This window comes from Rhodopseudomonas palustris, from assembly GCF_007005445.1.
In the GTDB taxonomy this organism is placed as follows: Bacteria; Pseudomonadota; Alphaproteobacteria; order Rhizobiales; family Xanthobacteraceae; genus Rhodopseudomonas; species Rhodopseudomonas palustris_G.
In genome coordinates this window covers 2,929,418-2,985,356 of sequence record NZ_CP041387.1, presented here as the reverse complement: position 1 = coordinate 2,985,356, position 55,939 = coordinate 2,929,418, and the positions used below count along the sequence as shown (strand labels likewise).

Here is a 55,939-nt window from a genome sequence, read left to right as displayed (position 1 = left end):
CCTCGGGCGGCGGCGACAGGATGCGGAGAATGCCGGCGAGCGGCACCCGCAGCCAATCGGGACGGTGCGCGATCTCGTAGTCGATCTCGTACAGCGCCTTTTCAATCAGAAAGAAATCGAGCCATCGATCCGCTGCGTCAGGATCGGCCGGCCAGACCGGGCTTTCGCCCATGGTCTGACGGTACCCGTCCAGGAACGCGGTCGTGGCGCGGATGCGCCACAGTTCGAGTGCTTCGTTCAGCCGGCCGGGTTCGTCGGGCGGCGTTTTGAGCGCGCGGGTGAGCGCCGCAGTGGTCGAATAGTCGATCGAGCGCACCAGACCGGCAACATCGCGTGCCGCCGGCGCCTTGGCGCGGCGCTCGGCGAGGGTACGGCGCGGTTCGCCCTCGAAGTCGATGATGTAGATGTCGTCCTTGACGATCAGCATCTGACCGAGATGGAAATCGCCATGGTGACGGATGTTCAGGCCGCCGTCATCGCCCAGGAGCTCGCCGATGCGGCCCATCAGGATCTCGCGAGCCGCCAAAAGACGGTCGACCAATGCCTTGTCGGGGTCGCTGAAGCCGTCGCGCCGGCGCCGCAGCTCGCCGAGTACCCGTTCGGCCGCGGCCGAGACGGTCGCGACCCACGAACGTGCCTCGTCCGGGCCGATCGGCTCCGGCGCAAAATCGGGCAGCTCCGGGTGACCGGCCAGCGCGATGTGCATTTCGGCGACGCGCCGGCCGGTATGTTGCATGAAGTGCAGATATGGTGCGAACTGATCACTTTCGGCGGCCTCCGGATTGCCGGTCAGCACCCGTTGCTCGTCGACATAGCGGTCTAGATAGCCGGCGGTGAGGGTCCAGCCGTCACCCTGATTGCCGATGAATTCGTGCACCACCGCGATCGCCGTCGTGGTGTCGCCTTCGACCAGTTCGACGCTGCCGAGCAGCGCCGGGGTATTGCGGTAGCCGGCCACTTCCGTGAGGAACCGCCCCATCTCCAGCTCGGGATTGATGCCGACCTGTAGCCGCCGATATAATTTGACGACGTAGTCTTCGTCGATCAGCGAGGTCGAATTCGACTGCTCGGCGTCCACCGGGCGGATGTTCTCGAACGGGCCCGCCGGCCGCTCGGCGAGCAGCGAGCCAGGACGGAATTCGAGCCGATTGCCATCGTCGCCGATTACAGTGAGCGCGCTCCGGACGTTTTGCAGCAGCAGGTCGACGAACGACGGGTCGGCGGCGACGTCGAGCAGAGTGCCCTCGCGCGCGCCCTGGCGAACCGCCGCGTAAGCGCGTGGGTTGTAGCGCTCGCGATCGAATCGGACCCAGTCGATCTGCATCGGCAGCAGATAGCGTGCGGTGGTACCGCGCAGCGTCGCTTCAAACAGCGCCAGCCAGGGACGGTTGTCGCCGTCGTTGGCGAACGGGATCGCCGAGGTCAACCGCGGATGGATCGCGCGCGGGTTGCGCTCCGGAAACCAGCGGGTTCGCGACAGGAAGGTCGGCAGTACCTCGTGCTCGAACATCGAGCGGGTGCGGCCCAGCGTCATCCAGGTCGAGCCCAGCGGCACCACCAGGGTCACGAATTCGGGTACGGTGGAGACCGGCGCGACATGGGCGGCGGTGCCGGGCTCTTCCAGCTTGAACCAATAGAAGCCGAACGGCGCCAGCGTGATCATGTATGGCAGTTCGCCGATCGGCGGAAACTTGGTGCGGCCGAGCATTTCTTGCGGCACACGCTCTTTCCACGGCGACAGATCCAGCTCGGTCGCCTGCGCGGCCCGCGACAGGTTGGCGACGCAGAGAATGACTTCGTCCTCGTGCTGCCGGACATAGGCGAGCACGGCGCGGTTGCTCGGCCGGATGAAGGTCATGCTGCCCCGGCCGAACGCCGACGTTGACTTGCGGACCGCGATCAGCCGCTTCATCGCGCTGAGCAGCGACGACAGGCTGCGCTGCTGCGCCTCGACGTTGACCGAGGCGTAGCCGTAGACCGGATCCATGATCGGCGGCGCATACAGCCGCGCCGGGTCGGCGCGCGAGAATCCGCCGTTGCGGTCGGACGACCATTGCATCGGGGTGCGAACGCCGTTGCGGTCGCCGAGATAGATGTTGTCGCCCATCCCGATCTCGTCGCCGTAATAGATGATCGGCGTACCGGGAAACGACAGCAGCAGCGAGTTCATCAATTCGATCTTGCGGCGGTCGTTGTCCATCAGCGGCGCCAGGCGGCGGCGAATGCCGACGTTGATCCGGGCCCGCGGGTCGGCAGCGTAGGTCTTCCACAGATAGTCGCGCTCGACGTCGGTGACCATTTCGAGCGTCAGTTCGTCGTGGTTGCGCAGGAACATCGCCCATTGGCAGTTGGGCGGAATCTCGGGCGTCTGGCGCATGATGTCGGTGATCGGGAAGCGGTCTTCCTGCGCGATCGCCATGTAGATCCGCGGCATCAGCGGGAAGTGGTAGGCCATGTGGCATTCGTCGCTGTCGCCGAAATACTGCTGGACGTCCTCCGGCCACTGATTGGCCTCGGCCAGCAGCAGCTTGCCCTTGGCGTAGGCGTCCAGCTCGGCGCGCAGCCGCTTGATGACCGCATGGGTCTCGGGAAGGTTCTCGTTGTTGGTGCCGTCGCGCTCGCACAGGTAGGGAATCGCGTCGAGCCGGAAGCCGTCGACGCCGTTGTCGAGCCAGCGCTTCATCACTTTGACGACCGCGCCGACAACGCGCGGATTGTCGAAATTGAGGTCGGGCTGGTGCGAGAAGAACCGGTGCCAGTAGTATTGGCCGGCTTCCGGATCCCAGGTCCAGTTCGATTTTTCCGTGTCGGTGAAGATGATCCGCGTGCCCTGATACATCTGGTCGGTGTCGCTCCAGACGTACCAGTTGCGCGCGCTCGAATTCTTTGGGCTCCGCCGCGCCCGCTTGAACCATGCGTGCTGGTCCGAAGTGTGGTTGACCACCAGCTCGGTGATGACGCGTAGGTTTCGCCGCTTCGCTTCAAAGATGAAGCGGCGAAAGTCCTTCATGGTGCCGAAGTCGGGGTTGATCGAGCCGTAGTCGGCGATGTCGTAGCCGTCGTCGCGCTGCGGCGACGGATAGAACGGCAGCAGCCACAGCGTATTGACGCCGAGCTCCTGGAGATAGTCCAGCTTCTCGGTGAGGCCGGCGAAGTCGCCGATGCCGTCATTGTTGCTGTCGGCGAACGCCTTGACGTGCAACTGGTAGATGATGGCGTCCTTGTACCAGAGCTCGTCGGAGGCGTCGTCGCCCGGCCTGTCGTTCGCCACGATCGGTGACATTTCATTCATGTTTCCGCACTCACGCCAGGCAACGGAACAGCAGCGCCGGGTCACGGTGCGGATCGATCCGCAGGTTGATCCCGCCCCAGTCGAGTGCGTGGCGTTCGCCCGTCAGCAGGTTCTCCACTGCGGCGACCGGCCGCCGCTCGCCCGCAACCACGATCTGCACGTCGCCGAGCGGCAGCCAGAACTCGTGGTAGTCGCTGCTGAGAGCGATCGCGACCGCGACCGCGTTACCGCCATCGACGGAAGTCTTCACGAAGCCGGTCACGTTCGGATCCTGCACATCGAGAAAGCGCAAGTTGCTGGTCTGCTGGAGCGCCGGGTTGGCGGCGCGGATGCGGTTGATGTCGCGGATGTAAGGCTTGATGTTGCCGGGCTTGTCCCAGTCGCGAACCTTGATCTCGTACTTTTCGGAATCGAGATATTCCTCTTTTCCCGGGATTGCGTCGTGTTCGAGCAGTTCGAATCCGTTGTAGATGCCATAGGTCGATGACAGCGTTGCGGCGAGAACGAGGCGCGATTTGAACATCCACGGTTCGCCACCCTGCAGGTGGTAGGGCAGGATGTCGGGCGTGTTGGTGAAGAAATTGGGGCGATAGAAGTCGCGCTCCGGGTAACCGGCGAGCTCACGCAGATATTGTTCGATCTCCCACTTCTGGGTTCGCCAGGTGAAGTAGGTGTAGGACTGCGTGAAGCCGAGCTTGGCCAGCCCCTTCATCAGCTTCGGCCGGGTGAAGGCTTCGGCCAGGAAAATCACGTCGGGGTGACGTAGCTGCACCTCACGGATCAGCCATTCCCAGAACCGCAGTGGCTTGGTGTGCGGGTTGTCGACCCGGAAGATCTTCACGCCCTGATCGGCCCAGAACAGCATGACGTCGCGCAGCGCGTTCCACAGCGCACCGGCGTCCTCGCAGGAGAAGTCAGGATTGACGATGTCTTCGTATTTCTTCGGCGGGTTCTCGGCGTATTTCATCGAGCCGTCGGGGCGGCGCTTGAACCAGTCCGGATGCTGCTTCAGCCAGGGATGGTCCGGTGAGCACTGCACCGCGATGTCGAGCGCGACCTCGATGCCCACCACTTCGCAGGCACCGACGAAGGCGCGGAAGTCTTCCAGAGTGCCGAGCTCCGGATGCACGGCGTCGTGGCCGCCTTCTTCGGCGCCGATCGCGTAAGGACTGCCGGGATCGCCGGGCCCGGCTGTGAGCGCGTTGTTGCGGCCCTTGCGGTTGGTGTGACCGATCGGATGGATCGGGGTGAAATACACCACGTCGAAGCCCATCGCGGCGACGTCCGGCAGCCGGGCGATGCAATCGCGGAACGTGCCGTGGCGGCCTGGCTCGGTCCCCTGGCTGCGCGGCACCATCTCGTACCAGGCGCTGAAGCGAGCCCGCGGCCGGTCGATCATCAAGGGCAGCGGATCGGTGCGGGTGAGGTCGGGCCGCGCCTGACTCGTCGCCATCGCGTCCAGCAATTCCGGCGCCAGCAGCGGTTCGATTTCGCCGGTCCGCAGATAGTCTTCACAGCGGTGCTGGATCAGCCGCAGCACGTCGGGATCGTCGGACTGCGCCTTGGTCAGCAGGCCGGCACCTTCCAGCGCGTCCAGCGACAGATCTTGTCCGGCCTTCAGCTTCAACTCGGCACCGTGGCGCCAGGTGGCGAATTCATCGGTCCATGCTTCGATGGCATAGACGTGACGGCCGAGTTGCTGCGGCGTGAAGGTTGCCGACCAGCGATCGTTGACGGTGTGTACCATCGGCACGCGCTGCCAGGTGCTGTCCTGCTCACGGCGCCAGATCAGCGCGGCAGCGATGACCTCATGGCCGTCGCGATAGATGTCGGCCCACACTTCGACCGGCTCGCCGACGATCCGCTTCACCGCAAATCGTCCGCCGTCGATCAGCGGGAAGATGTCTTCGATGTGAAAAGCGCCGCCCTGAGCGGCGGCCTGAAGCGCTTGCGTCGACTTGTTCACAATAGCCCACGATCGATTGAGTGAGGTGATGCCCACGATCTAGGACACTCGTCCCATAGTGAACCGGGCGGTTCTCCATTACAAAGCTTCTCGACCGCGCAGGTTCCAATGGAACTCACCCTACGCAATTGCGTTCGATATGACTATCCTGGGACAGGCGGAATCGCCGCGCACCCGCGCGGCGTGTAGACAGCGTGCTTAATGGATTTATTCACCAGAGCTTCCGAGCTGGGCATCCAGACCGAATTCTACGACGGTCAGGGACGCCGCCACGTCACCCCGCCAGAGGCATTGGCGCTGATCACCGAGGCGATGCCGCAGCCCGCCGAGCGCAGGTTGTTGGACCGGATCGTGGTGATCCGGGAGGGCGAGCCGTGTCGCTCCGAGCTGGGCGCCCAGGCGGTGCTGCCTGTACGTTGGCGTATCGTCACCGATGGGGGCGCGCTGGTTGAAGGCGCCGCCGAGCAGCGGACCCTGAGCTGGCCGCTGGATCTGCCGCCCGGTATTCACAGCGTGCGGCTGAGCGACGCATCCGGCCGCACCGAGGAGCTGCCGCTGCTGATGTCGCCGCGGCGCGCCTTCGGCGGTGCATTCGACCGCTCGTGGCTGATCGCGGTTCAGCTCTACAGCCTGCGATCGGTACGCAATTGGGGCATCGGCGATTTCACCGATCTGGCCAACCTGATCGAGCTCGCGGCCGCGCTGGGGGCAGGCGGGATCGGTCTCAATCCGCTGCATGCGTTGTTCGACGACCGGCCGGGGGATTGCAGCCCTTATTCGCCGAACAGCCGGCTGTTCCTCAATCCGTTGTATGTCGATGTCGAACGGCTGCCGGAGTTTTCCGCCGCCGACCGGCCGGTCGACGCCCAGACGCTGGCGGCGCTCCGCGACGGCGAGCTGATCGACTACGCCGCGGTGGCGGCCGTGAAGTGGCGGGGTCTGCGGGCCGCCTATGAGGCGTTCCGGACCTCGGCGTCCGACAGCCGGCGCGAAGCGTTCGAGGCATTCCGCCGCGAGCGCGCGCCGCTGCTGACGCGGTTCGCGTGTTTCGAAGTTCTGCGGCACCGGTTCGGGCATCCATGGTGGGAATGGCCGGAAGAATGGCGCCAGCCCGACGATGCCCGCTGCGATCTATTGCGACAGGGCCCCGATGCCGCCGAGGTGGAATTCGTCGCCTTCACCCAATGGTGCGCCGATGATCAGTTGCGCGGCTGCCGCGATCTCGCCGCAGCGCGCGGCATGAGCGTAGGGCTGTATCTCGACGTCGCGGTCGGAGTGCAGAGCGACGGCTTCGACGCCTGGAACGAGCAGACCGCGATCTCGCGGCTGCTGTCGGTCGGCGCGCCGCCGGACTCGCTCAACACCGCGGGTCAGAATTGGGGCCTGGCCGGCTTCAACGCGCCAGGGCTGGAACTGACGGGCTTTGCGCCGTTCCGTGACATGCTGCGGGCCTCGATGCGCTATGCCGGCGCAATCCGGCTCGATCACGTGCTCGGGCTCAATCGGCTGTATCTCGTCCCGCATGGCTTCGCCGCCCATGAGGGCGTCTACGTGCAGATGCCGTTCGAGGCGCTGCTCGCGGTCACCGCGCAGGAGAGCGTCGGACATCGCTGCGTGGTGATCGGCGAGGACCTCGGTACCGTTCCGGACGGCTTCCGCGATCGGCTGGCGGCGTGGGGGATCTGGTCGTACCGGGTGATGATGTTCGAGCGCGACTTCCACCAGGGCTGGTTCTTCGGGCTCGAGCACTACCTGCCGAACGCGCTGGTGACCTTCAACACCCACGATCTCGCCACCTATTCGGGTTGGCGCGCGCTCACAGACCTGCATCTGAAGCGCTCGATCGGGGTCGACCCCGGCGAGAGCGACGACAGCCGGCACCACGCGCTGGCGATGCTCGGCGACGCCCTGCGCCATCAGGGCATCGAGCACGAGGACATCTACGCGGTGTTGACCTTCCTGGCGCGTACGCCGTCGCGCCTGCTGGCGATCGCGCTGGAAGATCTGCTGGGGGTGCTCGACCAGCCCAATGTGCCGGGGACGGTGTCGGAACATCCGAATTGGCGACGGCGGTTGCCGAAGCCGCTCGAAGACGTCGCCGCCATCATCAACCGCTCGGCACTTTTCGCGGCGACGATCGACCGCCGCAATCCGGGTTGAACGCGTTGCCCGGCGACATCGAAGACTACGCGATGATCGGCGATTGCGAGACCGCTGCGCTGGTCGGTCGCGACGGATCGATCGATTGGCTGTGCTGGCCGGCGTTCGATTCCGAAGCCTGTTTCGCGGCGCTGCTCGGCAGTGAGGCCAACGGCCGCTGGAAGATCGCGCCGGCGAAGGAGATCGTGCGCTGCAGCCGGCGTTATCGCGGCGACAGCCTGATCCTGGAGACGACCTTCGAGACCGCGACCGGGGCGTTCACGCTGATCGACTTCATGCCGCCGCGCGGCTCGGCTTCGGACGTGGTCCGCTTGGTGCGCGGCGATCGCGGCAGGGTCGAGGTGGCGATGCAGCTCGTGATCAGGTTCGGCTACGGCGCGAGCATTCCATGGGTGAAGCGCGGCGAGGACGACGCGCTCCTGGCGATCTGCGGACCCGACATGGTCGTGCTGCATACGCCGGTCGCGACGTACGGCAGGGACATGACCACGGTCGCCGATTTCGAGATCGGCGAGGGCGACGTGGTGCCACTGGTGCTGACCTATGGGGCGTCGCATCTGCCGGTGCCGACCGAGATCGATCCGCACCAGGCGCTGAAGGACACCGAAGCGTTCTGGGCGGAATGGTCCGGCCGCTGCAGCTATCAGGGCGAACATCGCGACCTTGTGATGCGCTCGCTGATCATACTGAAGGCGCAGACCTTCGCGCCGTCGGGCGGCATCGTCGCGGCGCCGACCACCTCGCTGCCGGAAAAGCTCGGCGGAGCGCGCAACTGGGACTACCGGTTCTGCTGGCTGCGCGACGCGACCTTCACGTTGCTGGCGCTGATGAACAACGGCTATACCGAGGAAGCCGCTGCCTGGCACGATTGGCTGCTGCGCGCGGTCGCCGGCAATCCGGCCAACATGCAGATCATGTACGGCATCTACGGCGAGCGACGGCTGATGGAATGGCAGGCCGACTGGCTCGACGGCTATCAGGGAGCGCAGCCGGTGCGCATCGGCAACGCAGCCCACGCGCAATTGCAGCTCGACGTTTACGGCGAGCTGATCGACGCCTTCCACCAATGGCGTGCCGCCGACCTCAAGCTCGACGGCGAATCCTGGGCGGTAGAGTGCAAGGTGTTGCAGCATCTCGCCACCATTTGGGACCAGCCCGACAGTGGGATCTGGGAGTTGCGCGGGCCGCGCCAGCATTACGTCTCGTCCAAGGTGATGACCTGGGTGGCGTTCGACCGCGGCATCAAGAGCGCTGAGAGATTCGGGCTGAAGGCGCCGCTGGCGGAGTGGCGCGCGTTGCGCGAGCGGATTCACGCCGACGTCTGCGCCAACGGCTTCGATGCCGAGCAGAACGCTTTCGTCGAGCACTATGGCGCCAAGGTGCTGGACGCCTCGGTGCTACTGATTCCGGCGGTAGGGTTCCTGCCGCCGCGCGACCCGCGGGTGCTGGGTACGCTGGAGGCGATGGAGCGCCATCTGATGGTGGACGGTTTCCTGATGCGGCACGATCCCCGCGAGCAGCCCGACCAGACCGAACCGGTCGAGGGCGCTTTCCTCGCCTGTACGCTGTGGCTTGCCGATGCCTATGTGCTGGCCGGTGACACCGAGCGCGCCAGAGCGCTGTTCGAGCGCGTCGCCGGCATCGCCAACGATCTCGGCCTGCTGGCCGAGGAATACGACACCACGGAGCGGCGCCAGGCCGGCAACTTCCCCCAGGCCCTGACCCACATCGCGCTGATCAATACCGTCAACAACCTTACCGCCGCCAAGGCGGCGACAGCCAAGCCGGCGATGCAGCGGTCGAAGCAGAGTTAGCGGTCAAGGCTCGCATTGCGATCCAGGATGAAGTCGATCGCGGCGGCGAAGCCGTCGTCGTCGTTGCGGCCGGTGACGTGGGCGGCCTTCTGCTTGATTTCGTCGGCGGCGTTGCCCATCGCGATCGGCAGGCCGCTGACGCCGAACATCGGCAGGTCGTTCGGCATGTCGCCGATGGTGGCGATCGAGTCGGCTGCGATGCCGAGCCGCTGCGCCATCGCGGTGACGAACGTGCCCTTGCTGCGGCCGGGCGGGGTGACGTCGAGATAGTAGTCCTGCGACCGCACCGCCAGCGCTCGGTCGCCGAGCGCGGCCTGCAGCTCCGGCTCACAGCGCTTCAGCAGCGCGAAATCGGCACTGACGCCGACGATCTTGCAGGCCTTGCCGGTCAGCGGCGTCAGATCCTCCAGCATCGTCGGCGCAAACCGGATGGTGCGCTCCTCGTGCGGCACGTATTTGCCGTCGTCGCGGCGGATGTACCAATTGTCGTTGGTGAACAGCCAGATGTCGATGCCGTTGCGCTCGAACAGCTCGATGCTGGTCGCCACCGCGCTTTCCGGAATCAGATGCTGTTCGATCACCGACAGCGTCGGCGTGACGATCGAACTGCCGTTGAACGGGCCGAGCGGCAGCGTGATGCCGAGCGGATCGCTGTACATCCGCATTCCGACCGGCGGCCGGCTGGAGGTGAGGGTGAAGCCGACGCCGCTGGCTTCCAATCTCGACACCGCATCACGGGCGCGATCGGTGAGTCGCTTGTCGGTGGTGACCAGGGTGCCATCGACGTCGGAGATGACGAGCTGGATGCGGGCCATGGGTTTCCCTATCTAGGCCGTCATTGCGAGCGAAGCGAAGCAATCCATCGGCGCTGGGTACTGGGCTCTGGATTGCTTCGTCGCTTTCGCTCCTCGCAATGACGAATTCAACTGCTGAGCATTGAACTAATCGCTGATCGACGTCGGAAGCTGACCGACGATGGCGTCGACGATCGCCTCAACGGGCGCGCCGATTGAGGCGATGATCGGGCGTTCTTCCGGGCCGGGGCGCTCCAGCGTGGCGAACTGGCTGTCGAGCAGGCCGGCCGGCATGAAATGGTTCTTGCGCGCCGCCATCCGGCCGCCGATCAACTCGCGGCTGCCGTCGAGAAACACGATGCGGATGTCGTCGCGTCCATGCACCAGGATGTCGCGATAGGCGCGCTTCAGCGCCGAGCAACCGAACACGATGGAGCCTCCGCCGGCGATGACACGATCGATCTCGGCGGCGATCGCACGCAGCCACGGCCAGCGATCGTCGTCGGTGAGCGGCTCGCCGGCGCTCATCTTGGCGACATTGGCTTCGGGATGATAGGCGTCGGCGTCCTCGTAGGGCCAGCCGAGCCGCGCGGCGAGAGCTTCCCCCACCGTGCTCTTGCCCGAGCCGGACACGCCCATCACGATCAGCCCGCGCGGCAGCGGCTCGGAAACCATCGGTTCAGGCGACACCGGCATTCTCCGGCAGCGCGTCCAGCGTCACCAGCCACACCGTCTCGCCCTGTGAGCGGGCGCGGGTGGACGGTAGATTCTCGCCGGCGAACACGCGGGCAAGGATGTCGCGTTTGGAAGTCCCGTGCACCAGGAACAGCATCTCGGCGCAGGAGGCGAGGGCGGGCAAAGTGAGGGTGACGCGCGGCACCAGCGGCTCCACCGGGGCGGTATCGACGCCGGCGGCCCAGCGGCTCTCGATCTGAAGCTGCGGCCGCCCCGGAAACAGCGAAGCCGTATGACCGTCCGGCCCGACGCCGCCGAGCACCAGATCGAACAGCGGTCGATCGGTTGCGAGCACGTCGCTGCCGTAGAATGCCTTCAGTTCGGCCTCGTAACGACGCGCCGCATCGTCTGGCGTCGTGGTGTCGGTGGGGATGGCGTGGACGTTCTGCGGCGGCGCGCGCCCGTTCAGGAATGCCCGTCTCGCGGCGCCGATATTGCTGAGCGGATCGCTCTCCGGCACGAAGCGCTCGTCGCTGATGAACCAGTGCACGCGCGGCCACGGAATCCGGCTTTCGAATTCACCTGCGAGCAGTTCGAACATCCGCTGCGGCCCGGAGCCGCCGGTGAGGCAGATCGCCGGGCGATCGTGATGCAGTTCGATCCGCGCGATCAGCCGCTGTGCGGCCAGCCGGGCTTGCGCGTCGGCGTCGGCCGCGACCACGAGGTGATGATCGGGGCTGCGCATCGGCTAGCCCAGTTTCCGCCAGTCGCGGCCGTCGCGGGCCAGCAACTCGTCGGCGTCCTCCGGGCCGTCGCTGCCGGCGCGATAGATCTGCAGGCCGTGGGCGCCGGCTTTCTTCCAGACCTCGAGGAACGGCTGTACCACGCGCCATCCGGCCTCCACGCCATCGGCGCGTTGGAACAGGATGTTGTCGCCGATCATGCAGTCGTGCAGCAGCGTCTCGTAGCCGTTGCTCGGCGCCACTTTGAAGTAGTCCTTGTAGCGGAACGTCATCTCGACGCCATCGATGGCGATCGACGGACCCGGCACCTTGGTGTTGAACTGGAGAGAGATGCCTTCCTCCGGCTCGATCCCGATCACCAGATAGTTCTGCGATAATTCTCGCACCGGGGTGCAGCGGAACATCGAGAACGGCGCCTCCTTGAACTTGATCGCGACCTCGGTGCGCTTGCCCGACAGCGCCTTGCCGGTGCGCAGATAGAACGGCACGCCGGCCCAACGCCAATTGTCGATCGACAGCTTTAGCGCCGCGAAGGTCTCGGTGGTGCTGTCGGGCTCGACGTCCTTGGCGCTGCGATAGTCCGGAATCTCGGTGTCGCCGATCCTGCCCGAGGTGTATTGACCGCGCACCGAATTGCGTAGCGCTTCGTCTTCACTCTGGATCTGGATGGCCGCGAGCACGTCGGCCTTGGCCGAGCGCACCCCGTGTGCGTTGAAATGCGCGGGCGGCTCCATCGCCACCAGCGACAGCAGTTGAAACAGATGGTTCGGCACCATGTCGCGCAGCGCGCCGGTCTTGTCGTAGAAGCTGCCGCGATGGCCGACGCCGAGCTTTTCCTCGACGGTGATCTGGATGTGGTCGATGTGCTCCCTGTTCCAGATCGGCTCGAACATGCCGTTGGAGAACCGCAGCACCAGGATGTTCTGCACCGTCTCTTTGCCGAGATAGTGATCGATCCTGTACAGTTCGTGCTCGGAGATGATGCCGAGCAGATGATCGTTCAGCGCCTTGGCCGAGGCGAGGTCGGTGCCGAACGGCTTCTCCACCACCAGCCGGCGCCATGCGCCGCTGATCTCTTCGAGTAGCTTGGCGCGGCCGAGCTCGGTCGCGATCGGTGCGAAGGCATCCGGCGGGGTGGCGAGATAGAACAGTCGGTTGCCGCCGGTGTTGCGGCTGGCCTCGAGCTTCTCGAGCCGCTCGCGCAGCCGGTCGAACGAATCCGGTTCGCTCGGATCGGCACTGACCGCGGTGACGCAGTACAGAAGCTGATCCGCAATTTTGTCGTCGACCGGACGGGTGGCGTATTTGCGCAGGCCCTGCATCAGGCTCTCGCGCAGATCGTCGCTCGCCATCTCCTTGCGGGTGACACCGACGACGCAGAACTTCTCCGGCAGTAGTCCGGCTTCGGCGAGATTGTACAGCGCCGGGATCACCAGGCGGTGGGTGAGGTCGCCGGTGACGCCGAATATGACGAACGCGCAGCCGTCGGGAACCTGATTGCTGTTGGCTTGCGTGGTCACGCGCGCTCCGATGTCGGTTTCAGTTTCTGCTGCGGGGCGGCCTGCTGCTCCGGTTCCGGGTGCTGCTGCGGCTCCTTATGGCCGCCGAAGCCAGCTCGCATCGCCGAGAGAATTTTCTCCGCGAACGTATGTTCCCGGCGCGAGCGGAAGCGCGCGAACAGCGCGGCGGTGAGGACTTCGGCCGGCACTGCTTCTTCGATCGCGGCATTGATGGTCCAGCGGCCTTCGCCAGAGTCCTCGACGAAGCCCGAATAGTTGTCGAGCTGATCGTTCTTTGCGAGAGCCGTTGCTGTGAGGTCGAGCAACCATGACGGGATCACGCTGCCGCGCCGCCAAACTTCTGCGATGTCGGCGATGTCGAGATCGAAGCGGTGAGCGTCGGGCAGGACGTCGCTGCTCGCGTTCTTGAGGATGTCGAAGCCCTCGGCATAGGCCTGCATCAGGCCGTATTCGATGCCGTTGTGGACCATCTTGACGAAGTGGCCGGCGCCGACCGGACCGGCGTGGAGATAGCCTTGCTCGACACGCGGATCACGCTCTTCGCGGCCCGGCGTGCGCGGAATATCGCCGATCCCCGGCGCCAGCGTCGCGAAGATCGGATCGAGCCGGTCGACGACGGCTTTGTCGCCGCCGATCATCATGCAGTAGCCGCGTTCAAAGCCCCAGATGCCGCCGGAGGTGCCGACATCGACGTAATCGATGCTGGTCTCCTTCAGCGTCTTGGCGCGGCGGATATCGTCCTGCCAGAAGGTGTTGCCGCCATCGATGACGACGTCACCGGCGGCGAGCAGCTTGGCGAGCTGTTCGATGGTGGTCTCGGTGATATGGCCCGCCGGAAGCATGACCCACACGGCGCGCGGCGCGTCGAGCTTGCGCACCAGCTCCTCGAGCCCGCCGGCCCCGGTTGCGCCCTCGCGCGTCAGCGCCTCGACCGCTTGCGGGTCCCGGTCGTACACCACGGCATGATGGCCATCCTTCATCAGGCGCCGGACGATGTTTCCGCCCATCCGGCCAAGGCCGATCATGCCGATCTGCATGCGCAAGTCTCCACTGTTGAGCCGTGCCTCGCTTGATACGCGAGGCTACGTTTTTAGGCGGTTACTCCGTCATTGCGAGCCGAGGCGAAGCAATCCAGGGATCTGGATATAGGAGCTGGATTGCTTCGTCGCTTCGCTCCTCGCATTGACGATCCTGTTCGGCCGAGCGGCTGCTACTCCAGCGCTTGTTTGATCGCCGCGCCGAGCGACTTCAGCCCGGCGCCGAGATCGCCCTTGAGGTGAACCCGCAGGGCGCGGCGGCCGCGTTCGGTGAGAACGTCGAAATCGCCGCGCGCCTGCGCCGCTTTGATGACGCCGAAGCTGGCGGTCTGGCCCGGCACCGGCAGGTCGGCAGCGTCGTCGGCGGTGATCTGCAGGAACACGCCGCTGTCGGGTCCGCCCTTGTAGGCCTGCCCGGTCGAGTGCAGGAACCGCGGGCCGAATTCGGCACAGGTCGCCACCCGGCGCTGGTCGCGGACGCGCAGCCGGATGTCTTGCAGCGCGTCGATATGCGCGGCGTTGCGCTCGATGTAGGCGAGCAGGGCGAAATAGTCGCCGGCATTGACGCGCGACAGATGCGCCTTCAGCCAGGACGCGACCGTGCCGTCGGCACCCGCCTTGCGCAGCGCCGCGGCGTTGGCGGCGTCGGTGTAGAGATCGGCTTCGGCGGTCGACAGGGCAGGGGTCTCTGCCGGCAGCGCACCGGACTTCTCGAACGCCGCAGTGAGTTCGCGGGTCTTGACCTTGGCGCTCTCGACGTCGGGTTGATCGAACGGGTTGATACCGAGCACCGCACCCGCGACGGCGGTTGCCAGTTCGAAGCGGAAGAACTCCTGGCCGATCGCCTCGGTCGATTTCAGCACGATCCGCACCACCGGATGGCCCGCCGCTTCCAGCGCCGCGAGCTTCGACTCATGGGCCGCATCGGTCTCGGCTTCGGTGCGCAGATCGATGAATAGCCGGTCGTTGCCGTAGATCGACGGCTCCGCCAGCGGCTCGCCGTCGATCGGGATCAGGCCGTTGCCTTCCTTGCCGGTCGACTCCGCGATCAGTTGCTCGGCCCAAGCGCCGAAATCGGCGATCGCCTTCGACGAGGTGATCGTCACCTTGTCGCGGCCTGCAAGCCCGGCGCAGCCAAGCACCAGACCGAGCTGCACCGCCGGGTTCTGCTGCGGCGGCACGTCGGCGCCGCAGGAGCGAACCATCGCCAGCGCCGAGTCCAGCAGCTTGGCAAGATCGAGTCCCGCCGCGGCAGCAGGCACCAGGCCGAACGGCGACAGCACCGAATAGCGGCCGCCGATGGTCGGATCGCCGTGGAAGATCTTGGCGAACTTCTGCTCGGTCGCGACTTTCTCCATCGACGAACCGGGATCGGTGACGGCGACGAAGTGGCGGCCGGCCTGATCGGCTCCGACCGCTTCGGTGACGCGCGCGAAAAAGTGGGCCTTCATCACGTTCGGCTCGGTGGTGCCGCCGGATTTCGAGGAGACGATGAACAGCGTCGAGGCTAGCTTGACGCTGGCTTCGAGGGTGCGCACCTGCGCCGGATCGGTGGAGTCGAGGACGTGCAGCTTCGGGAAGCCGTCCTGCTGCGGGAAGGTCTCCGCGATCACTTCGGGGCCGAGGCTTGAGCCCCCCATGCCGAGCACCACCGCATCGGTGAAGCCCTGGCTCTTCACCCATTTGGCGAAGTCTTGATAGTCGACGAGCTTGGTCTTGGCGACCGATGGCGCCTGCAGCCAGCCCAACCATTTGGCCTCGTCGTGATCGGTCCAGACCGACGCGTCGCGCGACCAGACCTTGCGGATCTTGCCGGCGGCGCGCCACGCTTCGGTCTGCTGCTTGACGCTGTCGGCGAGCTCGCCGGGCAGCGACAGGGTCTGCTTGCCGACGCGGCCGGCCAGCACGGTCTCGCGCTTGAACGCCACGGCGCCCAGCAGCTTGTCGAACGCGTCGGCAAACAACTGCACGCCTTCGGTGACCAGCTTGTCGGTGATGGCGTCGAGCGAGATCCCGGCGCTGGCAAGGCCCTTGATCACCGCGCGCGCCTCGTCGATCTCCTTCTCCAGACTGTCCTTCGGCTTGCCGTGATCGCGGAAGGCGTCGAGCGTCGACGGCGGCACGGTGTTGACGGTGTCCGGCCCGATCAGCTCCTCAATGTACAGCACGTCGCTGTAGGCCTTGTTCTTGGTGCCGGTGGAGGCCCACAGCAGCCGCTGCGGCTTGGCTCCGCAGGCTTCCAGCTTGGCCCAGCGGTCGCCGCTGAACAACCGCTTGTAGTCCTGATACGCCAGCTTGGCATTGGCGATCGCCACCTTGCCTTTCAGCGCTTCCAGCGGCTCCTTTTCGGACGGATCGCCAACCTTGGCGATCTTGTCGTCGAGCGCCGCATCGACCGCGCTGTCGATGCGGCTGATGAAGAAGCTGGCGACGCTGGCGACGTGCGCCGGATCGCCGCCGGAGGCGATCAGCGCTTCGAGGCCGGAGATGTAGGCTTCAGCGACCTGGACGTAGACTTTCTGCGAGAACAGCAGCGTGACGTTGACGCTGATGCCTTTGGATATGAGCTGCTTGATCGCCGGCAGGCCCTCGCGTGTCGCCGGCACCTTGATCATCAGGTTTTCGCGATCCACCGCACGCCGCAGCCGCTCGGCTTCCGCCAGCGTGCCCTTGGTGTCGAGTGCGAGATAGGGCGAGACTTCGAGGCTGACGAAGCCGTCGCGGCGTTCGAGCTTGTCGTACACCGGCCGCAGCACGTCGGCAGCGTGCTGGATGTCTTCGACCGCGAGCGCTTCGTACAGATCACCGACCGAGCGGTCGCCCTGCTTCAGCGCTTCGCCGATCGCGCCGTCGTATTCGTCGGTGGCACCGATCGCCTTTTCGAAGATCGAGGGATTGGATGTGACACCCTTCACCCCGTCGGTCTCGATCAGTTTCTTCAGGTCGCCCTTGGCGATAAAGCCGCGGGCCAGGAAGTCCAGCCAGATCGCCTGGCCGTGTTTTTCGAGCGCTTTGACGGGATTCATGGTGCCTTGTCTTGCTGGTTCGGTGCGATGACGGCCTCGCCCGCATTTCCGTCCGGGGATCGAGGCTTGTCAACACGTCCTGACCGGCGCCTTGCACGCCGGCCGATTACCGCCCAATGACCGATATGACGTTTAAACCGGCAAACGGTTCCATGATGCCAGCCTATCGCAAGGATGTGATGCTGCGATTACAGGCGGACCAGGGGCAACTGCTGCGGCGAGCGGTGTCGGTCTTACGGCGCTCTCAGCGCGTCGGGCCCAGCGGAGACGTCGCCGATCCCGGCGATCACTGCGTCGCGGATGCCGGGGTCGTACAGCAGGTGGCCGGCGGCATCGATGGTGCGCAGCTCGGCCTCCGGCCACAGCGCAGCCAGGCGCTGTGCGGTCGATGGCGGGCACAGCAGATCGTAGCGGCCCTGCACGATCACTCCGGGGATGCCGGCGAGTTTCGGCGCATCGCGCAGCAATTGATCCGGCTGCAGGAAGCAATCGTGGGCGAAGTAGTGCGCCTCCATGAACGGCGTCATCGGCAGCGCACCGTTGCCGGATAGCGCGGCGCGATCGAGCCGGGTCCGCCGCGGCGCGAGACTGGAGAGAATGCCTTCGGTCTCTCCCCAGGCGCGCGCGGCCGGAGCGTGCACGGCGGGATCGGGATCGAGGATGCGGCACCAATAGGCATCGAGCGGCGCGGCGCGCTCGGCCTCCGGCAGCACGCTGATGAAGTCGTCGTACAGCGCCGGGTAGAACCGCGGCAGCGTCGACAGGAACGCGGTCTCGAGTTCGGCGCGGGTGCCGAGAAAGGTCGCGCGCAGTACCAGCCCGCTGACGCGCTCCGGATGCGCCTCGGCATAGGCCAGCGCCAGCGTGGCGCCCCACGAGCCGCCGACCACCAGCCAGCGTTCGAAGCCATAATGGCTGCGGATCGCCTCCATGTCGGCGATCAAATGCGGCAGCGTGTTGGCGTCGCGCCCGCCCTTTGGGCGGCTGCGGCCGGCGCCGCGCTGATCGAACAGCACGGCATGAAATCGCTGCGGATCGAACAGCCGGCGATGATCGACCTGGCAGCCGCTGCCAGGACCGCCGTGTAGATAAACCGCGGGGATGCCATCGGCGCGACCGTTGCTTTCGACATAGAGCGCGTGGCCGTCGCCGACCGTGAGCATCTGCGAGGACAGCGGCGTGGTCGCGGCAGGCTGCGGGGACGGAGCGTCAGCTTCCGGATCGAATGGCATCTCGACCTGTTAGCGCGAAACCGTGCGGTTTGCGAGCGCCGCACAGCGCTCCGCGCGGCCGGCAGGGTTGCGGATTATGCCGGTGATGGCCACCTTGACGAGATGTCCAATCGGGAGTCGGAATTGCCGCGATATTTCTTCAACACCCGGATCGGCGAGGAACTGATTCCGGATCCGGAGGGCGAGGAGCTGCGCGACGCCGACCACGCCTGGGAAGTGGCGCGTGCCACCATCCGCGAAATCGTCAAAACCGAGAGCGCGCAGCTCGACCTGATCCGCGCCAGCCTCGAAGTCACCGACGAGGAGGGCGACGTGCTGCTGGAATTCCCCTTCAGCGAAGCGATGCTCGATCTGCCGGCGTCACCGCGGAACCGGCATTGAGCGGCTGCTGAATTGGCGGTGGCGCGCCTGATCCTGCCACGCTATCACATCTGTCTCGCAACGGAGTGATCATGCAGGACATCTGGCGCCTTCCCGCGACTGAACTGGCCGATCTCGTCCGCAGCCGCCGCGTCTCGGCGCGCGAAGTGGCCGAGGCCGCGCTGCGCCGGCTCGATGCCGTCAATCCTGCGATCAACGCGGTGGTCGATCACAAGGCCGAGGACGCGCTGGCGCAGGCCGATGCGGTCGATGCCGCGCTCGCTAAGGGCGAGACGCCGGGCGTGCTGGCGGGCGTGCCGGTGACCGTGAAGGTCAATGTCGATCAGCAGGGCTTTGCCACCACCAACGGCGTGACGCTGCAGCGCGACTGGATCGCCAAGACCAACAATCCGGTGGTCGACAATCTGCGCAAAGCCGGCGCGGTGATCATCGGCCGGACCAATACGCCGGCGTTTTCCTATCGCTGGTTCACCGCCAACAAGCTGCACGGCGAGACCCTGAATCCGCGCGATTCCTCGATCACGCCGGGCGGCTCGTCCGGTGGTGCCGCCGCGGCGGTCGCGGCCGGCATCGGCGCGATCGCGCACGGCACCGATATCGCCGGCTCGGTGCGCTATCCCGCTTATGCCTGCGGCGTGCACGGGCTGCGGCCGACCCTCGGCCGCGTCGCGGCCTACAACGCCTCCTCGCCGGAGCGGACCATCTGCCCGCAGATCAGCGCCGTCTCTGGTCTACTGGCGCGGACCATCGCCGATGTGAGGCTCGGGCTGCAGGCGCTGGCGCAGCCGGATGCGCGCGATCCGTGGTGGGTGCCGGCGCCACTCGACGGCCCGCCGCGCGACAAGCGCGCCGCGCTGTGCATCGCGCCGGACGATCTTGCGGTGGTGCTGGAAGTGCGCAATGCGCTGAAAGACGCCGCGCGCCGGCTCGAAGCCGCCGGCTGGATCGTCGAGGAGATCGCCAGCACGCCACCGCTGCGCGAGGCTGCGGAGCTGCAGGCGCAGTTCTGGCTTGGCGACGGTTATCAGGCGATGCTGGACGCGGCCGAGCGCGAGGGCGACGAAGGCGCGCTGGCGTGTCTGCACGGCAATCGCGACAAGGCGATCGGCGACCTCGCCAGCTACTCGAAGCTGCTCACCCGCCGCGCCACGCTGACGCGCGACTGGCAGACCTTCTTCGAGACCTATGCGGTGCTGCTGATGCCGGTGTGCGGCGAGCTGCCGTTCCCGCAGCGCCTCGATTTGAAGGATGAAGGCTCGTTTAAGCGGGTGTGGGCGGCGCAGATGCCGCAGGTCGGCCTGCCGTTTATGGGCCTGCCCGGCCTCACCGTGTCGACCGGGATGGTCGGCCGCGTGCCGGTCGGCGTGCAGGTGGTATCGGGACGCTATCGTGAGGATCTGTGCCTGCTCGCGGGCGAAGCGATCGAGGCCGGCGGCGCGCCGCCGTCGCCGATTGATCCGATGGCTTGAGACGGAAGCGAGGGGACGATGGCGTCGATCTATGATTTCACCGCCACATCGCTGGCGGGCAAAGACGTCGCGCTGAAACAGTTCGAAGGAAAGGTGCTGCTGATCGTCAACACCGCGAGCGCCTGCGGCTTCACTCCACAATACAAGGGCCTCGAAGCGCTGCAGCAGAAATACGGCCCGCGCGGCTTTTCGGTGCTCGGCTTTCCGTGCAACCAGTTCGGCGCCCAGGAGCCCGGCGACGAAGCCCAGATTGCGCAGTTCTGTTCGACCAATTACGGCGTCAGCTTCCCGATGTTCGCCAAGATCGACGTCAATGGCGCCGGCGCGCATCCGCTGTACAAGTTTCTGAAGGACGAAAAGGGCGGCTTGCTCGGCTCGGCGATCAAATGGAATTTCACCAAGTTCCTGGTCGATCGGTCCGGGCGCGTGGTATCGCGGCATGCGCCGACCACCACGCCGGAGGCGCTTTCGAAAGAGATCGAGACCTTGCTATGACCGACACTCAGAACATTGAACTGCCCGATCGTCTGTCGATCGAGCCCTCCAGCCCTTACTACAACGCCGATCTGCTCGAGCTCGACGTCGGCGTCCGCTTCAAGGGGCAGGACAAGACCAACGTGATCGAATACTGCGTCAGCGAGGGCTGGATCCGCGTTGCCGCCGGCACCGCCAAGGATCGCTTCGGCAATCAGCTTGCGATCAAGGTCCACGGCCCGGTCGAGCCGTATATCCGCCCGCGCAGCTGAGCTTCGCGTCCCGGCAGGCGCTCCGCGCCCGGCCGGGCTTTTCTCGCCATCTCGCAGCAATGCCGCCCGCTGGTGCGCTCCCGCGCGCCGGCGTGCATTTTCACGTCCGGTTTGTGCTTGAACGTTAACGATGTGGAGCCGCGGATGGTCTCGCGCGAGAACACCGCCGCATAGATCTAGCGCGCGTCCGCGATGTCCTTTGGCGAGATCTGGTGTTGGCACAGCGCGAGCAGCTGATTCGCGCTGATTCGTCGGTGCTTTGTTCCGCCCGCGTTCCAAAGCTTAAGATCGAGCACGGCGAGTGTCGCATCCGGGGACAACGCCGGTGAGGCGGCACGCACGCACTCGGTGACGATCTTTGCAGCGCCGGCAAGCGACGTTCGCCGTACCCGCTCGGCCGCGCGTTAACGACTTTTGCCGCGATCATCGCGGTCGCGGGAACACGCGCGTGCAGGTGTTGTGCTGGATCGTCTCGGCGTCGCCGAGATCTAGTGAGCGCGCGACCGCGAGAGCTGATTCGCAGTGATTCGGGCTGGCTTCGTTCTGGCCGCGTTCGAAACGTTAAGGTCGTGCAGGCGCGGTGTCGCATTCGGGGACACGCGGTCCACCGTGATAGCTCACGCGTTGACGCGCACAGCATCCACGAGGAGGTCAGCGAAGGCAGATCGCACGGGCACGCGTATTAACCCATTCAGCCATGGTCGCGGCTTCGCGCGCCGGCTGCGTCAACAGGTGTTGTGCCGTCGCTGTGCCAGCTCGCACGAGATCTGGTGTGGAGTTCGTGTCGCGAGGTGATTCGCAGTGATTCGGGCCCGCTTCGTTCAGGCCGCGTTCCAAAGGTTAAGATCGGTCACGCGTCTTGTTACGCGCTGGCACAGCTTTGCGGGCTGTCGGCACCTTGGCGACGCGGGCTTGCGCTTCGGCGGCAAGGCGGCGGCGGAAGGCGCGGTCGCGCTTGAGATGCCACTCGCGGCTCATCGCGTCGCGGCGGCAGGTGAAACGTTCCGAATGGATCAGCACCCAGGCACGGCCGCGGGTCGAGCGCGCGCCGGTGCCGGCGTTGTGCTGGGAGAGGCGGCGGTCGAGATCGAGCGTCCAGCCGACATAGGTGAGATAGCGGCCGGCGCTGGCGCAGCCGAGCACATAGACGAAGCACTCTTCTTCGGCGGAAGCCTCCTGCATGGCGCGAACCTCGCACGGCTGGGCTGAGTCCGGCAATCCGCCGCGGGATGGAGCGGTTGACGGCCGGCGCGCCAGCGGCTTCGCTGCCACCTGACGCAAACGAAGGAGACGATGATGGCCGGCAAACCGATGATCGCGCTGGCGCTGCTGGCGCCGCTGCTGTGGAGCCCGGCCGCGACCGCCCAGGACGTACCGGGCATCGAGATCTGCACCGTGGAGAAAACCATGGAGCGGCGCACCAGTTGCCTGCAGAGCAATGTCGACTTCCTGCACAAGAGCCTCGACAAGGCGCGGCTCGATCAGCAGCAGAAGCTCGATGCGGCCCGCGCGCAGATCGCCGCGCTGAGTGCCGCGGTGGCAGCGCTGCAGAAGCAACTGGCCGAACTACAAGCCGCGCAGAAGCCGGCCAAGAGCGAGCCTGCGCCGGCCAGGGATGCGACGCCGTCCAAGGATGCAGTGCCGCCGAAGGACGCGACGCCGCCGAAGACCGACGCGAAGTAGTTCCGCGCTGTCTTCTCCGGCGTCTGCCGCTTGATGGAATTATCGCGCTTGCTTGGCAAGCCGCGACGACATGACTTACAACTCGTTCCCGAGACAATAAGCGCGGGGAGTCTCATCTCCCGCGCACAACAAACATCTCGGGAGAAAACCATGTCCAACGTCCGCGTTCTTGCCACCGATCTGGCGTTTCCCGAAGGCCCGGTGGTGATGCCGGACGGCTCGGTGGTGCTGGTCGAAATCCGCGCCCAGCAACTGACGCGGGTGTGGCCGGACGGCCGCAAGGAGGTGGTGGCGAAGATCCCGGGCGGGCCGAATGGCGCCGCGCTCGGCCCCGACGGCAAGATGTACATCTGCAACAATGGCGGCTTCGGCTGGTTCGCCTCGCGCGGAACGATGATGCCGGGCGCGCCGGAGCCGCACGAATATATCGGCGGCTCGATCCAGCGCGTCGATCTGCAGAGCGGGCAGGTCGAGACGCTGTTCGACAAATGCGGCGAGCACCCGCTGAAGGGGCCGAACGATCTGGTGTTCGACAAGCACGGCGGGCTTTGGTTCACCGATCTCGGCAAACGCCGCTCCCGCGACATGGACGTCGGCGCCGCCTACTACATCAAGCCCGGCATGACCGAGATCACCGAGCAGGTGTTCGGCACGCTGCCGCTGAACGGCATCGGCCTGTCGCCGGACGAAGCGACGATGTACGCGGCCGAAACGCCCACCGGCCGGTTGTGGGCGTTCGATCTGCACATCCCGGGCGAGGTGAAGCCGCGCGACGTGATCTATCGCGGCGAGAAGGGCAAGCCGATCTGCGGGCTCGGGGGCTATCAGATGTTCGATTCGCTCGCGGTTGAGGCCAGCGGCAATGTCTGCGTCGCCACGCTGGTGTCCGGCTGCATCTCGGTGATCGCGCCGGACGGCACGCTGGTCGAGCAGGTCCCGACCGGCGACCGCGTCACCACCAACATCGCGTTCGGCGGTCCCGACCTGAAGACCGCCTACATCACCCTGTCCGGACGGGGCGAACTGATCGTGATGGATTGGGCCCGGCCGGGACTGGCGCTGAATTTTCTCAACAAGTAGTGCCGATCAGGTCTTTCAACTCTCCTGACAACGCGCGACCGGGGCGCGCCCCTCGATCGGCGCATACGCGCATGTTCGTCGATGGCCGGGACAAGCCCGGCCATCGCGTATTATGGTTTCGGTTCCCGACACCCATGAGGAAGCAGCGCAGATGCCCTGGCTCGAACCCGTCACCCTGAGCGGCCCGCACGCGACTTTGGAGCCGCTGGAGCCGGCGCATTGCGACGGGCTGATCGAGGCGGTGAAGGACGGCGAATTGTGGAAGCTGTGGTACACGTTCGTGCCCGAGCCTGCGAAGATGGAAGCCGAGATCGCGCGGCGGCTGGCGCTGCAATCGCAGGGCGCGATGCTGCCGTGGGCGGTGAAGGACGCTGCCGGCAAGATCGCCGGCATGACCACGTATATGAACGTGGATGCCGGCAATCGCCGGGTCGAGATCGGTTCGACCTGGTACGCGTCTCGCGTGCAACGAACCGGACTCAACACGCAATGCAAGCTGCTCTTGCTGCAGCATGCCTTCGAGAAGCTCGACTGCATCGCGGTAGAGTTCCGCACACACTTTTTCAACCATCAGTCCCGGCGCGGGATCGAGCGGCTCGGTGCCAAGCAGGACGGCATCCTGCGCAATCACCAGATCGCGCCCAACGGCACGCTACGCGATACCGTGGTGTACTCGATCATCGCCGCCGAATGGCCGACCGTGAAGGCCCACCTCAGCTATCAGTTGTTCGAGAAGCCCGGCCGCTGAGCCGCCGGGCGTGAGTTCCCTTGATTTTGATCAAGATTCCGCTTGCTAATCGGCTGATCATCCAAAGAATAGCGCCCCCGATAGGCTCCGTTTGATCTGCGTCATTTTGCGGAGCCTTTGCCGACGCCATTCTAGTGCTATGCCGTTCTATCGATTTCATGTCCGCGATCCGATCAACCGCGTCGATGGCCCGGGCCACGACGGGGCGGCGCTGGCCGATGATATCGATGCGACGCTGTTTGCCGCCGGCGTGATCCAGCGGCTGGTCCAGGTGCATCCGTCGGTACCGCGGACCTGGTCGATCGAAATCATGCAGGACCAGCGCCGGGTCGGACTGCTGCCGTTCGACAAAGGCTGCCAGGTGATGCTGCGACCCGAATGGGTCTGCGACCAGCCGATCGGTGTGCTGGAAGGCTGGCGCTGAGTCTCGGGTTGGCGGCTCTCGTCATTGTTTCGTCAGCCCCGCGTCGTCGCGATGACGCGAGAGATGCACTTCTACGCCGCCGCAACGGGCAATTGATCCGGCCGGTACAGTGTATCGATCGTCACCGTGCCGCGGGCGCGGGAGACGCAGGCGCACATCTTGCCGCTGTCGTGCTTCTGATGGTCGCTGAAGAACACGTCGCGGTGGTCGATCTCGCCTTCGACGGCGGTGACGTCGACGGTGCAGACCCCGCATTCGCCGCGCTCGCAATCGGAGATGACCTCAAAGCCGGCGGCGTTCAGCGCGTCCAGCATCGAGCGGTCGCGCGGCACCACGATTTCGTTGCCGGTGGCGGCGATGCGGACGCAGAACTCGGTCGTCGGCAGCCGGCCGCTGGAGCCGAAGGTTTCGAAACACAGATCGCTCGCCGGGCGGCCTGCCCGATGCCAGGCGTGCCGCGCAGCTTCCAGCATCCGCAGCGGACCGCACAGCACCGCCACGGCGCCCTCTGGCAGAGCACGGAAGGTGGCGTCGAGATCGAGCCGGGCGCCTTCGTCGCCGGCGTGGAGCCGGAGCCGGTCGCCGAGCAGGCCGGTCAGCTCGTCGTGCAGCGTGGCGTCCGCTCGGGACTTGACCGCGTAGTGCATCGTCAGCTCAGTGCCACGGCGGGCGAGCGCCGCGGCGATGCCGAGCATCGGCGTGACGCCGATGCCGCCGGCGATCAGGCAATAGCTGCGGCGGCTCCAATCGATCTCGAACAGCGAGGTCGGATGGGTGATGTCGATCCGCTGCCCCGGCTTCAGCGCCCACATCGCTTGCGATCCGCCGCGACTGTCACCGGCGAGCCGCACCGCGATCCGCAACCGTCCATGATCCGGCGCGCCGACCAGTGAGTAGCTGCGCTTGTCGGGCCGGCCGTCGATCAGCACGGCGACGTTGATATGGCTACCGGGCGCGCAGGTGGTGACCGCCGTATCCGGTTCGAGCACGATTTCGCGGATCGACGGCGTCAGGTCGCGGGTCGAAACGACGGTGCTGCTGGTCCACTGTTCGGCGAAGCGCATCGCGGGCTCCTGTCGATGAGGGGGAAACTGACTATTTGTCGGCGGCCTGGGTCACCAGCGTCAGCGCCGGCAGCAGGTCGAGATGGGTGCGGCTCCTCAGCGCCAGCCGCAGGTTGCGCACCGCGAGCCGGGCGTGTTCGCGCATCACTGCTTCGGCGCGCGCGCCTTCGCGGTTCTCGATCGCGTCGATCACGGCGCGGTGGTGATCCTGTGCGATCAGCAGGATCTGGTGCGCCTCCGGCAGCGCCGACTGCGCCATCACGAAGGCGCTCGGCGAGGCGAACGGCAGGGCGGCGACGCGATCGATCTGGCGCATCACCGGCGCCGAGCCGCACAGCTCGTTGAGCAGCGCGTGAAACCGCGCGTTGAGCGCCACATAGGCCGAGAACGCGTCGACCGAGATCGGGTCCTGCCGCACCAGCTCGTCGATGTCGGAAAGGCACTGCTTCAGCGGCTCGAGCTGCCGGGCGCTGACGCCGCGCTCGGCGGCGAGCCGGGTGGCGAGGCCCTCCATGGTGCCGCGCAGTTCGATCGAGTCGAGGATGTCGCGCTCGGAGAAGGCTTTCACCATGAAGCCGCCGGACGGGATCGCCTGCAGCAGGCCTTCATCCTCCAGCCGCACCAGCGCCATCCGCACCGGGGTCCGCGATACCCCGGTGATGTCGACCGCCTGCAGTTCGGAGATCCGTTCGCCAGCGCGAAGCTGGCCGGACAGTACCATGTCGCGCAGCGCAAGCTGCGCGCGAACGGTCTGCGACATCGAGCGGTCCGCGGCCTTGTCGTTCATCGCTTACTCCGCCGCCTGGAGCTTCGGCGCGTTTTCCTGCGCCACCATGCGGTCGATCAGCTTGCGCGACCACATCGCACCGGCGTCGATGTTGAGATTGTAGAAAACCCGGTCGGGGTTCTCGAGCATCGCGCGCTGCTGGGCTTCGAGGATGATCTCGTCTTCGCGGAAGATGCCGGAGACGCCTTCGCGGATTTCGGTAGTGAGGCGCTGGTCGCCGAGCCGGTAATTGCGTACGAACGCCCAGAAGTAGTGACAGGTGGTGTCGGTCTCGGGCGTCATGGTGTTGAGCACGTAGCCGTTGACGCCCTGCGACCGATCGCCTTCCGGTGCGCCGGTGCCGGCCGGTGCCACGCCTACATCGATCGTCACGGTGCCCGGCGCTTCGAACCGGATGATCTGCCAGCGGTCGACCAGGCCGGGCTTGCCGAGCTGCGCGGCCCAGAACGGCGGCGGCTCGATGCCGTGCATCCAGCGCGTCACCGTGACGGTGCGGTCGCCATGGGTGACGTCGAACGGCGCCTCGGCCACCGCCTCGTTGCCGATCGAGGAGCCGTGCACGTAGGTCTCGTGGGTGAGGTCCATCAGATTGTCGACGACGAGACGCCAGTCGCATTTGGCGTGGATCGTCTTGCCGTCGCCGGCCCAGGCCGGATCGTCGTTCCAATGCATGTCGGGGACGAGCGCCGGATCGGCCAGCACCGGATCGCCCATCCACAGCCAGACGAAGCGATGCCGCTCGACCACCGGATAGGAGCGCACGCAGGCCGACGGATTGATCGTCTCCTGCGACGGCATGAAGGTGCAGCGACCCTGCGGATTGAACTTCAGCCCGTGATAGCCGCAGACGACGGTGTCGCCCTCGAGTCGGCCCTTCGACAGCGGCACCAGACGGTGCCAACAGGCGTCCTCCAGCGCGGCGACGCTGCCGTCTGCCTTTCGATACATCACGACATGCTTGCCGCAGATCGTGCGCGGAAACAGCGCGTGCTTGATGTCGGCGTCCCAAGCCGCCGCATACCAGGCGTTGAGCGGAAAGGCGGGCATCGTGGCCTCCCTGAGTGCTATTGTTGAGTTCACACTGTATACATGAATCCATAAGAATCGCCAGAATGAAACTGGATTGACCGATTCCTACGTCATTTTGGTATACCGAATGCTGATCGATTTCACCGACGGGAAAATACTGACTAGATAGTTCTCTGTTTGTTCTTGTAGTCTGCCTCTGGGGAGGTGGGGCATGAACGAGCTGGTCAAACGATCCGACGCCGAACTGCTGCAGGCCTGGCTCGACAACGTCCGCAACCGCGCCGCGATCGAGCATGTCGGCGCGCTCAATCGGCGCATGGAAGACCAAGTGCGGATCGAGCGTGAGCTGTCCGGACGCGCCAGCGGCCTCGATCGGCTGCGCGCGTTGCTGTCGGATCCCGATCCAGAGGTTGTCCTGAGCGTGGAGCAGGCGCTGCGTAGATTGGAGGCGGCCGCGGTCGAGGCCGAGGTCCGCGGGCACTCGGCGGCCCCGCCCGGCTCGGCCGACGGCGGCGCGCCAAATGATCACCCGATGTTCCGGCTGGCGCGTCAGCCGCCGCCGCCGGCCATGGACGTCGCCGACATCGCGAAGCGGCTGATCGCAGCGGTGCCGCTGGAAGCGGCGGCGCTGCTGCGCCAGCTTCGTCCTGCGATCGGGCTGTGGCCGCAAGCGGCGCGCGCCGACGCGCGGATCGACGGCTCACGCCTCGGCGGCATGCCCTGCGCGCCGCCGGGCTGGCAATGGCCGGTCGCCGCGACTGAGCCGATGTTGTTCATCGGCCAGATCAACTGCGCCGACCTGCGCGGGCTGCCGGGAGTGGAGGCATTGCCGTCGCAAGGTCTGCTGTCGTGCTTCGGTGACCACGATACGGTGATGGGGTGTCTGTTAACCGGGGAGGGCGGCGCGCTGTATTATTGGCCCGAAACCGACCATCTGGTGCCGGCCGAACCACCGCTGGAAATGCTCACGGTGTTCCCGCGCGCAGAGCTGCTGTTCCGGCCGATGTGGGATCTGCCGGACCCGGACAGCAGCGTGATCACCGCGATCCTGCCGGACAGGTCGAGTCAGACGATCTACAAGAGCTTCCATCGCGAGATGCGGCAGTACGGCCTTCCCGCCGAGATCGACTACCCGTGCAATTGCAGCAAGCTGCTGGGCTGGCCGGATCTGCTGCAGGGCGAGAGCTTCGAGTTCACGCTAGATCAGCCGTGCGATCAGTATCGATTGCTGCTGCAGCTCGACAGCTACACCAATGGCAGTGAAGCCGCCGGCTGGGGGCCGGGCGGTTACCTGTACTACTTCTTGACCAAGCATGACCTCGCCGAGCGCCGGTTCGAGGCGGCGGAGCTGGCAATCCAGTTCATGTGAGGCTTGGCCCATGCCGGTGACCTGCGGGGAGCAATGCATTGCGCAGAACACCTCGTCATTCGGGGTCGCGCTACGCGCGCGCCCGAATGACGAGGAGAGGGGCTTTAAACCTCTCGCCGGCTCAAAAACGCCAGCCGCTCGAACAGGTGAACGTCCTGTTCGTTCTTCAGCAGCGCGCCGTGCAGCGGCGGGATCAGCTTGCGCGGGTCACGCTCGCGGAGCTGCTCCGGGCTCATCTCTTCGTTGAGCAGCAGCTTCAGCCAGTCGAGCAGTTCGGAGGTCGACGGCTTCTTCTTCAGGCCTGGCACGTCGCGTACTTCGAAGAAGATCTTCAGCGCTTCTTCGACCAGGCGCTGTTTGATGCCGGGGAAGTGGACATCCACGATCGCCTGCATGGTGTCGGCGTCGGGGAACTTGATGTAGTGGAAGAAGCAGCGGCGCAGGAACGCGTCCGGCAGCTCCTTCTCGTTGTTCGAGGTGATCACCACGATCGGCCGCTTCTCGGCACGGATCGTCTCGCCGGTCTCGTAGACGTGGAATTCCATCCGGTCGAGTTCGAGCAACAGGTCGTTCGGAAACTCGATGTCGGCCTTGTCGATCTCGTCGATCAGCAATACCGGTCGCCCTTCGTGGGTGAAGGCTTCCCACAGCTTGCCGCGCTTGATGTAGTTCTTGATGTCGGAGACGCGCGGATCGCCGAGCTGGCTGTCGCGCAGGCGTGACACCGCGTCGTATTCGTACAGGCCCTGCTGCGCCTTGGTGGTCGATTTGATGTGCCAGGTCAGCAGCGGCGCGTTCAGCGCCTTGGCGACTTCCTCCGCCAGCACCGTCTTGCCGGTGCCCGGCTCGCCCTTCACCAGGAGCGGCCGTTCGAGCACGATCGCCGCATTGACGGCGACCTTGAGGTCGTCGGTCGCCACATAGTCCTTGGTGCCGGTGAACTTCATGCGTTTCAGCCTCGTCTGATCCGGCGCGCGCGCCGTTGTTGTTGTTGTTGTTGATTGGTGTTGGTTGGAGGAGAGGGGGCGGCCGCAGGGCGCGACCGCGAGAACGAGCAGCGTCGGTATCAGGCTCTGCGGATCATCGCCAGCAGCACCAGCACGATCACGGCGCCGATTGCGGAATTGATGATCGCGCGGAAAATTCCGACCCCGAGATTGACGCCGAGGAACGGCAGCAGCCAGCCCGCAACCACGGCGCCGACGATGCCGATCACGACATTGCCGACCAGTCCGAATCCGCCGCCGCGAACGATCAGCCCGGCGAGCCAGCCGGCGACCGCGCCGACCAGAAGCCAGACCAGAATGGAATCGATCCCCATTGCGCTCCTCGCGTTTGTTCCGATGCCGCAGGTCGTGAGCCCGGCGGCAGGCGCGACTTTAGCGCGCATCCCGCGGGTCAGGCTACCGATTTTGCAGGCTCCGGCAAGTCGTGGGGGGCCCGGCAACTCGCGGGGTGCGCGTGCTGATCGCAGGATGATGTGCTTCGACGCGAGATCGGCCGCGCAGCTATGAGGCCGTGTCGGCGGAGGCGGATTCCTGCTCCGGTTGCAGCGGCGCGGCATCGGCGACGAAAGCAGCCGCCGTGGCGGCGACGCAACAGTCGCGGCCGCGACGCTTGGCTTCGTACAGTGCGATGTCGGCGTCGCGCAGCAGCAGCGCGGAATCGAACGGCGCGGTGCCGCAGGCGAAGCCGATGCTGACGGTCAGGCATCCGTGCGCCGAGGCCGGATTCCGCACCGCGAGCCCGCGCACCGACGCTCGCAGACTGTCGGCGAAACTCATCGTGGCGGCAGTGTCCGCGCTGGGCAGCACGATTGTGAACTCCTCGCCGCCATAGCGCGCGGCGAAACCGTGCATCCCGGTCACCAGGCTGCTGAACAGATTGCCGAGCTGCCGCAGCGCGTCGTCGCCGCCCTGGTGGCCGAAATGATCGTTGAAGCCCTTGAAGTCGTCGACATCGATCATCAGCACCGCCATCGTCGTGGCGGAGGCGGCGGTGCGATCGATGAAGCCGTCGAGCGACCGGCGGTTGGGCAGGCCGGTGAGGCCATCGGTTCGCGCCAATTCCGCCAGGCGGGCATTGAGCGCCTTGACCTCCTGCTCCATCGCCTTGCGCTTTGTGATGTCGCGCAGTGTGCCGACGACACAGTCGGTCGGCCCATCCTCGCCTCTGGCGTAGGCAAAGTTCGCTTCGAGCCAGATCAGATCGCCTTCGGCGCGCCGCATCCGAAACTCGGCGCACAATCCCGCCGGCGATTCCCGCAGCCGCGCACCCACCGCCAGCACGGCCGGTACGTCATCGGCATGCACCAGCTCGGTCCATGAGCGGCCGACCAGTTGATCCGGGGGCAGAGCGAGCACGGTTTCGACCGACATCGAGACGAACCGCATGATGCCGCCGGGGTCTGTCACGACGATCACGTCACCCATATTGGCGTCGATCAGCCGGTAGTGGGCGTCGCGCTCGCGCAGCAGGTTCTGGACCTCCTGGCGGCTGCGCAACTGCGCTGCCAGACCCGCTGCCAGCAGCACCACGCAAGCGAGCATCGCCGTGGCGACCGCCGCGTCCGACGCCACGGCGTCGCGCCAACGCTCCAGCACCGAATCCTCTGTACGCGCCACCGTCACAACCAGCGGATAGCGATCGAGCCGTCGGTATGCCAAGTATTTCGTGAGGCCGTCGAACGGTGAAACGGTCAGGTAATAACCGTCAGGGGTGTCGCGCAGCGGGCTCTGGAACAGCGCCACCTCCGACATGTCGCGGCCGCTCTGGAGCGACGGCCATTGAATCAGCAGCCGGCCGTCGCTGCGGAGCAGCCCGATGCTGCCGCCGACGCCGAGATCGATCGTTTTGTAGAACGAACTGAAATAGTCGCTGGCGATGGTCGCGACGACGACGCCGGCAAAACGTCCGTTCGAGGTTTCGAGCCGGCGGCTGACGACGAAAACCTCTTGCCCCGAGGTGCGCGACTGGATCGGGCCGGTGATCAGCAGCTTGTGTTCGGCGTGGTCCTGGTGATGACGGAAGTAGCTGCGGTCGGCGTTGTTCAGCAGCGGCAGCGGGCTGGCCGATGCGTAGGCGACTGCGCCACCGGCGTCGATGATCGCAACGTCGGAAAGCTGCGGCAGGTTGTCGGCGAGCGCGTGCAGCCGCTGGTTGAAGGCTTCCCCCGGATCCGGCCGCCACTTCAGGAACGACACGATATCGTCGAGCACGACGTCGGCGCCCTGAAAAGTGTGAGTTGCGTGCTCGGCGAGCGAATGCGCCAAATTCCGTATCTCGGTCTCACTCTGCGCCAGCGCGATCTTGCGCGAGTCGTAGCCCTTCCACACCACCAGCCCGAGCACGCAGGCGGCGAGCGCCGCCACGAACATCGCGACGACCAGCGTCGCGGTGGAAACGCGGCCGATCCAGCTTCGGGACGGGGGAAGGCGAGGGGACATCGACAGGCCATTCGTGAGGCGCCTGTGCTTGCACCTTGGATGCTTTACTGAGTCATAATTCCATTGCTCGGATTTGTGCCTATCGGCATCTCGGCGCCGAGTTTTCAACAGTCGCAACGGAGGTATTCCGTCTTGACGGGGCCGCAGGGTCGGGCAATCTGTCGTTCATGTTCCTTCAATTCTTCACGTCGCTGCGCGACGCCCAGGTTCCGGTCACGCTTCGCGAATATCTGACGCTGATGGAGGCGCTCGACGCCGACCTCGCCGATCAGAGCGTGGAGAACTTCTATTACCTGTCGCGCGCCGCGCTGGTGAAGGACGAGCGCAATCTCGACAAGTTCGATCGGGTGTTCGGGGCGACCTTCAAGGGTCTGGAAAATCTGCTCGATGCAATGGAGAAGGCGGAGATTCCGGCCGAATGGCTGAAGAAGCTGGCCGAGAAATATCTCAGCGAGGAGGAGAAGAAGCAGATCGAGGCGATGGGCTGGGACAAGCTCATGGAAACGCTGAAGAAGCGCCTCGAGGAGCAGAAGAAGCGGCATCAGGGCGGCAACAAGTGGATCGGGACAGCCGGAACCTCGCCGTTCGGCGCCGAGGGTTACAATCCGGAAGGTGTGCGGATCGGCCAGGAAAAAAGCCGCCACCAGCGCGCCGTGAAGGTGTGGGACAAGCGCGAGTTCAAGGATCTCGACGGCAATGTCGAGCTCGGCATCCGCAATATCAAGGTCGCGCTACGCCGTTTGCGCAAGTTCGCCCGCACCGGCGCGCCGGACGAACTCGATCTCGACACCACGATCCGCGAGACCGCCAATCACGGCTATCTCGACGTGCACATGCGGCCCGAGCGCCGCAACGCCGTGAAGGTGCTGGTGTTCTTCGACATCGGCGGCTCGATGGACAGCCACGTCGCTCAGGTCGAGGAATTGTTCTCGGCGGCCAAGAGCGAATTCAAGCACATGGAATATTTTTACTTCCACAACTGCCTGTACGAAGGCGTGTGGAAGCAGAACAAGCGCCGCTTCACCGATCGCACCCCGACCTGGGACGTGCTGCACAAGTTTCCGCACGACTACAAAGTCGTGTTCGTCGGCGACGCCTCGATGAGTCCGTACGAGATCATGGTTCCGGGCGGCTCGGTCGAGCATGTCAACGAGGAGGCCGGACACGTATGGCTGGAGCGGGTGCTGCGCACATATCCGCACGCGGTGTGGCTTAACCCGGTGGCGCAGCGGCACTGGGACTATTCGGAGAGCACCACCATCATCCGCCGGCTGTTCTCGCAGAGAATGTATCCGATCACGATCGAGGGACTGGAAGGCGCGATGCGCGAGCTGGTGCGCTGAGGACTTGAAGGCGTCATTCCGCGGCGCGAGCGCCAGTTCGCGAACCTAGAATCGCTTCGATCCAAATAGCGAGTTCCGGGGTCGCGCTTCGCGCGCCCTGGAATGACCCGGCGATAAAACAAGAAGTTGACGAGGAACGACCATGTCCCAGACCATCACCCGCGGCATCAAGGCACTGCTCGACGACGCCAATGCGGCGATCGAAACGCTGACGCCGGCCGAGGCTATCGCCCTACAGAACGATGCCGGCGTGCTGATCGTCGACCTGCGCGATCCGCGCGAACTCGAGCGGGAGGGGCGGATCCCGGGTTCGTTCTCCTGTCCGCGCGGCATGCTGGAGTTCTGGATCGACCCCGAGAGCCCCTATGCCAAGCCGCAATTCCAGCAGGACAAGAAATTCGTGTTCTACTGCGCCGGCGGATTGCGCTCGGCGCTCGCCGCCAAGACCGCGCAGGACATGGGACTGAAGCCGGTCGCGCATATCGAGGGCGGCTTCGCCGCCTGGCGCGACGCCGGCGGCCCGGTCGAAGCCTGGGTGCCGAAGAAGAAGTGACCGAGGCGCATTGCGATCAGACTTTGGTCTCCGGCGGTCACACGCGGGCTTGACCATCGCCTCGCTTGCTTTCCTCGCCATTGCGAGCGAAGCGAAGCAATCCGGTTCCGTGCCGGAGCTGGCTTGCTTCGTCGCTGCGCTTCCTCGCAATGACGGGTTGGATTGGTCTTGTCGATTGCTCGAGGTTATCTCATGACTGCCACAGTCGATCCCCTGGTCTCCACCGACTGGCTCGCTGATCGTCTCGGCGATCCCAGCGTCAAGATCATCGACGCCAGCTTCAAGATGCCCGGCGTGCTGCCGCTGCCGGCGGAGGACTATCTCGCCGCGCACATCCCGGGCGCGGTGTTCTTCGATGTCGATGCGGTGTCCGATCACACCAGCCCGCTGCCGCATATGTATCCGACCGCCGAGCAGTTCGCGCGCGACGTCGAGGCGCTCGGCATCTCGTCCGGCGATACCGTGATCGCCTACGATGCCGGCGGCTGGGTGGCAGCGCCGCGGGCATGGTGGATGTTCCTGTCGTTCGGCCATGCCGACATCCGCATTCTCGACGGCGGGCTGAAGAAGTGGATGGCGGAAGGCCGGCCGACCGAAGCCGGCAAGCCGACGATCGCGCCGGGCCGGTTCAGCGCCAAGCTCGATGCGTCGTTCGTCCGCAGCCGCGATCAGCTCGTCGCCAATCTCGATCACCGTGCCGAGCAGGTGATCGACGCCCGCGCGGCGCCGCGGTTCGAGGGCAGCGTGGCTGAGCCGCGTCCGGGCCTGCGCGCCGGCCACATTCCGGGCAGCCGCAATCTGCCGTACAACGACCTGATCGATGCGTCGAGCGGCACCATGAAGCCGCTCGACGAGCTGCGGCAGATCTTCGAACGGGCGGGGCTCGATCTGGCGCTGCCGGTGGTCACCACCTGCGGCTCCGGCGTGTCCGCCGCGGTGCTGACGCTGGGGCTCTATCGGCTCGGCGTGCGCGGCTCGGCGCTCTACGACGGCTCATGGTCGGAATGGGGGTTGCAGGACGGTCCGCCGATCGCCACCGGCGCGCCGTAACCGGCTGGCTTACAGACCCGAATCGGATTGCGGCTGCACGGTCCGCCGCCGCACGATCTGACGACGCTGCTTGGCAGGACGACGAGTTTCGGGATTCGGCCGTGCCACCGGCAGCGGCGTCGCGCCCGGCGATGGCAGCGTTTCGCCGATCGAGCCGGTGATATCGGGCGTGTCGGCGGCAGGTGAACTTGCGGCAGGCGAAGCGCTGGAGGGCGAAGCGATGTCGGGCGAAGCGGCTGCGGCTGGCGCGGGCTCGTTGGCGGCGGGGGCGGTCGCCGCGGTCCTGGTCTTGACGCGTGGATCACGCCGCGGGGTGGGGATCGGCCCTGTCAGAGGCTCCACTTCGGGCAGTGGCTCTGCGACCGGCTCGGGGGCGGCGGCCGATCTGGTCTCGGCGGCGGGCGTCGCGGCGGACGGCACTTCCGCCCCGGCCTGCGGGCCGTTCTGATTCGCCGCATCGGTCACGGTCGCCTGTGTCTCCGGAGTCGCGGGGATGGCGATCGAGGTGTCAGGCGCTTGCGCCTCCGGCGTCAGCGCGGCCGGCGGTGCGGCCTCGGGCATGGCAGGGGCGTCGGGCTGTAGCGGCGCGATGAGGGAAGGGTAGTCGGTCTCCGGGGTGGCGCTCGCGCTGCCGCTGCTCGGTGAGGCTGAGTCGATGGCAACTGGCGCCGGTTCGGCCGGAGCTGCTTGCATCGGCGCTTGCGCAGCGAGCGGCGCGATTGCTGCCGGCTGTGCGATGACTGCCGGGGGCGGCGGCGAATCGATCCGAAGCATGCTCAGGCTCGGCATCGGCGCCTCGGGTGACCGTGCCAGCAGCGTGATTGCCGCAGGCCGGACCGTATGCACGTTGACGAACTGCTCGTGCGTCGCCCGAAGCAGGGCGGCAGCGCCGAGGCCGAACACCAGCAACGAAACCGCAAGCGTAATCGCCGCGAACAGAAACCGGAAACCGGGAAGCATCTCGGATTCATTCCATCATCGCGCATCGAGCGCGACGGCACTTTTTGACCAACACCAACGCGGCGACCACTACGACATTCTGCTTCGCGGCCGACAAAACCTGCCGCGAATCAAAGCCATCCGACAATAGCGCAAAACGAGTCGCATCACGCGCCGCGAAACGACTCAGGACATCATTCAGCGGGTGCGGCCGATGGTTGCTGGCGGACGCTTTCCGAGGTGTGCCGGGAGCGAACGGAAATCTCGAATCTGCGACCGACGACCGCGCCTGTCGAGTTTTCCGCGGCCATAGGCGCTCGTGCGCTGCAAAGATTGCCAAAATTCGCGTGATTGTGCCGGCATCGTCTTGAATGCGCCGCGATCCTCCGGCATCCCGACGCCGTTAACGGTCCGGTTGCGGCTCCGATTTACAAACGGGTTATGATGAACAAGCGCTTACTGACGTTGCTGGCGTCCGCCGCCATGGCCGCCGCGGGAACTTCCGCCGCGCTCGCGCAGAACTATCCCTCGACCCCCGGCGCCTATGTCGGGCAAGCCGGGGAGGATCGTCCGGGGCTGCCGAACTTCGACAGCATCGACGACGAGGATGCGCCCGCCGCTCGTCATTCCGCGACGCTGCCGCCGCCCGGCCCCGTGCTCTCGCCGGACGATCCGCGCTATGGCCGTCCGGCCGCGCCGATGTATTCCAATGCGGCTCCGCAGGGGCCGGTGATGTCGCCTGACGATCCGCGCTACGGCCGTCCGATGGCGCCGCCCGCCTATTCCAACGCGGCACCGCAAGGTCCGGTGATGTCGCCGGACGATCCGCGTTACGGCCGCCCGATGGGGCCGCCTGCGGTGATCTATTCCGATCGCGGCAACGATGGCGTGCGTCCGCCGGCCGGTGTCAGCGGCGCATCGCCATCGCCTCAGCTCGGTGCCGACGGCAGGCCGCTGCAAGTCTCGGCGTTGCCGCCGGAAGAGCAGCCGGATGCCGACCAGAGCGTGCAATTGCCGCCGAATCTGCGCCGACAGGAGGTCGACTTCGCCACCAAGGAGCCCGCCGGCACCATCGTGGTCGACACCGCCAATACCCATTTGTACTACGTGCTCGGCAACGGTCGTGCGGTCCGCTACGGCGTCCGCGTCGGCCGCGACGGCTTCACCTGGAACGGCGTCCAGAAGATCACCCGCAAGGCGGAGTGGCCGGACTGGCATCCGCCGGCCGAGATGATCGAACGCCAGCCCTATCTGCCGCGCTTCATGGCCGGTGGTCCGGGCAATCCGATGGGCGCCCGGGCGATGTATCTCGGTTCGACCGTCTATCGCATTCACGGCACCAACCAGCCGTCGACGATCGGCAAGTTCGTGTCCTCCGGCTGCATCGGCATGCTGAACGAAGACGTTGAAGATCTGTTCGAGCGCGCCAAGGTCGGCACCCGCGTCGTGGTGATGCCGGGGTCGCCGCCGAAGCCGACCGCGACCGCGCAGGCGCAACCCGCCGGGACCATGGCCACCGGACAGTCGTTGCCCCAGCCTCCGGCGCCGCTGCCGGGCGCACAGCCGACATCCGTCCAGCCGCTGCCGGCGCCCGTAACGATCCGCTGACCGAACTGCGCTCTTTGCAACGAAATCGACGCCCGCCGGTGCAAGCCATCGGCGGGCGTTTTGCCGAGATGAAGAGGGGGCGGCTGTCAGCCCCGCGGCGGTGGCTTGTGGGCGTGCTTGGCCCGCCACGCCGGACCAGGACCGCGCATATAGTGCAGTTCCGGCCGATACGGCGCGAACGCCTGGACGAAGAACTGCCGCCAGAACAGCCGGATTTCGGCCAGCACGCTGGTGTCGGGCGCGGCCTGCTGCTCGTGACGTACTTCGTTGGTCGTGGTGAGGCTTGCCATGCTTGTCGCCCCGTGGGTCGGTGCAGCGCCGTCGCGTCGGCGCACCCGTCACCGCCGTGAGCCACGAGTGTTGGACGAGGTCGTTAAAATTGTCTTCGAATCGTTCGCATCTCGGAATCGCGCGAGAACAGGCTGAACGAGGTGTTAACGAGGATCGGGCGCGCCGTTAGTAGGAGCGCTTGAACGAATAGCGGCGCACCCGCCTGGCCATCTGCGAATACACCTCGACCGTGAATTCCTGCGGATGCTGTTTGTCGAGGGTGCGGATCGCGGTCGCCAGTGCGGGCTCCAACGCGATGGCCTGCTTCAGCAGATCGTATCCTGCACGCATGCCGCCGAATGCGGCCTGCGTCTGGGCTTCGTCGCAGGCCGCATCGGGCAGCGCTTCGGCGAGTGAAGCCGCGCGCGGCAGAGCGTCGAGCGCCGGGTAGAACAGCTCGGCCAGCTCGAGCGGCTGTCCGGTTTCGATCGCCGCCAGCAGCGTGACGATCGGGTAGCGCGGCGGACCGTCCGACCTGCCGAGGAACTGCTCCAGCTCGCGGTCGGACAGCCGCGCCCGCACGATCCGATACATGTTCACCAGCCGCTTCACGGCGCGCGGTGATTGACAGGCGAGCGCCCCGATCAGAGGGCTTGCCAAGAGCTCGACCTCTTGCTTCTCCAGTTTGAGCGAGGCCAGAGCCGCGCTCACCGCGCCGAACTCGTCTTCCTCCGGCAACGGCTCGTCCGGCAGGCACACGGTGCCGTCAGGAGCTTCCAGCTCGTCCATGGCGAGCTTCCGGGCAAAGTCAGCGTCCAGCCGTAGCGACGTCGACGCCAGCACCGACTTGAAGATGCTTGGACCCGGTGTCGCGCGCTCGTTCTCTTTCAGGAGCGTCCGTACGTAAGCGCCGTAACTGCCTTCGGCGGTGCCGTCGCCGGGCGTCAGACGTTCCAGCCAGAACGCGATCTGGAAGATCTTCTCCAGATAATCGAGCGCCTGCTTGCGTCGTGCGATGCTCGGGACGTGCGGCGCGTCGTTGCCGGCGGCGCCGTCCTTGTCGAACGATCTCGCGATCGCCGCTTCGATCCAGCGGACGTCGACTCCGACCACGACGACGAACAGTTCGAACGACAGCAGCAGGTGAATCGCCTGCAGCACCGCGTAGACCTGATCGTGGGTGCAGCGGTCGAGATCGTCGATATACAGCACGATGCGGTCGGGCACGCGCAGCCCGCTGCCATCGCCGGTCGCCAGCCATTTGTCGCGCAACGCCGCTTCGTCCTTGGACAGCTTTTTACCTTGCCGGGATTTCTCATCCGCCTTGCGGCCGAGCCGGGCGGTGGCAACGATGGCGTCGAGCTGCTCGAACGATCGCCGCGCCCGGCTGACGATGCCGACGTGCTTGTCGTAGTCGCGCACGTCGCTGTCTTCGAACAGGAAGTAGCGCAGGATGGTGGCGGGCGCGTCCGCCGGTTGGCCGTGCAGGAAACCGGTCAGCGGCTCTCGGGAGGTTGCGAGTTCTGCCTCCGCGGCGGTCAATGCGGCGGCGGCCTCTGCAGCTTGCTTGCGTTTGGTTTCGAGATCCTTGGCGGCCTTTTCGCGCGCGCCTTCGACCGCCTTGGCGTATTTCCAGGCGCCGTCCATGATCGGCTTGGCCATCCTGAACGTCTGCCACAGCGCACCAAGCGCCGCGAAGGTGCCAGCGCCCCAGGCGCCGATCCGCTGATACAAGGTCGCGGCATCGGTCGTGTCGAATGCGGGCAGGACGACGCTGATCCATCCGATCGCCAAGATCGCGACGATGCCGAGCCAGGTGGCCGGGCCGCCGCCGATCAGGATGCGTCCGATCAAGGCCAGCTTTCCCGGCGCCGAGGCTGCGTCGGCGACGGCGGCCGCGAACGTCTTGGTGTCTGCGGCGAGATCGTCGCGATAGACGCGGCGCCCGATCTCTTTCAGCTTGGCCTGATTGTCGTTGCGGATGGTCTCGAAATCCGCCTGCAACTGGTCCCAAGCCAGCGCCAGTTCGCTGGCGGCGAGCTGCTTCTCCGCGGCGGTCAGGGCCGCGTTTGCCGTCTCCAGTTTGCGCTTCGCCTCGTCCACCTTGCCGGCCGCCTGAGCGGCGCTCGCTTCCAGGCTTCTCACCTTGTCGGCGACCTTGGTGATCAGCTCCTGATAGTCGCGCTGCCGGCCGCCGTCATGTCCGCCGCGGCGGAGCTGATCGAAGAACACCGCGGTGAGGCTGGCCCACAGATTGGCGTCGGCGAAATGCCAGGCATTGAACCGGATCTGGACGATGTCGTCGACGAAATTGGGGTCGTCCTCTGCCGGTGCAGGGGAGGCGTGGCCCTCGGGCGGCAGCGCGGTGAGTCGTTTAACCTCGCTCTGGATGCCTTCCATGAAGGTCGACTTGCCGGACCCCCATTCGCCCAGCAGGCAGATCGACAGCGGCGGCGTCGCCTGTTCGAGGCAGATCATCCGCGCGAAGGCCCTCACATCGGCCCGGATGTCGAGCGGATCGCCGCGACTGGACGGAACTGTATCGGAGGTGGCCTCACCAGCTTCCGTCTGCTCTGTGGCCACCATTGTCGGCCCCGCAGCAACCGCATCGTCGATTGTGAAATGCGGTTTGTTTCGCTAGAAGAGGCATCCTCTCTCAAAGCTCGTGAAGGTTGCAAGGCCAAAATGGCTCGCCAGTTCGTCTATTTCATGCAGGGTCTGACCAAGGCCTATCCGACCCGCAAGGTGCTGGATAACGTCCATCTGTCGTTCTATCCGGACGCCAAGATCGGCGTGCTCGGCGTCAACGGCGCTGGTAAATCGACCCTGCTGAAGATCATGGCGGGGATCGACAAGGAATATACCGGCGAGGCCTGGGTCGCCGAGGGCGCCCGCGTCGGCTATCTCGAACAGGAGCCGCAGCTCGATCCGGCGCTCACCGTGCGCGAGAACGTCATGCTGGGCGTCGCCAAGCAGAAGGCGATCCTCGATCGCTACAACGAGCTGGCGATGAACTACTCCGAGGAGACTGCCGACGAAATGACGGCGCTGCAGGACCAGATCGAGTCCGCGGGGCTGTGGGATCTCGACAGCAAGGTCGACCAGGCGATGGACGCGCTGCGCTGCCCGCCGGACGACGCCGATGTCAGCAAACTGTCGGGCGGCGAACGCCGCCGCGTCGCGCTGTGCAAGCTGTTGCTCGACCAGCCCGATCTCCTCCTGCTCGACGAACCGACCAACCATCTCGACGCCGAGAGCGTGTCGTGGCTGGAAAGCCATCTGCGCAACTATCCTGGTGCGATCCTGATCGTCACCCACGATCGCTACTTCCTCGACAACGTCACGAGCTGGATCCTCGAGCTCGACCGCGGCCGTGGCATTCCCTACGAGGGCAACTACTCGTCCTGGCTGGTGCAGAAGCAGAAGCGGCTGCTGCAGGAAGGCCGCGAGGATGCGGCCCATCAGAAGACCCTCGAGCGCGAGCAGGAGTGGATCGCGTCGTCGCCGAAAGCACGCCAGGCCAAATCCAAGGCGCGCTATCAGCGCTACGAGGAACTGCTCGCCAAGGCCTCGGAGAAGCAGACCCAGACCGCCCAGATCATCATTCCAGTGGCGGAACGGCTCGGCAACAATGTGGTCGATTTCGAGCACTTGACCAAGGGCTTCGGCGACCGCCTGCTGATCGACGATCTCACCTTCAAACTGCCGCCGGGCGGCATCGTCGGCGTGATCGGACCGAACGGCGCCGGCAAGACCACGCTGTTCCGGATGATCACCGGGCAGGAGAAGCCGGATTCCGGCACCATCACGGTCGGCGAGACGGTGCGGCTCGGCTATGTCGATCAGTCGCGCGATGCGCTCGATCCGAAGAAGACCGTCTGGGAGGAAATCTCGGAAGGCAACGAGCTGATCCTGCTCGGCAAGAAGGAAGTCAATTCCCGCGGCTATTGCTCGGCGTTCAATTTCAAGGGCGGCGATCAGCAGAAGAAGGTCGGCTCGCTGTCCGGCGGTGAGCGCAACCGCGTCCATCTCGCCAAGATGCTCAAGAGCGGCGCCAATGTTCTGCTGCTCGACGAACCGACCAACGACCTCGATGTCGACACGCTGCGCGCGCTCGAAGAGGCGCTGGAGGATTTCGCCGGCTGCGCCGTGATCATCAGCCACGACCGCTGGTTCCTCGACCGTATCGCGACGCATATCCTTGCGTTTGAAGACGACAGCCATGTCGAGTGGTTCGAAGGCAACTTCCAGGACTACGAGAAGGACAAGATGCGCCGTCTCGGCCAGGACGCCATCATCCCGCACCGGGCCAAGTACAAGAAGCTGACGCGCTGAGGCGCGTCAGTCAGGGGTGAATCAATGCGACGGCGGGGAAATACGTCCGGTAGCGCCGGGCGTCCCGCGTCAGGATCGGAATCGTCACCGCCGCGGCGTGGGCTCCGATGAAGAAATCGGCCAGGATACTGGTTCGGCTTCCACCGGAGCGGCGATAGTCGCTGAAGGTCCGACCGGCGAGATACAGGGCTGACTTGGGGAGCCACTCGAAATCGAGGCCGAGTTCGCTCACGACCGCATCGAGCGCCTGCTGATTGGCGTAGCGGCTCGCCAGTTCGGAATAGACGATCTCGTTGATCAAGAGTGGTCCATGCAGGCCCTGGCGATGGAGCGCCAAGGCCGACCACTGCTTCCAAATCGGATCAGTGGACAGGATGTCGATTAGAATATTGGTGTCGATCAGCGTCACTTACGGTAGTCATCCTCGGGCTTGCCGCGCAACTCGCGCATGATGTCGTCCGTGCTCCCGCGGATCGGATGGCGCTTCGCGATCGCCTGCAGTTTCTTCAGGTACTCACCTTCGGATTCTTTCTTTCCTATGTAGATTCCGCCCGACGCCGTATTGCGGATCTCGACTTTGTCTCCCGGCTTGATGCCTGCGGCGTCGCGAACCTTCTTCGGCAGCGTGACCTGGCCTTTGACCGTAACTGTCGTGCCCATGCAGCCGCTCCGGTATTACATTTTTGGGAACGGTAATACCCACCGGTCTTCGTGTCAACGATCGAGCTCTTTGAGTGCCCTCTCTGGGCGGTCGTCCAGCTTGCAAAATCCTTCCCGATCAATAGCTTTCCCCTCGCAGACTCGGGGGCGCAAGGGACGCTGAATGGCCGACTGGAATGCCGAGCAATATCTGAAATTCGAAGACCAGCGGACCCGGCCGGCGCGGGATCTGCTGGCGCAGGTGCCGACCACGGCACCGCGCAAGGTCGCCGACATCGGCTGCGGCCCGGGCAATTCGACCGCTCTGCTGGTCGAGCGCTGGCCGGAGGCCGCGGTGATCGGCGTCGATACTTCGGCCGACATGCTGCGTCAGGCGCGCGAGCGGCTGCCGCATCACAAGTTCATCGAGGCCAATGTGGCGCATTGGACTGCGCCGCCTGGTACTGAGGTGTTGTTCGCCAATGCGGTGTTCCAGTGGGTGCCGGACCATCTGAAGCAACTCAAGCGGCTCTTGTCGGGGCTCGACGACGGCGGCGTGCTCGCGATGCAGATGCCCGACAACCTCGACGAGCCGTCGCACATCCTGATGCGCGAGGTCGCGCTGCAGGAGCGGTGGCGCCATCAGCTGTCCAAGGCGGCCGAACTCCGCGACGGCCTGCCGAAACCGGGCGTGTATTACGATGCGCTGAAGCCGCTGTGTAGCCGGCTCGAGATCTGGCACACAGTGTACAATCACGCGCTCGATGGCCCGGAGGCGATCGTCGAATGGGTCAAGGGAACAGGGCTGCGGCCGTTCATCGATCCGCTCGATCTGCCGGAGCGTAAAGCCTATCTGGCGGCCTACACGGCGCGGATTGCCGCGGCCTATCCGGCCCAGGGCGACGGTCAGGTGCTGTTGCGGTTTCCGCGGATTTTCATCGTCGCGGTGAAATAGCTGCCCCGCTGTCGTCGTGGGGGCGACGCGGCCAAGGCGTGCTGTTTCGTATTGCGTTTGATGTCCGGCTTATGGTCATGAACTGCGGTTAAACGCCGCTCCCCTGCGTCTCGACAGAATCGGAGCGAGTTCCCAATTGACTGATCGCCTTATCCTGCTGTTCGGAGCTTTCCTTCATGTCGATGACACCCGAGACGCCGCTGCCGCCCAAGGGGTTGGGGCTGCGCCCGATCCCGATGTTGATCTTCGGATCACGTTGGCTGCAACTGCCGCTTTATGTCGGCCTGATCGTCGCCCAGGGCATCTATGTGGTGCTGTTCCTGAAGGAGCTGTGGCACCTGTTCCAGCACTCGTTCGACTTCAGCGAGCAGCAGATCATGCTCGCGGTGCTGGGGCTGATCGACGTGGTGATGATCTCGAACCTCCTGGTGATGGTGATCGTCGGCGGTTACGAGACCTTCGTGTCGAGGCTCGGCCTGCGCGGCCATCCGGACGAGCCGGAATGGCTCAGCCACGTCAATGCCAGCGTGCTGAAGATCAAGCTGGCGATGGCGATCATCGGCATCTCGTCGATCCATCTGCTGCGCACCTTCATCGAGGCGGGCAACATCGGTGCGCCGGGCCGGGTGGGCGGTTACACCGAGACCGGGGTGATGTGGCAGACCATCATCCACACCGTCTTCATCCTGTCGGCGATCGGCATCGCCTGGGTCGACCGGATCTCCAATCTGGCGATCGAGGAAGCCAAGGCGCACGCCGGACATTGATCGGGCTGGTGCGTTCGGGCGTGCTGGCGCTCGGCGTCGCGCTGGCGGCCGCGATGGCCGTCGGCGTGAGCGCGGCGCGAGCTGCGGATGCCGGCTTCGACCGGTTCATCGCCTCGCTCTGGCCGGAGGCGCAGCAGGCCGGTGTCTCGCGTGCGACCTTCGAGGCGGTCACCCGCGGGCTGGAGCCGGACTACAAGCTGCCGGATCTGATCCTGCCTGGGCGGCCCAAGACAGGCGCGCCGTCCCAGGCCGAATTCGTTCAGGTGCCCGCCGACTATCTGAAGGAAGCGCGGATCGAGAGTCTGGCCGTGCACGGCCGCAAACTGTTGCGGCAATATCGCCCGACATTGACCGCGATCGAGCAGCGTTTCGGCGTTCCTTCTACGGTCGTGCTGGCGATCTGGGGGCGCGAGACGGACTACGGCCGCTACCGGCTGCCTTACGACGCGGTCCGGGTTATGGCGACGCAGGCCTATGTCGGCCGCCGCAAGGATCAGTACCGAGTCGAACTGATCGAAGCGATGAAGATCATCAGCGACGGTGTCGTGACGCGGGAGGGGATGCGGTCGTCCTGGGCCGGCGCGACCGGCCTGACCCAGTTCCTGCCGTCTGAGTACTACAAGCACGGCGTCGATCTCGACGGCGACGGCAAGGTCGATATCTGGCGCTCGGTGCCGGACGCGCTGGCCTCGGCCGCGCAACAGCTCGTCAACAAGGGCTGGAAACCGGGCGTGCGCTGGGCCTACGAGGTCAAGGCGCCGGCGCGCGCCGATTGCACGTTGGGCGTGCCGGAGGTCACCAAGCCGGTCGGGCAGTGGCTGCGTGAAGGATTTCAGCTCGCGCGTGGCGGCCGTCTGAGCGCTGCCGAACTCTCCGAGCCGGCATCGCTGTTGCAACCGGAAGGAATCTACGGTCCGGCATTTCTGACCACGGCCAACTACTTCGTGATCAAGCAGTACAATTTTTCCGATCTGTACGTGCTGTTCGTCGGCCATCTCGCGGACCGGATCACCGATCCGCGCCCGTTCGCGACGCCATGGTCGGCCTCGAAGCAGCTCCGCACCCGGGACGTCGAGGCGATGCAGCGCGGGCTGAGCAGACTCGGCCTGTATGCCGACAAGATCGACGGCAAGGCCGGGATGCTGACCCGCGCGGCGCTCGGTGCCTATCAGAAGCGAGCCGGACTGAAGCTGGATTGCTGGCCGAGCGAAGCGGTGCTCAGGTCGATCGAAGCGGCGCGCTGAGCCCAAACGAAAACCCGGCCGATCGCTCGGCCGGGTTCCGGAATTCTTCGCAGGATGCGGCGTCCCGCGCGTCGATCAATCGCAAACGCGGACGCGACGCGAGCGCCACACGCCAGCGTAGTCGTCCCAGAAGCGCTCGCGAGCCCAGCGGCAGTCGGGCTCTTCGACATAGACCGGCGCGGGGGCGGCATAGGCGGGGCGGCTGGCGGCAATGGCGCCGCCGAGCAGGGCGCCGCCGATCAGGCCGCCCGCAACGCCGGCAGCGATCCGGCCGCCATCGGCCTTCGCGGCCGGGGCGATGCTGACCAGCGAACCGGCGATGGTCGCGGCCGCAATCAGGACGGTGACAGTCTTCTTCATTTGAGAGGCTCTCCTGGGATCGCGCCGCGCCAGGCGCTGTTGAACGAACCGGTATTCCCCGACGGCACAGCATCAAAAAAGCGCAATGTCGTCAATTGTCGCGTATCGGCTGGCGGATCAGTGTCGCGCAAAAACGGTGTTTTTCGGGCGATACCGTCGACGCCCGGAATCCGGGCGTCGAGGCTGATGTTTGGTCGAGCGCTGCGGTAAAAGGTTCACCGTCAGTCGCAGACGCGGATCCGGCGGATTCGCCAGCCATAACCGTCCCAGAACCGCTGCCGCTGCCAGTAGCAGCCGCCGTAGTAGCCGGGCGACACCACATAGGCCGGAGCCGGCGCGTAACCGTAGTAGCGCGGTCCGTACCCGTAGCCGTACCCACCACCGTAATAATAGCCGCCGGGGCCGTAATACGGCGAGGACAGCGCGCCGCCGATGAGCGCTCCACCGATCAGGCCGGCGGCGATTCCCGCGCCGAAGCCGTCGTGCGCCTGTGCCGGCGCCGCTGATCCAACGGCCGAAACCGCCAGCGTGGCGGCCGCGGCCAACGCCATCATCGACTTGTTCATGGCATCACCTTTCGATCGACTGCCGGACCGAATGGGGCGCGGGCGCGACCCGCTGTGGTCCAGAGCCTCAAGCTTTCACCAATCGATTGAACGAACCATGAATGCGGCCGCCGCAGTGCTGCCATGGTCGGTTCCGGCCGATGGTGCCGGGCTTTCCGCGTTTCGCTTGCAGCTTTCCCGCCGCGCTCGGATCGGTTGGGGCAGGGGAGACGACGAGAGCGCGTTCCGCCTGCGAAAGGGTGGGGACGACGTGAGACCGTTGACGAAAATCAAGCTGCCTATTGCAGATTGGAATAGCTTGAATTTGCACGTTTTCCTTTTGCTTCAGCGAGTGCAACTCACTATTCGAAAGCTGTGACCTGCTGGATTGAGACCGATGATCGTTTGTTCTTGCAACGTCCTCAGTGACCACGATGTCCGCGCCACGATGCACTCCGAAGGGGGGCCTGCTCGGAGCCCTGGCGAGGTGCATCGCTGCCTCGGCTGCAGCCGCAAGTGTGGTCGCTGCATGCACACCATCAAGAACATCATGAACGAAGCGCTGTGCGGCGCCGATCATCGTCACACCGGTTCCTAATCCGTTCACTGATACCTCTGCTCCGGCCCACGATCGGGATTGCATTTCACCCGCAGTGTGATCTAGAATTATTCTAATTCTAAAGCGGTCGCTTCGGCGGCCCTCCGATTGCAGGAGTGACGGAACAATCATGAAGGGCGATGCCAAGGTCATCGAATATCTCAACCGCGGTCTGCGCAGCGAGCTGACGGCGATCAATCAGTACTGGCTGCACTATCGGCTGCTCGATAACTGGGGCCTCAAGGACCTCGCCAAGGTCTGGCGCAAGGAGTCGATCGAGGAGATGGTCCACGCCGACAAGTTCACCGACCGCATCCTTTTCCTCGACGGTTTTCCGAACATGCAGGTGCTCGATCCGCTGCGGATCGGCCAGAACATCAAAGAAGTGCTGGAGGCCGATCTGCAGGCCGAAATCGACGCACGCACGCTGTATCAGGAGGCGGCGACCTACTGCCACAGCGTCAAGGACTACGTGTCGCGCGATCTGTTCGAAGAACTGATGAAGGACGAGGAAGGTCACATCGACTTCCTCGAGACCCAGCTTGAGCTGGTCGGCCGGATCGGCGTCGAACTGTATCAGCAGCACCACATCGGCGAGCTCGATCACTGATCGCGAAGTCGGGCTGCCTCCATTCGGTGGGCGGCCTCCCTCACGTCGTCCGGCGCGGGTCCCGCGCCGGCGGCAAAGGGCAGTCCTTGTAGGCTGCCTCGATCGCCGCGTCCGAGCCGTCGACCTTGAAGACGGCCGTGCTGGTGCCGGCATTCAGCGATCTGATCCGCACCACGAGTTGATTCGACCCGTGCAGGTCGGCAATGAACTGCTGCAGCGGTGCGGCGTCTTCGATCACAATCACCCGCAAGCCGAGTAGCACCCGCGATTCGACGCTGTCGCGCCCCGGCTTGTCGTCGAACCGGTAGCCGAGGCTGGTGTTGCGATCGCTGCCGATCTTGAAGCCGAAATTGACCTTGGCGATCGGCCGGTTCTCGAAGCAGGTGAGCTGCAGCGTTGCCGGGGCTGCCATCAGCGGATCGGTGCTGTTCGAGGCACGCGTGGTCAAGGTGAAAGCTCCCGCCACCGGCATCCCGGTGATCAGGTCCGGCTGCTGATCGATCCGCCAACTGCCGGACTTGATTGATCCATTGCTGACGCATCCGGCCAGCACCACGGCGATCACGCAACTCGCAACCCGCACCGCAACCTCCCCCGGCCGTGATCACAATCATGCAACCAATGCGTGCGTGACGCAAGATTGAACCACGGCGGCAGACGTAAGAACGGCCCGGCTTCGCGTGAAGCCGGGCCGTGTTCGTTCCGAAGAGAGTGGGGGCGAACTACGCTGCGCGCACCGAACTGAGGAAACGCGCGACTTCGGTCTTGAGCTGGCTGCTGTCGCTGGACAGCGACCGCGCCGCGGCCAGCACCTGCGACGACGACTGGCCGGTCTCGGCAGCGCCGCGCTCAACATCGGTGATGTTGGCGCTGACCTGCATGGTTCCCTGCGCCGCCTGCTGGACGTTGCGCGAGATCTCCTGCGTGGCCGAGCCCTGCTGCTCGACCGCAGAGGCGATCGCCGACGAGATCTCGGACATCTGACTGATCGTTGTGCCGATCTCCTTGATGGCCGACACCGACTCCTCGGTCGCCGCCTGCATGCCGGAAATCTGCTGGCTGATTTCGTCGGTCGCTTTCGCGGTCTGTTCGGCGAGCGCCTTCACTTCCGCCGCGACCACCGCAAACCCGCGGCCGGCTTCACCGGCGCGCGCCGCCTCGATCGTGGCGTTGAGCGCCAGCAGGTTGGTCTGGCCGGCAATGGTGTTGATCAGGTCGACGACGTCGCCGATCCGCTGCGCCGCGGTGGCGAGCTGATTGATGCGATCGTTGGTCTTGTTGGCCTGCTGCACCGCCGAGCTGGCGATCCGCGACGAGTCCTGCACCTGACGGCTGATCTCGTGGATCGACGACGCCATCTCTTCGGTGGCGGAGGCGACCGACTGCACGTTGCTGGTGGCGATTTCCGACGCGCCGGCCACCGCCGCCGTCAGTTTCTCCGCTTCCTCCGCGGTGTGCGCCAGCTTGCTGGCGGAGGCTTCGAGTTCGGTCGAGGCGCTGGACACTGCTTCGACGATCCGGCCGACCGCGCCCTCGAAGGCGTCGGCGAGCTTCTGCATTTCCTGCTTGCGCTGCATCGCAGCGATCTCGTCCTGGTGCGCCTTCTGCTCGGTTTCCTCGCGAGCCCGGTGATCGGCGTTCTCGCGGATCACCACCACGGTCTTGGCGATGTCGCCGATCTCGTCGCCGCGCGCCGCGCCCGGGATCTCGACGTCGAGCTGGCCGCCCGCCATCTTGCCGAGCGCGCCGTTCAGCAGCATCAACGGCCGCGAGATCCCGAAGAAGGTGAACACCATCGAGATCACCAGCGACATCATCACCAACATGCCGAGCGCGAAGTTGATCCGATTGGCGCTCGACAACTCGTCGGCGGCCTGGGTCTTGGTGGATTTGGCGGAGTGTTCGGCGCGATCGATCGCCTCGCGCATCAGGCCGAGCGCCTGCGTTGCCATCGATTGCGCCTGGGCGATCAACTGATCGCGCTTGGTCTTGTCGGCGTCGCTGCCGGCTCCGCTCTGCACCGATTTGATCGCTGCACCGGCCTGTGTCATCGCGCCATCGTAGTTGGCTGCTAACGTGCCGATCGATCGTAGTCGTTCCTTGTCGGCGCCATCGGCGATCTGGGCTACCGCGACGCCGATCTGGCGGTCGACCGTCTCGCGGGCCCCGCGCAGACCCGTGAGGGCAGTGTCGACCTGAGCCGGGGTGGTGGCGAGGCGAAGCTCGGCGGCGGCGAGCTGCATTCCACGCAACGCGACGTTGGCTTCGAGCCCACGATCGGCGACCATCTGCTGCGCGTCGGCACGGGCGTTGACTGCGTTGATCGACCGCTCCGTGGTCAACTGATTGGCTGCCATGCCGAGCGACAGGGCGATGCTGGTCAGGCTCGCGAGGCCGAGCTTCATTCCGATACTGTTGAGTCTCATGTCGAGAACCTTCGGGTTGGGGCGGTTCACCTTCTTTGGGCCGCGCAGAAATCCTGGGTGCGCCAAAGCGCATCGCCCGCAGCAGTACGCCGCCCCCGTGAAATCACGGTTAACATTGGAAATCTGGAATTACCTTGCGCGGCAAATAGTTACCTGTATTCAGGCAGATGCGTCGTAAAGCGCGTCGTGAGATACCTTACGTAGTTGTCCGGATGCTGCCGCTTTGGTGACCGGCTACCGCAGAGCCCCCGCTGCGCTCGGCAATGTCGGCAAGCCCGGAGTCGATGATCGCCAAGCCGAACTGATCAAGCAGATATACGCCAGGACCAAGCTCGCTTCCGCAGTCGCCGAAGGCTTCCGCGTGCGAGGTGGCGAAGTCGATCGCCGACGAGATGACCGCGGCCAACCGCGGCGCGGTGTCGCCGCGCGGCTTCGAGCTGTCGGCACGGCGGATCGGGCGGCTGATGCGTGAGCGGTTTCAACCTCGGCTTCGTCGATGTCGGGGCTGGGACACCCACGTCAATCAGGGCGCAGCGACCGGCTATCTCGCCGACCGCCTCGGCGAACTCGGTCACGCACTCGCGGGCTTCCGTGAGGGGATCGGGCCGTCGGCGTGGCGCGACAGCGTGGTGGTGGTGATCTCCGAATTCGGCCGGACGTTTCGCGAGAACGGCGACCGTGGCACCGATCACGACCATGGCAGTGTCTACTGGGTGGTGGGCGGCGGCTCAATGGCGGGCGCATTGCCGGTGAGCAGATCGAGCTGTCGCTGTTTCAGAACCGGGACTATCCGGTGCTGACCGACTATCGCGCGCTGTTCGCCGGTCTGGTACAATAAATCTACCGGCTGGATGCCGCAGCGCTGCAACGGGTCTTCGCTGGCGTGCGGGCGGCCGATCTCGGCTTTGTGTGATCAGCGCTTCGCGACTTCCACCGCCGCCTCGTTGCGGCGGACGAAGGGAAGCGTGAACGGCGCATCGTAGAACAGTCCGTAGGGCGCGCTGACCGGCTGCCACTGCGTATTGGCGAGCGCGCTGATCAGTTGCTGCTCGCGCTCGCGCAAGTCGCGGCCGGTGCCGGAGAAGCGCAGTGTCGCGATGGTCTGTTCCGGCACGGTGACGATCTGCACCCGCGCATCGTCCGGCTTCGGCGCCGTGTCGGCGGTGTACGCCGCCGGAAAGAAGAATCTCATCCGCGTCATTCGTCCCTGCGTCGCGGTTTCGACCGGCGTGGTCATGGCGATCCTGGAGGAGCGTGCGACGTCGACCGGCACTGTCATTGCGACACGCTCCGACCTGCCCGAAGCGTCGCGATTGGCCCCGGCGATGTAGTTGAACAACAGCGTGAAGGCCTGGCTGTCGGCATTGCCGTTGCGTTCGAGATCGACCTCGGCGGCAAGGCGTGGCGCGTAGCGGCGGACCTCGATCGTCTCGGCCGGCCGGTCGAGCACGGTGTAGGCGGGTTCCTCGTACAGCCGCAGGCCGACCACGCCTAGGACGGATTCGACGGCCAGAACCATGTAGTACCAGATCGCCGAGGCCATTCCGCCGTCTCCGCCGCTCGATGCTGCTCGGCGTCAGCTAATCATTGCACGGCGATCGGCAAGGTTTTGTGTCTGATCGGCCGCGTATCGCGACGTGGCCGGTGGCATTGCAACACCGGCCGTGCCGCGCGCTGAGGACATCGCGGTCGCCGCCGATCAGTCCTTGTGCTTGCGCTTCTTCTTTTTCTTGCCGCCGTCGCCGCTCGTGTCGTCGCCCGACGCGATCTCGGCCTCGGCATTAGCCGCCTCGATCGCAGCGGCGACCTCACGCGCGGCGGCTTCTCGGGCCGCCTGTTCGAGCGCCTCGGCGGCGATCCGCTCTTCCAGTTCACGCGCCTCGCGGGCCCGCTGCGCCTTGTAGTCTTCGTAAGCGTCGAAGATCAGGTGCAGCCAGGGCATCACCTGCTCGATCGAGGGCAGCGCGCCGGCGGGGCCGGGCTCACCGCGCGGGCCCTGTTCGCCGCGCGGCCCTTGCTCGCCACGAACACCTTGTTCGCCGCGGGGGCCTTGCTCGCCGCGCGGCCCTTGCGGGCCGATTGGACCCGGCTTGCCGTCGGGACCAGGTTTCCCTGCTGGTCCAGCCTTGCCGGGAGTACCTGGTTTGCCTTGCGGGCCGGCCTTGCCTTGCGGACCGGGTTTGCCGACCGGACCCGGCTTGCCGCGCGGGCCCTCGGGGCCGGGGCGGCCCGGATGTCCTTGTGGTCCCGGTCGGCCCGGTTCGCCGGGACGTCCGCGCGGCCCCTGCGGCCCCGGACGTCCGCGGCGAGTGGTTTCTTCGTCAGCCACGCAACGCCCCCAAACGATTCCTGATCGGGCGACTTTACCAGAGCTTGCGTGACGGCTTCAATTCCGCAGCCTGATGCTGCCTCGACGCTATTCGGCGGCGTCGCTGCGCGCGACCGCGTCGCTCGGCGCCGGTTTTGTCGCGGTTGCGGACGACGGTGAGGTCGCGGTGGATTTCGACCCGGCGGCGGCCGGTTGCGCCGTGCCGGCCGCGGCGGAGAACACCAGGCCGTCGTCCTTGCGGCAGATGCCGTATGTGCCGGCGCTGTTCGAGGTCAGCGTGATCACCGGCTCGTTGCACGTCTCGCAGATCAGCGTGCCGGCGCCGTTTAGATGGCCGGGCAGGCGATCCTGCTTGCTGAGCAGCGTGCATTGCTGGCCGAGCGGATCGATCGACACCTTGGCGCCGCAGGAGAAGCAGTAGCGCGTCTCCGAATGCTGTTTGCCTTGATCGATGTTCGCCGGAATCTTGCTGGCGCACACCGGGCAGTTGACCGACACCGCGCGGGTGAACTGCGAGGCGCCCGGCATCCGCAGGAAGATGTTGCCGCTGGTCGAGCGGTGGGCATGGAAGCGCTGGCCGCAATGCGGGCAGGTCGGCTTGGCGCTGTCGCCCGGCAGGCTGCCGACCTGGAATTCGACCTGCTTCTTGCAGGCCGGGCAGTTCTCGGTCTCGGTGACCAGCTTGCGCTCGGGCGTGCGGCCGTCGGTGATCCGCGCTTCGATCTGCAGCGTATCACGTGCGGTCAGCATCTCGATCACGTCGAACGGCAGTTGCCGGCCGGTGATCTCGCCGAGCTCGTGGGTGACGCCGATCAGATTGTCTATGCACTGCTCGATCTGCGCCAAGTACACGGCGGCGGGAATCGACTCGTCGCGGCCGCCCTTCACCGATTTGTGGATCTGGCTGATCGAGGTCTCGAGCTGGCGCGCAAGCACGTCGAGATTGGCGGCCATTCGCGCTTCGGCGGCGCGCTGGCGCAGCGTCCACACCACCGCCATCGTGGCGAGGCTGGCGCCGAAGATCGCCGACACCTGACCCCAGAACCAGATCCAGCCCGATTGGGTGCCGAGCGCGAAACCGAGCACGATCATGAACAGACCGGTGCAGGCGGCGATGGTCTCGACCGGATGGGCCGAAAACACTTTCATGAAAGCTTTGCGCAGCACCGCTTAATCCTCGGAAACCTATTGGCTCAACCTATCGTCAATTCTGCCGCGCCGGAAGCGGGCCCCCGTAAAATGGCAGGGTTTTACCCATCGAACCGACCTCGACGATGGTCGCGTCTTCGCGTCGTCAAGCTGCGTTTGAGTTGCATCAAGGGCGATGCGATCGTGCGGCGCGGCCCCGCAGCCGCCGATCGCCGGTCGAGATCGGCAATCCTGCCGGGCTGGTTCCGGTCGAGCTGCCCTTTGACCGCTCGCGAGCCGCGCTGTGCCGACCGACTAGTATTCTCGCGTGGGTTGCGTAGCAAGAATTCTCAACTATGGTCCGTTCCCGTGCATTTGCAACCGCACATGGAGAATGACCATGCGTAAAGCTCTGGTATTCGGCGTTCTCGCAATCCTGCTGGCGGCGGCATCGCCGGCGCGTGCACAACTGTCCCTGCCGTATCCGGCTCTTACGATCTTCTTCAGGACGGCCGATCTCGAGCCGCTGTCGCAGAGTCGCTTCGTCCTCAACCTCGCGGCGCAGAGTGCGGCGAAGATACCGCAGGCCAATGTCAACCTGTTCGACGATTTCTACCTGATCAACGGCCAGTGGAGCGGATCGCCCAACAGTCTGATCGTTCACTTCAACGGCGTCCTGCAGAACCTCGGCCAGCGGCAGATGCCGCCTTGGATCGGCGTTGCGCAATTCTCCAACCACGCAATCACCTACGACATCCAGGCTGGATTCCAGCAGGTCAAGGCGAAGTACGGCATGCCGAACGCCCGCGCGGCCAGCGTCGTGGTGTATCGCACGCTGAACACCGGACTGCTGGTCTACGACTACCGGATTCCGATCAAGGGCGGACGCTGTCAGGAGTATCTGTTCACGCCGGATAGCGGCGGCTTCCAGCTCGGCATGCAGGTGAACTGCTACATGTCGCTGGTGGCGGTCGGCCGCGGTCGCGCCGGACATCGCTGAGCGTGCCGATGACGGATGCGGCGGCCGCATCCGTCGCACTAGCGCCGATCGCATGCGGCGCGGGGCTTCACCGATTCAGTTCGGCCTCGCGCCGTATCGTCCAGGAAACCTGATGAACTGACCGCGCCCCGGTCGGCCTCTCAGAAACCCGGCCCGCGATTGTAGGTGTCGACGAGCTGATTGTAGTCGCGCAGCAGGCGCGGCGGCGAGCCTTCCACCATCCATCCCGAGCCGGCGTTGCTCAGCATCATCTTCTCGCCGCTCGAATACGGCGTCTTGTCGCGATGGCGGCGCATCAGTTGCTTGGCGGTGACGAGAAAGGACTTGGCGTTCGACATGAACATCGAACCGATCCTGGCGTTTCGCTCGCCCTCGGTGAAAGCCTCGTTCGCCGCCACGGTCTTCCCATAGGCGTCGATGGCCGCTGTCAGCGCCGCCAGATCTGGCTTTTCGGCGTCGGCCGCGCGAACCACGCGCTTGGCGTCGATCATGGTCGCTTCGATCTGGTAGCGCGCCTTGCGGCCTTCGTTGCGTTCGATCGCAGCCAGCTTCTCGGCGGACTGACGGTCCTTGATGATTTCGACGCCCCCGCGCAATTTGCGGTCGGCATCCGCGAACGCGTCCCAGGCGGCGACCAGACGGGGATGCAGGGCTTTGCCCTTTGCCATCTTGTCGTCCTTGTAGTTCTCCTGCGTGTAGTAGTCGTCGGTCTCCTTCAGCAGCGGCTCGAGCTTGCCGACCGCGTCCGCGTAGGC

At 65.5% G+C, this 55,939-nt stretch carries 52 protein-coding genes (2 of these 52 cut by a window edge); 23 read left to right on the top strand and 29 right to left on the bottom strand.

Annotated features, from left to right (window positions below; translation table 11 throughout):
- Both treS and FLL57_RS13680 read right to left on the bottom strand, forming a co-directional pair.
- Window positions 1–3,292: the 5' portion of a maltose alpha-D-glucosyltransferase gene (gene treS / locus FLL57_RS13685; protein WP_142883160.1), read on the bottom strand. It extends 11 nt beyond the left edge of the window; 3,292 of the gene's 3,303 nt are visible here — the first part of the coding sequence; it begins with the start codon at window positions 3,290–3,292; its stop codon lies off the left edge, out of view.
- A 10-nt stretch (window positions 3,293–3,302) separates the two neighbouring features.
- Window positions 3,303–5,258, bottom strand: a complete 1,956-nt coding sequence (locus FLL57_RS13680) for an alpha-1,4-glucan--maltose-1-phosphate maltosyltransferase (RefSeq protein ID WP_142883159.1) — start codon at window positions 5,256–5,258, stop codon at window positions 3,303–3,305.
- A 201-nt stretch (window positions 5,259–5,459) separates the two neighbouring features.
- On the opposite strand from FLL57_RS13680, the gene malQ reads away from it, so the two are divergent.
- Both malQ and FLL57_RS13670 read left to right on the top strand, forming a co-directional pair.
- The gene (malQ, locus tag FLL57_RS13675; RefSeq protein WP_142883158.1) at window positions 5,460–7,418 is read left to right on the top strand and encodes a 4-alpha-glucanotransferase; all 1,959 of its coding nucleotides are present in this window, start codon (window positions 5,460–5,462) and stop codon (window positions 7,416–7,418) included.
- A 5-nt stretch (window positions 7,419–7,423) separates the two neighbouring features.
- A complete protein-coding gene (locus FLL57_RS13670) occupies window positions 7,424–9,232 on the top strand; it encodes a glycoside hydrolase family 15 protein (protein WP_142884214.1) in 1,809 nt (602 codons plus the stop codon).
- On the opposite strand, the gene FLL57_RS13665 is transcribed toward FLL57_RS13670, so the two are convergent.
- From FLL57_RS13665 to pip, 7 genes are all read right to left on the bottom strand, one after another.
- Window positions 9,229–10,047, bottom strand: coding sequence for a Cof-type HAD-IIB family hydrolase (locus FLL57_RS13665; RefSeq protein WP_142883157.1), 819 nt, complete (start codon window positions 10,045–10,047; stop codon window positions 9,229–9,231). The genes FLL57_RS13670 and FLL57_RS13665 overlap by 4 nt on opposite strands.
- Window positions 10,048–10,173: 126 nt before the next feature.
- On the bottom strand, window positions 10,174–10,722 hold the full coding sequence (locus FLL57_RS13660; RefSeq protein WP_142883156.1) for a gluconokinase: 549 nt from the start codon (window positions 10,720–10,722) through the stop codon (window positions 10,174–10,176).
- Entirely contained in the window at window positions 10,706–11,446 is a 741-nt protein-coding gene (gene pgl / locus FLL57_RS13655) for a 6-phosphogluconolactonase (RefSeq protein ID WP_142883155.1), read from the bottom strand. Before pgl ends, FLL57_RS13660 begins: the two co-directional genes overlap by 17 nt.
- Before the next feature lie 3 nt (window positions 11,447–11,449).
- Window positions 11,450–12,964 (bottom strand): glucose-6-phosphate dehydrogenase, encoded by a 1,515-nt coding sequence (zwf, locus tag FLL57_RS13650; protein ID WP_142883154.1) that lies wholly within the window; start codon window positions 12,962–12,964, stop codon window positions 11,450–11,452.
- On the bottom strand, window positions 12,961–14,001 hold the full coding sequence (gnd, locus tag FLL57_RS13645; protein ID WP_142883153.1) for a phosphogluconate dehydrogenase (NAD(+)-dependent, decarboxylating): 1,041 nt from the start codon (window positions 13,999–14,001) through the stop codon (window positions 12,961–12,963). The genes zwf and gnd overlap by 4 nt, the downstream gene beginning before the upstream one ends.
- Before the next feature lie 173 nt (window positions 14,002–14,174).
- Entirely contained in the window at window positions 14,175–17,027 is a 2,853-nt protein-coding gene (locus tag FLL57_RS13640) for a bifunctional transaldolase/phosoglucose isomerase (RefSeq protein WP_142883152.1), read from the bottom strand.
- Window positions 17,028–17,260: 233 nt separating this feature from the next.
- Window positions 17,261–18,259, bottom strand: a complete 999-nt coding sequence (pip, locus tag FLL57_RS13635) for a prolyl aminopeptidase (RefSeq protein ID WP_013501483.1) — start codon at window positions 18,257–18,259, stop codon at window positions 17,261–17,263.
- A 123-nt stretch (window positions 18,260–18,382) separates the two neighbouring features.
- Between pip and FLL57_RS13630 the strand changes: the two genes are divergently transcribed.
- The 4 genes from FLL57_RS13630 to FLL57_RS13615 all read left to right on the top strand — a co-directional run bounded on the left by FLL57_RS13630 (window position 18,383) and on the right by FLL57_RS13615 (window position 20,855).
- Window positions 18,383–18,640, top strand: a complete 258-nt coding sequence (locus FLL57_RS13630; protein WP_041807742.1) for a DUF6894 family protein — start codon at window positions 18,383–18,385, stop codon at window positions 18,638–18,640.
- Window positions 18,641–18,711: 71 nt separating this feature from the next.
- Window positions 18,712–20,109 carry an amidase family protein gene (locus FLL57_RS13625; protein WP_013501485.1) on the top strand — a complete coding sequence of 466 codons (1,398 nt, stop codon included), beginning with the start codon at window positions 18,712–18,714 and terminating at the stop codon, window positions 20,107–20,109.
- An 18-nt stretch (window positions 20,110–20,127) separates the two neighbouring features.
- A complete protein-coding gene (locus FLL57_RS13620) occupies window positions 20,128–20,604 on the top strand; it encodes a glutathione peroxidase (RefSeq protein WP_013501486.1) in 477 nt (158 codons plus the stop codon).
- Window positions 20,601–20,855 carry a DUF3297 family protein gene (locus FLL57_RS13615; RefSeq protein ID WP_012497047.1) on the top strand — a complete coding sequence of 85 codons (255 nt, stop codon included), beginning with the start codon at window positions 20,601–20,603 and terminating at the stop codon, window positions 20,853–20,855. The genes FLL57_RS13620 and FLL57_RS13615 overlap by 4 nt, the downstream gene beginning before the upstream one ends.
- Before the next feature lie 840 nt (window positions 20,856–21,695).
- On the opposite strand, the gene FLL57_RS13610 is transcribed toward FLL57_RS13615, so the two are convergent.
- Window positions 21,696–22,037, bottom strand: a complete 342-nt coding sequence (locus FLL57_RS13610) for a GIY-YIG nuclease family protein (RefSeq protein WP_013501487.1) — start codon at window positions 22,035–22,037, stop codon at window positions 21,696–21,698.
- 114 nt (window positions 22,038–22,151) lie between these two features.
- Between FLL57_RS13610 and FLL57_RS13605 the strand changes: the two genes are divergently transcribed.
- From FLL57_RS13605 to FLL57_RS13590, 4 genes are all read left to right on the top strand, one after another.
- Window positions 22,152–22,538 (top strand): hypothetical protein, encoded by a 387-nt coding sequence (locus tag FLL57_RS13605; RefSeq protein WP_013501488.1) that lies wholly within the window; start codon window positions 22,152–22,154, stop codon window positions 22,536–22,538.
- A 150-nt stretch (window positions 22,539–22,688) separates the two neighbouring features.
- On the top strand, window positions 22,689–23,618 hold the full coding sequence (locus FLL57_RS13600) for an SMP-30/gluconolactonase/LRE family protein (RefSeq protein WP_013501489.1): 930 nt from the start codon (window positions 22,689–22,691) through the stop codon (window positions 23,616–23,618).
- Between the two features lie 151 nt (window positions 23,619–23,769).
- Entirely contained in the window at window positions 23,770–24,366 is a 597-nt protein-coding gene (locus tag FLL57_RS13595; protein WP_013501490.1) for a GNAT family N-acetyltransferase, read from the top strand.
- Between the two features lie 139 nt (window positions 24,367–24,505).
- The gene (locus FLL57_RS13590) at window positions 24,506–24,790 is read left to right on the top strand and encodes a hypothetical protein (protein ID WP_013501491.1); all 285 of its coding nucleotides are present in this window, start codon (window positions 24,506–24,508) and stop codon (window positions 24,788–24,790) included.
- A gap of 71 nt (window positions 24,791–24,861) precedes the next feature.
- Here the strand turns inward: FLL57_RS13590 and FLL57_RS13585 are convergent, their stop codons facing one another.
- From FLL57_RS13585 to FLL57_RS13575, 3 genes are read right to left on the bottom strand one after another with little or no spacing between them, the layout of a single operon-like run.
- Window positions 24,862–25,854 carry a PDR/VanB family oxidoreductase gene (locus tag FLL57_RS13585; RefSeq protein WP_013501492.1) on the bottom strand — a complete coding sequence of 331 codons (993 nt, stop codon included), beginning with the start codon at window positions 25,852–25,854 and terminating at the stop codon, window positions 24,862–24,864.
- Window positions 25,855–25,885: 31 nt separating this feature from the next.
- Complete coding sequence (locus FLL57_RS13580; RefSeq protein ID WP_142883151.1) at window positions 25,886–26,641, bottom strand: GntR family transcriptional regulator; 756 nt, start codon at window positions 26,639–26,641, stop codon at window positions 25,886–25,888.
- Between the two features lie 3 nt (window positions 26,642–26,644).
- The gene (locus FLL57_RS13575; protein ID WP_013501494.1) at window positions 26,645–27,688 is read right to left on the bottom strand and encodes an aromatic ring-hydroxylating dioxygenase subunit alpha; all 1,044 of its coding nucleotides are present in this window, start codon (window positions 27,686–27,688) and stop codon (window positions 26,645–26,647) included.
- 193 nt (window positions 27,689–27,881) lie between these two features.
- Between FLL57_RS13575 and FLL57_RS13570 the strand changes: the two genes are divergently transcribed.
- The gene (locus tag FLL57_RS13570; RefSeq protein WP_142883150.1) at window positions 27,882–29,039 is read left to right on the top strand and encodes a DUF1963 domain-containing protein; all 1,158 of its coding nucleotides are present in this window, start codon (window positions 27,882–27,884) and stop codon (window positions 29,037–29,039) included.
- Between the two features lie 104 nt (window positions 29,040–29,143).
- Here FLL57_RS13570 and FLL57_RS13565 read toward each other — a convergent pair whose 3' ends face one another.
- From FLL57_RS13565 to FLL57_RS13555, 3 genes are all read right to left on the bottom strand, one after another.
- Window positions 29,144–29,986 (bottom strand): AAA family ATPase, encoded by an 843-nt coding sequence (locus FLL57_RS13565; protein WP_013501496.1) that lies wholly within the window; start codon window positions 29,984–29,986, stop codon window positions 29,144–29,146.
- Between the two features lie 119 nt (window positions 29,987–30,105).
- Window positions 30,106–30,360 (bottom strand): GlsB/YeaQ/YmgE family stress response membrane protein, encoded by a 255-nt coding sequence (locus tag FLL57_RS13560; RefSeq protein ID WP_013501497.1) that lies wholly within the window; start codon window positions 30,358–30,360, stop codon window positions 30,106–30,108.
- 187 nt (window positions 30,361–30,547) lie between these two features.
- The gene (locus FLL57_RS13555; protein WP_142883149.1) at window positions 30,548–32,485 is read right to left on the bottom strand and encodes a sensor domain-containing diguanylate cyclase; all 1,938 of its coding nucleotides are present in this window, start codon (window positions 32,483–32,485) and stop codon (window positions 30,548–30,550) included.
- Window positions 32,486–32,652: 167 nt separating this feature from the next.
- On the opposite strand from FLL57_RS13555, the gene FLL57_RS13550 reads away from it, so the two are divergent.
- The 3 genes from FLL57_RS13550 (at window position 32,653) to sseA (ending at window position 35,431) form a co-directional block, all read left to right on the top strand.
- Window positions 32,653–33,828: a vWA domain-containing protein gene (locus FLL57_RS13550; protein ID WP_142883148.1), complete on the top strand. Its 1,176-nt coding sequence runs from the start codon at window positions 32,653–32,655 to the stop codon at window positions 33,826–33,828.
- A gap of 142 nt (window positions 33,829–33,970) precedes the next feature.
- The gene (locus FLL57_RS13545; protein WP_142883147.1) at window positions 33,971–34,381 is read left to right on the top strand and encodes a rhodanese-like domain-containing protein; all 411 of its coding nucleotides are present in this window, start codon (window positions 33,971–33,973) and stop codon (window positions 34,379–34,381) included.
- Window positions 34,382–34,573: 192 nt separating this feature from the next.
- On the top strand, window positions 34,574–35,431 hold the full coding sequence (sseA, locus tag FLL57_RS13540) for a 3-mercaptopyruvate sulfurtransferase (protein ID WP_047309750.1): 858 nt from the start codon (window positions 34,574–34,576) through the stop codon (window positions 35,429–35,431).
- Between the two features lie 9 nt (window positions 35,432–35,440).
- Here sseA and FLL57_RS23340 read toward each other — a convergent pair whose 3' ends face one another.
- Window positions 35,441–36,391, bottom strand: coding sequence for a hypothetical protein (locus tag FLL57_RS23340; RefSeq protein WP_185966143.1), 951 nt, complete (start codon window positions 36,389–36,391; stop codon window positions 35,441–35,443).
- Between the two features lie 420 nt (window positions 36,392–36,811).
- On the opposite strand from FLL57_RS23340, the gene FLL57_RS13530 reads away from it, so the two are divergent.
- Complete coding sequence (locus FLL57_RS13530; RefSeq protein ID WP_041807142.1) at window positions 36,812–37,978, top strand: L,D-transpeptidase; 1,167 nt, start codon at window positions 36,812–36,814, stop codon at window positions 37,976–37,978.
- Window positions 37,979–38,064: 86 nt separating this feature from the next.
- On the opposite strand, the gene FLL57_RS13525 is transcribed toward FLL57_RS13530, so the two are convergent.
- Together FLL57_RS13525 and FLL57_RS13520 are read right to left on the bottom strand one after the other, a co-directional pair.
- The gene (locus FLL57_RS13525; RefSeq protein WP_013501504.1) at window positions 38,065–38,268 is read right to left on the bottom strand and encodes a hypothetical protein; all 204 of its coding nucleotides are present in this window, start codon (window positions 38,266–38,268) and stop codon (window positions 38,065–38,067) included.
- A 166-nt stretch (window positions 38,269–38,434) separates the two neighbouring features.
- The gene (locus FLL57_RS13520; RefSeq protein WP_210244230.1) at window positions 38,435–40,726 is read right to left on the bottom strand and encodes a P-loop NTPase fold protein; all 2,292 of its coding nucleotides are present in this window, start codon (window positions 40,724–40,726) and stop codon (window positions 38,435–38,437) included.
- A gap of 207 nt (window positions 40,727–40,933) precedes the next feature.
- Between FLL57_RS13520 and ettA the strand changes: the two genes are divergently transcribed.
- Window positions 40,934–42,583 carry an energy-dependent translational throttle protein EttA gene (gene ettA / locus FLL57_RS13515; RefSeq protein WP_047309747.1) on the top strand — a complete coding sequence of 550 codons (1,650 nt, stop codon included), beginning with the start codon at window positions 40,934–40,936 and terminating at the stop codon, window positions 42,581–42,583.
- Window positions 42,584–42,593: 10 nt separating this feature from the next.
- Here the strand turns inward: ettA and FLL57_RS13510 are convergent, their stop codons facing one another.
- Both FLL57_RS13510 and FLL57_RS13505 read right to left on the bottom strand, forming a co-directional pair.
- Window positions 42,594–42,992: a type II toxin-antitoxin system VapC family toxin gene (locus FLL57_RS13510; RefSeq protein WP_013501507.1), complete on the bottom strand. Its 399-nt coding sequence runs from the start codon at window positions 42,990–42,992 to the stop codon at window positions 42,594–42,596.
- Entirely contained in the window at window positions 42,989–43,243 is a 255-nt protein-coding gene (locus tag FLL57_RS13505) for an AbrB/MazE/SpoVT family DNA-binding domain-containing protein (protein WP_013501508.1), read from the bottom strand. The genes FLL57_RS13510 and FLL57_RS13505 overlap by 4 nt, the downstream gene beginning before the upstream one ends.
- 163 nt (window positions 43,244–43,406) lie before the next feature.
- On the opposite strand from FLL57_RS13505, the gene tam reads away from it, so the two are divergent.
- From tam to FLL57_RS13490, 3 genes are all read left to right on the top strand, one after another.
- Window positions 43,407–44,177, top strand: a complete 771-nt coding sequence (gene tam / locus FLL57_RS13500) for a trans-aconitate 2-methyltransferase (RefSeq protein WP_142883145.1) — start codon at window positions 43,407–43,409, stop codon at window positions 44,175–44,177.
- Window positions 44,178–44,353: 176 nt separating this feature from the next.
- Window positions 44,354–44,944: a TIGR00645 family protein gene (locus tag FLL57_RS13495; protein WP_013501510.1), complete on the top strand. Its 591-nt coding sequence runs from the start codon at window positions 44,354–44,356 to the stop codon at window positions 44,942–44,944.
- Between the two features lie 53 nt (window positions 44,945–44,997).
- The gene (locus FLL57_RS13490; protein ID WP_047309771.1) at window positions 44,998–46,188 is read left to right on the top strand and encodes a lytic murein transglycosylase; all 1,191 of its coding nucleotides are present in this window, start codon (window positions 44,998–45,000) and stop codon (window positions 46,186–46,188) included.
- 75 nt (window positions 46,189–46,263) lie between these two features.
- On the opposite strand, the gene FLL57_RS13485 is transcribed toward FLL57_RS13490, so the two are convergent.
- A complete protein-coding gene (locus FLL57_RS13485; RefSeq protein ID WP_142883144.1) occupies window positions 46,264–46,548 on the bottom strand; it encodes a hypothetical protein in 285 nt (94 codons plus the stop codon).
- A gap of 221 nt (window positions 46,549–46,769) precedes the next feature.
- Entirely contained in the window at window positions 46,770–47,114 is a 345-nt protein-coding gene (locus tag FLL57_RS13480; protein WP_047309742.1) for a hypothetical protein, read from the bottom strand.
- A 376-nt stretch (window positions 47,115–47,490) separates the two neighbouring features.
- Between FLL57_RS13480 and FLL57_RS13475 the strand changes: the two genes are divergently transcribed.
- Window positions 47,491–47,691 (top strand): (2Fe-2S)-binding protein, encoded by a 201-nt coding sequence (locus FLL57_RS13475; RefSeq protein ID WP_013501514.1) that lies wholly within the window; start codon window positions 47,491–47,493, stop codon window positions 47,689–47,691.
- A 130-nt stretch (window positions 47,692–47,821) separates the two neighbouring features.
- Window positions 47,822–48,301: a bacterioferritin gene (gene bfr, locus FLL57_RS13470; protein ID WP_013501515.1), complete on the top strand. Its 480-nt coding sequence runs from the start codon at window positions 47,822–47,824 to the stop codon at window positions 48,299–48,301.
- A gap of 40 nt (window positions 48,302–48,341) precedes the next feature.
- Here bfr and FLL57_RS13465 read toward each other — a convergent pair whose 3' ends face one another.
- Together FLL57_RS13465 and FLL57_RS13460 are read right to left on the bottom strand one after the other, a co-directional pair.
- Window positions 48,342–48,884, bottom strand: a complete 543-nt coding sequence (locus FLL57_RS13465) for a hypothetical protein (RefSeq protein ID WP_013501516.1) — start codon at window positions 48,882–48,884, stop codon at window positions 48,342–48,344.
- 139 nt (window positions 48,885–49,023) lie between these two features.
- A complete protein-coding gene (locus FLL57_RS13460) occupies window positions 49,024–50,727 on the bottom strand; it encodes a methyl-accepting chemotaxis protein (protein WP_013501517.1) in 1,704 nt (567 codons plus the stop codon).
- A gap of 368 nt (window positions 50,728–51,095) precedes the next feature.
- On the opposite strand from FLL57_RS13460, the gene FLL57_RS13455 reads away from it, so the two are divergent.
- Complete coding sequence (locus tag FLL57_RS13455) at window positions 51,096–51,527, top strand: DUF1501 domain-containing protein (protein WP_235677139.1); 432 nt, start codon at window positions 51,096–51,098, stop codon at window positions 51,525–51,527.
- Window positions 51,528–51,640: 113 nt separating this feature from the next.
- Here FLL57_RS13455 and FLL57_RS13450 read toward each other — a convergent pair whose 3' ends face one another.
- From FLL57_RS13450 to FLL57_RS13440, 3 genes are all read right to left on the bottom strand, one after another.
- On the bottom strand, window positions 51,641–52,270 hold the full coding sequence (locus FLL57_RS13450) for an SOUL family heme-binding protein (protein ID WP_142883143.1): 630 nt from the start codon (window positions 52,268–52,270) through the stop codon (window positions 51,641–51,643).
- 156 nt (window positions 52,271–52,426) lie between these two features.
- Window positions 52,427–53,056: a collagen-like protein gene (locus FLL57_RS13445; RefSeq protein WP_142883142.1), complete on the bottom strand. Its 630-nt coding sequence runs from the start codon at window positions 53,054–53,056 to the stop codon at window positions 52,427–52,429.
- An 87-nt stretch (window positions 53,057–53,143) separates the two neighbouring features.
- The gene (locus FLL57_RS13440; protein WP_013501520.1) at window positions 53,144–54,223 is read right to left on the bottom strand and encodes a hypothetical protein; all 1,080 of its coding nucleotides are present in this window, start codon (window positions 54,221–54,223) and stop codon (window positions 53,144–53,146) included.
- Between the two features lie 361 nt (window positions 54,224–54,584).
- On the opposite strand from FLL57_RS13440, the gene FLL57_RS13435 reads away from it, so the two are divergent.
- Complete coding sequence (locus tag FLL57_RS13435; RefSeq protein ID WP_142883141.1) at window positions 54,585–55,184, top strand: hypothetical protein; 600 nt, start codon at window positions 54,585–54,587, stop codon at window positions 55,182–55,184.
- Window positions 55,185–55,324: 140 nt separating this feature from the next.
- Here FLL57_RS13435 and FLL57_RS13430 read toward each other — a convergent pair whose 3' ends face one another.
- A protein-coding gene (locus FLL57_RS13430; RefSeq protein ID WP_185966142.1) for a YiiG family protein crosses the window boundary here: on the bottom strand, window positions 55,325–55,939 show its 3' portion. It continues 336 nt past the right edge of the window; the window shows 615 of its 951 coding nt (coding positions 337–951); its start codon lies beyond the right edge, outside the window — the gene reads right to left on this strand; it ends in the stop codon at window positions 55,325–55,327.

Excerpts from the sequence above, each read along its gene's own strand:
- malQ (WP_142883158.1), top strand. The coding sequence starts at position 5,460 with ATGGATTTATTCACCAGAGCTTCCGAGCTGGGCATCCAGACCGAATTC.
- FLL57_RS13665 (WP_142883157.1), bottom strand. The coding sequence starts at position 10,047 with ATGGCCCGCATCCAGCTCGTCATCTCCGACGTCGATGGCACCCTGGTC.
- FLL57_RS13660 (WP_142883156.1), bottom strand. The coding sequence starts at position 10,722 with ATGCCGGTGTCGCCTGAACCGATGGTTTCCGAGCCGCTGCCGCGCGGG.
- pgl (WP_142883155.1), bottom strand. The coding sequence starts at position 11,446 with ATGCGCAGCCCCGATCATCACCTCGTGGTCGCGGCCGACGCCGACGCG.
- gnd (WP_142883153.1), bottom strand. The coding sequence starts at position 14,001 with ATGCAGATCGGCATGATCGGCCTTGGCCGGATGGGCGGAAACATCGTC.
- FLL57_RS13640 (WP_142883152.1), bottom strand. The coding sequence starts at position 17,027 with ATGAATCCCGTCAAAGCGCTCGAAAAACACGGCCAGGCGATCTGGCTG.
- pip (WP_013501483.1), bottom strand. The coding sequence starts at position 18,259 with ATGCCATTCGATCCGGAAGCTGACGCTCCGTCCCCGCAGCCTGCCGCG.
- FLL57_RS13625 (WP_013501485.1), top strand. The coding sequence starts at position 18,712 with ATGCAGGACATCTGGCGCCTTCCCGCGACTGAACTGGCCGATCTCGTC.
- FLL57_RS13620 (WP_013501486.1), top strand. The coding sequence starts at position 20,128 with ATGGCGTCGATCTATGATTTCACCGCCACATCGCTGGCGGGCAAAGAC.
- FLL57_RS13615 (WP_012497047.1), top strand. The coding sequence starts at position 20,601 with ATGACCGACACTCAGAACATTGAACTGCCCGATCGTCTGTCGATCGAG.
- FLL57_RS13610 (WP_013501487.1), bottom strand. The coding sequence starts at position 22,037 with ATGCAGGAGGCTTCCGCCGAAGAAGAGTGCTTCGTCTATGTGCTCGGC.
- FLL57_RS13605 (WP_013501488.1), top strand. The coding sequence starts at position 22,152 with ATGGCCGGCAAACCGATGATCGCGCTGGCGCTGCTGGCGCCGCTGCTG.
- FLL57_RS13600 (WP_013501489.1), top strand. The coding sequence starts at position 22,689 with ATGTCCAACGTCCGCGTTCTTGCCACCGATCTGGCGTTTCCCGAAGGC.
- FLL57_RS13595 (WP_013501490.1), top strand. The coding sequence starts at position 23,770 with ATGCCCTGGCTCGAACCCGTCACCCTGAGCGGCCCGCACGCGACTTTG.
- FLL57_RS13590 (WP_013501491.1), top strand. The coding sequence starts at position 24,506 with ATGCCGTTCTATCGATTTCATGTCCGCGATCCGATCAACCGCGTCGAT.
- FLL57_RS13585 (WP_013501492.1), bottom strand. The coding sequence starts at position 25,854 with ATGCGCTTCGCCGAACAGTGGACCAGCAGCACCGTCGTTTCGACCCGC.
- FLL57_RS13580 (WP_142883151.1), bottom strand. The coding sequence starts at position 26,641 with ATGAACGACAAGGCCGCGGACCGCTCGATGTCGCAGACCGTTCGCGCG.
- FLL57_RS13575 (WP_013501494.1), bottom strand. The coding sequence starts at position 27,688 with ATGCCCGCCTTTCCGCTCAACGCCTGGTATGCGGCGGCTTGGGACGCC.
- FLL57_RS13570 (WP_142883150.1), top strand. The coding sequence starts at position 27,882 with ATGAACGAGCTGGTCAAACGATCCGACGCCGAACTGCTGCAGGCCTGG.
- FLL57_RS13565 (WP_013501496.1), bottom strand. The coding sequence starts at position 29,986 with ATGAAGTTCACCGGCACCAAGGACTATGTGGCGACCGACGACCTCAAG.
- FLL57_RS13560 (WP_013501497.1), bottom strand. The coding sequence starts at position 30,360 with ATGGGGATCGATTCCATTCTGGTCTGGCTTCTGGTCGGCGCGGTCGCC.
- FLL57_RS13555 (WP_142883149.1), bottom strand. The coding sequence starts at position 32,485 with ATGTCCCCTCGCCTTCCCCCGTCCCGAAGCTGGATCGGCCGCGTTTCC.
- FLL57_RS13550 (WP_142883148.1), top strand. The coding sequence starts at position 32,653 with ATGTTCCTTCAATTCTTCACGTCGCTGCGCGACGCCCAGGTTCCGGTC.
- FLL57_RS13545 (WP_142883147.1), top strand. The coding sequence starts at position 33,971 with ATGTCCCAGACCATCACCCGCGGCATCAAGGCACTGCTCGACGACGCC.
- sseA (WP_047309750.1), top strand. The coding sequence starts at position 34,574 with ATGACTGCCACAGTCGATCCCCTGGTCTCCACCGACTGGCTCGCTGAT.
- FLL57_RS23340 (WP_185966143.1), bottom strand. The coding sequence starts at position 36,391 with ATGCTTCCCGGTTTCCGGTTTCTGTTCGCGGCGATTACGCTTGCGGTT.
- FLL57_RS13530 (WP_041807142.1), top strand. The coding sequence starts at position 36,812 with ATGATGAACAAGCGCTTACTGACGTTGCTGGCGTCCGCCGCCATGGCC.
- FLL57_RS13525 (WP_013501504.1), bottom strand. The coding sequence starts at position 38,268 with ATGGCAAGCCTCACCACGACCAACGAAGTACGTCACGAGCAGCAGGCC.
- FLL57_RS13520 (WP_210244230.1), bottom strand. The coding sequence starts at position 40,726 with ATGATCTGCCTCGAACAGGCGACGCCGCCGCTGTCGATCTGCCTGCTG.
- ettA (WP_047309747.1), top strand. The coding sequence starts at position 40,934 with ATGGCTCGCCAGTTCGTCTATTTCATGCAGGGTCTGACCAAGGCCTAT.
- FLL57_RS13505 (WP_013501508.1), bottom strand. The coding sequence starts at position 43,243 with ATGGGCACGACAGTTACGGTCAAAGGCCAGGTCACGCTGCCGAAGAAG.
- tam (WP_142883145.1), top strand. The coding sequence starts at position 43,407 with ATGGCCGACTGGAATGCCGAGCAATATCTGAAATTCGAAGACCAGCGG.
- FLL57_RS13495 (WP_013501510.1), top strand. The coding sequence starts at position 44,354 with ATGTCGATGACACCCGAGACGCCGCTGCCGCCCAAGGGGTTGGGGCTG.
- FLL57_RS13490 (WP_047309771.1), top strand. The coding sequence starts at position 44,998 with ATGGCCGTCGGCGTGAGCGCGGCGCGAGCTGCGGATGCCGGCTTCGAC.
- FLL57_RS13485 (WP_142883144.1), bottom strand. The coding sequence starts at position 46,548 with ATGAAGAAGACTGTCACCGTCCTGATTGCGGCCGCGACCATCGCCGGT.
- FLL57_RS13480 (WP_047309742.1), bottom strand. The coding sequence starts at position 47,114 with ATGAACAAGTCGATGATGGCGTTGGCCGCGGCCGCCACGCTGGCGGTT.
- FLL57_RS13475 (WP_013501514.1), top strand. The coding sequence starts at position 47,491 with ATGATCGTTTGTTCTTGCAACGTCCTCAGTGACCACGATGTCCGCGCC.
- bfr (WP_013501515.1), top strand. The coding sequence starts at position 47,822 with ATGAAGGGCGATGCCAAGGTCATCGAATATCTCAACCGCGGTCTGCGC.
- FLL57_RS13460 (WP_013501517.1), bottom strand. The coding sequence starts at position 50,727 with ATGAGACTCAACAGTATCGGAATGAAGCTCGGCCTCGCGAGCCTGACC.
- FLL57_RS13450 (WP_142883143.1), bottom strand. The coding sequence starts at position 52,270 with ATGGCCTCGGCGATCTGGTACTACATGGTTCTGGCCGTCGAATCCGTC.
- FLL57_RS13435 (WP_142883141.1), top strand. The coding sequence starts at position 54,585 with ATGCGTAAAGCTCTGGTATTCGGCGTTCTCGCAATCCTGCTGGCGGCG.